Here is a 44,437-nt window from a genome sequence, read left to right as displayed (position 1 = left end):
CCTAAGAGGCGGGCTGAATCCATATCAGAGGAGACATGGAGGAGACAGGTGTAACTATAGCGAATCAGTTTCCGCATTGCAACATTGCCGTAGAGAAAATAAGGATTTTCCCTCGAATGCGCACTCTAGATCGCTAGTTCGCATCCGACCCCCTCCCGTTCTCCCGGTCGAGCACCTCGCCGAGGGTGTCGCGCAGCAGCGCGACCGGCCGCGTCAGGCGGCCCGGCAGCGCGCCGTGCACGATCCACACGTTGATCCGCGTTTCCAGCCCCGCCGTTTCCACCACCCTCAGCGCATCGCGATGCTTGCTGCGCGCCAGTGCGTTCGGCGACGCAATCCCGATGCCGGCACCGCGCGCGACGAGCGACAGCTGCAGCTCGGAGCCGAACGCCTCGACCGCGACGTCGAACGGCAGCCCCGCGGCGCCGAGCGCGCGGCTCAGTGCCGAACGCATCCCGCAGCCGTCCTGGCTCAGCACCCACGGAAAACCCGACAGCACGTCGAGCGACAGCGGGCCGGCCGGCAGCGGGAAATCGCGCGCGGCGACGAGCACCGTCGGCTGCGTGCCGAGCGGCGTGGCCGTCAGCGTGTCGGGCAGCGCCGCGCTGGCCGGCACCATGACCGCCGCGACATCGAGCGTGCCGCGCTCGATGCCCTGCACGAGCGCCGGCGACCAGCCGGCCGTCACGCGCAGCGTCAGCCGCGGAAACGCGTCGCGCAGCCGGTCGATCGGCCGCTCGAGCGCCAGCTCGGACAGGAACGGCGGCACGCCGATGCGCAGTTCGCCCGACGGCTCGCTGTCGGGCGCACCGGCCGCCATCAATGCGTCGACCGCACCCAGCACGTTGCGCGCGAGCGCATAGACGTCGCGCCCGGCGGCGGTCGGCTTCAGCGGCTTGCTCTGCCGCTCGAGCAGCGGCATGCCCAAAAGCGTCTCGAGGTTCTGCACGCGTCGCGTGAGGCCCGGCTGCGTCAGATGGAGCTTCACCGCGGCCGCGACCATCGACCCGCTGTCGACCACCGCGACGAACGCCTGGAGATCACGCGTATTCAAAGCAAACTCGCATAATCATGTTAGACATATTTCAATTGTCGCATAAACATCCGGCACCTACGATGGGGATTCCTTCGCTCGACGCCCAGGCTTCCGATGAACTGCCCTGCCGACTCCTGCCCTGCCCCCGGCCGCGCCGCGCGCGGTGCACCGCCCGTGCTGAGCACGGGCATGACGCTCTTCTTCGCCGCGACGGTCGGCGTGATCGTGATGGACCTGTTCGCCGCGCAGCCGTTGACGGGCCCGATCAGCGCCGACCTGCACCTGCCGCCCGGTCTCGCGGGCCTCGTCGCGATGCTGCCGCAACTCGGCTACGCAGCCGGCCTCGTGCTGCTCGTGCCGCTCGTCGACCTGCTCGAGAACCGCCGGCTGATCGTCGCGACGCTCGTCGCGTGCGCGGCCGCGCTCGCGCTGCCGGCGTTCACGCGGTCCGGCACCGTCTTCCTGCTCGCGACGCTGGCCGCCGGCGCCGCGTCGAGCGTGATCCAGATGCTGGTGCCGATGGCCGCGTCGATGGCGCCCGAGGCGCAGCGCGGCCGCGCGGTCGGCAACGTGATGAGCGGGCTGATGCTCGGCATCCTGCTGTCACGGCCACTCGCCAGCCTGATCGCGGGCACGGCCGGCTGGCGCGCGTTCTACGCGCTGGCCGCGCTCGCGAACGCGGCCAGCGCGGTAGTGCTCGCGCTGCGCTTGCCGCCGCGCGTGCCGCCGGCGGCGGCCGGCTATCGCGCGCTGCTGGCGTCGATGGGCCGGCTGCTGGCCGACGAAGCGGTGCTGCGCCGGCATGCGCTGTCGGCCGCGCTCGCGATGGCCGCGTTCAGCGCGTTCTGGACCGCCGTCGGGTTGCGGCTCGCGCAGCCGCCGTTCGGCCTCGACCTGCACGGCATCGCGCTGTTCGCGTTCGCCGGCGCGAGCGGCGCGATCGTCACGCCGCTGGCCGGCCGCGCCGGCGATCGTGGCCACGGCCCGGCCGCGCAGCGCATCGCGCACGTGACGATGCTCGCGGCGCTCACCGTGCTCGGCATCGCCGGCGCCGGCTGGTTCGGCTTCGATGCGCACGCGCATCGCAGTATCGCGCTGGCGCTGCTCGCCGGCGGCGCGGCGCTGCTCGACGCGGGCGTGATCGTCGACCAGACGATCGGCCGCCGGGAAATCAACCTGTTGAACCCGGCCGCACGCGGGCGGCTGAACGGGCTGTTCGTCGGGTTGTTCTTCGTCGGCGGCGCGCTCGGCGCGGCGCTGGCGGGCAACGCATGGGCGTGGGGCGGGTGGAGCGCCGTGTGCGGCGTCGGCTTCGCGTTCGCGGGCGCGGCCGCGGCGTTCGGCTTGTCGGGCGGGCGCCGGAGCGGCACCGCGGCGTGGCCGCGCGCGTAACGCGGGGCCGGATATGAAAACGCCCCGCCCTCTGACGAGGCGCGGGGCGTCCGGCGGGCCGCGTGGCCGCGCTGGCCGAAATCAGTGACGGACCAGCGCCATCATCGCGCCGAAGCCGACGAAGATCCCGCCCGTCAGCCGGTTGAACACCTTCGCGACGCTCTGGCTCTTCAGCGTCGCGCCGATGCGCGTGCCGAACGACGCGTAGACGAGATACCAGCTGACCTCGATCACGGCGAACGTGACGACGAGGATGCAGAACTGCGGCAGCGTCGGCTCGGCTGCATTGATGAACTGCGGCAGCAGCGCGGCCGCGAACAGGATCGCCTTCGGGTTGCTGCCCGCGACCAGGAAACCGTTGCGGAACAGCGCCCAGCGTGATGCCGACGTGCCTTGCGAAACCGCATCGACGTCCGCGGCCGGCGCGTCGTCGACGCGTGCGCGCCACGCCTTCACGCCGAGGTAGATCAGGTAGGCGGCGCCCGCGAAGCGCAACGCATCGAACGTCGCCGGCCACGCCTCGAGCACCGCCCCGAGCCCCGCCGCGGACACCGCGAGCATCAGCACCAGCGCGCTCAGGCAGCCGGCCATCGTCGACGCCGAGCGGCGCAGCCCATGCTGCGCGCCGTGCGTCATCACGAGCAGCATGTTCGGACCGGGAATCGCCGACACGACGAACACCGTCGCCACGAAAAGCCACCACGTATGCAGGTTCATGACCGCCCCGACCGAAAGAGAATTGAAATGTCGATTATGCCGTGCGCGCGGCGTTTTTGTCCCGCGTCGGCTCAGCGGCCCGCGCGGCGCAGCGCGACTTCGCCGAGCACCGCGAAGTCCTGTTCGCCGCCGCCGTGCGCGAGCGCATCGAGCAGGCTGTCGCGCACGACGCTCGCCACCGGCAGCGGCACCGACGCCGCGTCGCCGGCCTCCAGCGCGAGCCGCACGTCCTTCAGCCCGAGGCGCGCCTTGAAGCGCGCGGGTTCGTAGCTGCGCTCGGCGATCATCCCGCCGTAGCCTGCGTAGACCGGCCCCGGGAACACGCTGTTCGTGATCACGTCGAGGAAATCGCGCATCGCGACGCCGTGCGCACCGAGCAGCGCGGACGCCTCGCCGAGGGTCTCGATCGCCGACGCGAGCGTGAAATTCGCCGCGATCTTCGCGACGTTCGCATGCTGCGGCAGCGAGCCGAACCGCCAGGTCTTCTGGCCGATCGCGTCGAACAGCGGCTGCACGCGGTCGATCGCCTCGGCCGGGCCGCCGGCCATGATCGTCAGCCGCGCGGCCGCCGCGACGTCCGGGCGCCCCATCACGGGCGCGGCGACGTACTCGAGGCCGCGCGACGCATGCGCGTGCGCGAGCGACTCGGCCAGCGCGACCGACACCGTTGCCATGTTCACGTGGATCAGGCCGCGCGGCGCCTGCGCGAGCAGCGCGTCGTCGAATACTTCGCGCGCGGCCGCGTCGTCGGCGAGCATCGAGAACACGGCATCGCCGCGAAACGCATCGGCCGGCGTCGCGACGATCTGCGCGCCCAGCGCGGCGAGCGGCTCGGCGCGCTCGCGCGACCGGTTCCAGACCCGCAGGGCGTGCCCCGCCTTCAGCAGGTTCGTCGCAATCGCCTGCCCCATTTCGCCCAGCCCGATAAATCCGAGATCCATTTCCCCGCTCCTTCGACCCGTGAAGCGGGGAGTTAAACACAGATGGCGGCGGCCTGCAGCCCCGGCGGCCGGCCGTGCGCGGTGCGATACTGCGCCAATGGCGACCGCGACCTTCCGCTTCCACGGCGAACTGAACGCGTTTCTCGCGCGCGAGCAGCGCGAGTGCGCGTTCGCGCATGCGTTTGCGCGCGACGCGACGGTCAAGCACGCGGTCGAGGCGCTCGGCGTCCCGCATACGGAAATCGGCCTGCTCTGCGTGAACGGCGCACCGGCCGCCCTCGACCGGCCGCTCGGCGACGGCGACCGCGTCGACATCCATCCGGAACGCGCGCAGCCGGCGGCCGCCTCGCCGCTGCCGCAACCGGACCGCTGGCGCTTCGTCGCCGACGCGCATCTCGGCGGCCTCGCGCAGCTGCTGCGCCTCGCCGGCTTCGACACCTGCTACGACAACCACTACCGCGATGACGAACTCGCGGCGCTCGCCGCGCGCGAAGGCCGGATCGTGCTGACCCGCGACCGCGAGCTGCTGAAGCGCCGCGCGGTCGTGCGCGGCTGCTACCTGCATGCGCAGCAGCCGGACGCGCAGCTGCGCGAGCTGTTCGCGCGGCTCGATCTCGCGCCGCACATGCGGCCGTTCCGGCTGTGCCTGCGCTGCAACGCGCCGCTGCACGCGCTCGATGCGGCGGACGCCGCGCCGCGCGTGCCGCCTGGCGTGCGCCAGCGGCACCGGCGCTTTGCCGCGTGCGACGTGTGCCGGCGCGTGTTCTGGGAAGGGTCGCACTGGCGGCGCATGCGCGCGGTGGTCGATGCGATGCGCGCGCCGCCGCCCGATGCCCTCGAGTTTCCGGACGTGGCGGACGCCTGAAAAAACAAAACCCCGCAGGCCGGAGCGGGCGGGGTTTCGCGACAGGGGGCCGGCAGCGCCGGCCCGGTGAAGCGTGCTTAGTTCTGCGCGCCTGCGTCGTTCGTGCCGGCGGCCGAAGCGGCTGCGGCCTTCGCCTTGCCCTTGGCCGAACCGTGTTGCTTCAGCTGGTGCTTCGGCTTGCTGTGATCCTTCTTGGCCGGTGCCGATGCAGCGGCCGGCGTGTCGGCTGCCGGCGCCGACGCCTGTGCGAATGCCGAAACCGATGCGAGAGCGAATGCTGCGGTCATGATCGAAGCGAGCGTCTTCTTCATTGTTCTTCCTTTAGCGGAGAAAAAGTCAAACGTACCGGTAAGAGATGCGAGGCATCCGCATCGGAACATCAGTCGCGCCGGGTTGCCGGTCGCCGCCGGACGGGTCGGCTCTCGCCTTTCCGCCTCGGCAAATACTGACGCACAGGCTCCATAACGCATCGCCCGCGCGGCGAGTTGACATGCAGCTTGCATCGTTCGGGTTTCCCCGGGGGCACGGGTTTCGCGCCCGCGCGACGCGCCGCCGGGACCTGCGTCAATCGTCCGACAAACCGGCTCTCGCGCCCGTCGCCCCGACGCTATACTGGCCACCTTCCGTCCCAACCGGACGCGGCCGGTCACGAGACCGCCGCCGTCGCAAGGCGCCCAAATTGCCCGATCACAATCTGGACAAACTGAAAATCGACCGGCGTCCGATCGCGCCCGCGCCACGCCGGCGCCGGTGGGTCCGCTACGCGGTCGCCGCCGCGCTCGTCATCGTCGCGATCGTCGCGGCGCTGGCGCTCACCGGCCGGCCGACGGTCGACACGACCTCCGTCACGTCCGCCTACCCGTACCAGAACGACACCCAGCTCAACGCGACCGGCTACGTCGTGCCGCAGCGCAAGGCCGCGGTCGCGTCGAAGGGCCAGGGGCGCGTCGAGTGGCTCGGCGTGCTCGAGGGCACGCGCGTGAAGAAGGACGAGATCATCGCGCGGCTCGAGAGCCGCGACGTGCAGGCGTCGCTGGCACAGGCACGCGCGCAGGCGCAGGTCTCCCGTGCGAACCTCGGCGTCGCGCAGGCAGAACTGAAGGATGCGGAGATCGCGCTGCGCCGCACCGCCGCGCTCGCGCCGAAGGGCGCGGTGCCGGCCGCGCAGCTCGACATCGACACGGCCCGCGTGAACAAGGCACGCGCGTCGGTCAACAGCGACGAAGCCGCGATCGCGTCCGCCGAAGCCAATGCGCAGGCCGCGCAGGTCGCGGTCGACCAGACGGTGATCCGCGCGCCGTTCGACGGCATCGTGCTCGCGAAGCACGCGAACGTCGGCGACAACATCACGCCGTTCTCGTCCGCGTCGGACAGCAAGGGCGCGGTCGTGACGATCGCCGACATGGACACGCTCGAGGTCGAGGCCGACGTCGCCGAATCGAACATCGCGAAGATCCGCGCGGAGCAGCCGTGCGAGATCCAGCTCGACGCGCTGCCCGACATGCGCTTCGCGGGCCGCGTGTCGCGCATCGTGCCGACCGTCGACCGCTCGAAGGCGACCGTGCTCGTGAAGGTGCGTTTCGTCGACCGCGACGAGCGCGTGCTGCCCGACATGAGCGCGAAGATCGCGTTCCTCTCGAAGCCGGCGTCACCGCAGGACCGGCAGCCGGTGACGGCCGTGCAGGCGAGCGCGGTGGTCGAGCGCGACGGCCGCCCGGTCGTGTTCGTCGTGAAGGACGACACGGTGCGTGCGACGGCGGTGACCCGAGGCGCACGGATCGGCGAACTCGTCGCGATCCGCGGCGTGAAGCCCGGCGACACGGTCGTGCTCGCGCCGGGCGCGAAACTGACGGACGGCGCGAAAGTCGCCGTCGCGAAGAAGTAGCGTGGCGCGCGTGAACGACGCCTCGCCGCCCCTCGTCGAGATCAGCCACGTCGCGAAGTCGTACCGGCGCGGCAACCAGGTCGTGCCGGTGCTGACCGACATCACGCTCGACATCGGCGCAGGCGACTTCGTCGCGCTGATGGGGCCGTCGGGTTCCGGCAAGAGCACGCTGCTCAATCTCGTCGCCGGCATCGACCGGCCCGACAGCGGCGAGCTGCGCGTGGGCGGCCTCGACATCTCGCGGCTCGAGGAAGCGCAACTGGCCGAATGGCGCGCGGCGAACGTCGGCTTCATCTTCCAGTTCTACAACCTGATGCCGGTGCTCACCGCATTCGAGAACGTCGAGCTGCCGCTGATGCTCACGCACCTGTCGCGCCGCGAACGGCGCGAGCGCGTCGAGCTGGTGCTCGACATGGTGAATCTCGGCGACCGGACCAGCCATTACCCGTCCGAGCTGTCGGGCGGCCAGCAGCAGCGCGTCGCGATCGCGCGCGCGCTGATTACCGACCCGGTGCTGATCGTCGCCGACGAGCCGACCGGCGACCTCGACCGCGCGTCGGCCACCGACGTGCTCGCGATGCTGCAGCGGATGAACGCCGAGCTCGGCAAGACGATCATCATGGTGACCCACGATGCGCACGCGGCTGCCGCCGCGCAGTCGCTCGTGCATCTGGAGAAAGGAGAGTTGATCGATGGGCACGCCGTCTGACGGACGGGAGCGCGCGCGATGATGGTGTTCAAGCTGATCGCGCGCAACGCGCTGCGGCACCGGCTGCGCACGCTGCTGACCGTGCTCGGGCTGACCATCGCGGTGCTGGCGTTCGGGCTGCTGCACACCGTCGTCGACGCGTGGTACGCGGGCGCGGCCGCCGCGTCGAGCGGCCGGCTCGTCACGCGCAACGCGATCTCGCTCGTGTTCCCGCTGCCGGTCAGCTACGAGAACCGGATCCGCGGCGTCGACGGCGTGACGGCCGTGGTCCGCTCGAACTGGTTCGGCGGCATCTACCGCGACCCGAAGAACTTCTTCGCGAGCTTCGCGGTGTCGGAGAACTACCTCGACCTGTATCCGGAATTCATCCTCCCGGCGCAGCAGCGCGCCGACTACGTCCGCGACCGCCGCGGCTGCCTGGTCGGGCGCCAGCTCGCGACGCAGTTCGGCTTCAAGGTCGGCGACGTGATTCCGCTGAAGGGCACGATCTATCCGGGCACGTGGGATTTCGTCGTGCGCGGCATTCTCGACGGCCGCGACGACTCGACGATCACGCGCCAGCTGGTGTTCCACTGGGACTACCTGAACGAGACGGTGCGCAAGCGCACGCCGAAGCAGGCCGACCAGGTCGGCGTGTTCGTGCTCGGCGTCGCGCGACCCGACGACGGCGCCGCGATCGCGCGCAACGTCGACGCGGTATTCCGGAACTCGCTCGCCGAAACGCTGACCGAGACCGAACAGGCGTTCCAGCTCGGCTTCGTCGCGATGTCGAACCAGATCATCGCGGCGATCCGCGTCGTGTCGTACGTGGTGATCCTGATCATCATGGCCGTGATGGCGAACGCGATGGCGATGAGCGCGCGCGAACGCACCGCCGAATATGCGACGCTGAAGGCGCTCGGCTTCGGCCCCGGCTTTCTCGCGCTGCTCGTGTTCGGCGAATCGGTCGTGATCGCGGTGGCCGGCGGCGGGCTCGGGGTGCTCGCGACGCCGCCGGCCGCGAGCCTCTTCAAGCAGGCCGCGGGCGGCATCTTTCCGGTGTTCAAGGTGTCGGCCGGGACGATGGCGCTGCAGGCCGCGTGCTCGATCGCGGTCGGCTTCGCGGCCGCGCTGGTGCCGGCGTGGCAGGCGGCGCGCGTGCGCGTGGTCGAAGGCCTGCGGGCGATCGGCTAGAGGCACGCATCGATGGCCATTCCGCTCGCCTACATCGCGCGCAACCTGTGGACCCGGCGGCTCACCACCGCGCTCACCGCGGGCGGGATGGCGCTGGTGATCTTCGTGTTCGCGACCGTGCAGATGCTCGACGCGGGGCTCACGCAGACGCTCGTGTCGACCGGCGAACCCGACAACGTCGTGGTGATCCGCAAGGGCGCGGAAACCGAGATCCAGAGCGCGATCGACCACCAGCAGGCCAACGCGCTCGAGATGCATCCGGCCGTCGCGCTCGGCCCCGACGGCCGGCCGCAGGTGTCGAAGGAAGCCGTCGTGCTGATCTCGCTCGTGAAGACGTCGACCGGCAAGCCGTCCAACGTCGTGATCCGCGGCGTGTCGCCGGCCGGCCTCGCGCTGCGGCCGCGCGTGAAGCTGGTCGCCGGCCGCACGTTCGCGCCGGGCTCGTCGGAGATCGTCGTCGGCAGCGCGATCGCGAAAGGCTTCAGCGGCACGCAGCTCGGCGACCGCCTGCATTTCGCGCAGCGCGACTGGACCGTCGTCGGCATCTTCGACGCGGGCGGCAGCGGCTTCGATTCGGAGATCTGGGGCGACGTCGACCAGCTGATGCAGTCGTTCCGGCGCACCAACTATTCGTCGATGGTGCTGCGCATCCCGAGCGCCGACGGTTTCGCGCGCTTCAAGGCCGACATCGACGTCGACCCGCGCCTCACCGACGAAGCGAAGCGCGAGCAGACGTTTTACGGCGACCAGTCGAAGGCGCTGTCGACCTTCATCAACATCCTCGGCATCACGCTGTCGACGATCTTCTCGATCGCCGCGATGATCGGCGCGATGATCACGATGTATGCATCGGTCGCGAACCGCACCGCCGAGATCGGCACGCTGCGCGCGCTCGGCTTCAAGCGCATGAACGTGCTTGCCGCGTTCCTGCTGGAGGCGCTGCTGCTCGGCTTCGTCGGCGGCGTCGCGGGGCTCGCGTGCGCGTCGCTGATGGAGTTCGCGTCGTTCTCGACGACCAACTTCCAGACCTTCTCCGACCTGTCGTTCCGTTTCGTGCTGACGCCCGCGATCGTCGTGAAGACGCTGCTGTTCTCGCTCGTGATGGGGCTCGTCGGCGGGTTCCTGCCGGCGATGCGCGCCGCGCGGCTGAGCATCGTCGACGCGCTGCGCGCGCAGTGACGCGCGCGGCCGCTCACGCGCGGCGCTCGCTCGGCACCCACGCGCCGTGGAACCCGGCCGGCACGCGGCGCGGCAGGTGCACGGTCGCGACCGGCGCCGCGTCGATCGCGCGCGCATCGAGGATCACGACGTCGCTCGTATCCGTCGCCGCGCGGTAGACCACTACCAGCAGCCAGCCGTCGTCCTCGTCGGTGCCGCCCGGGCGCGGCACGAACACCGGCTCGCCATTCTGGTCGCCGGCCGGCACCGCGTAACGCGTCGTCGTGCCGCGCACCTGATCGAAGCGCATCACGCCGCGCATCTCGGTGGGGTTCGGCTGCTCGACCGCATACAGGTAACGGTAGCGGCGCCCGGTCCGGCTTTCGTTGATGCGCGGCAGCTCGATGCCGCCATCGGCGAGCGGCCCCTCGTCGACCAGCCCGTTCGCGGTATCGATCACGTAGCGCCAAAGTTCGCCGACCGGGTTGTCGGCGAACCGGCCGGTGCGCGCGTCGAGACGCAGGAACCACGGATAGCGCACCGCATCGAGCACGATGCACGACGCATCGCAGTCGTACGCGTTCACCACGTGCTGGATGAAGCACGGCTCGATCCCGAACCAGCGCACGTCGCCGCCGTGGCGCGGCATCACGCCGATCCGCGCGTCGCGGTCGTCGTGCCAGCGCAGCGGCATCCGGTGCCCGTGCTTCAGCATCGCGAAGTCGTAACCCACGTTCAGGTCGAGCAGCAGGCTGCGGGTCTCGGTGATCGCGAGGTCGTGCATCATCGACGGCGCGCGCACGTCGACCGCGAGGTCGACGCGCTGCACGCCCTGCGCGTCCGCGACACCGTAGCGCAGCCACGGCGCGCGCCAGTCCGCGCGAAACAGGATCAGTTCGCCCGTCACCGGATCGACCTTCGGATGCGCGGTCATCGCACCGCCGAACGCCGCGTGCCGCGCGGGCGCACCGAGCGTGTCGAGCGCGGCCGTGATCGCGAGCGGCGCGCCGCCTTCGGCCAGCGCGAGCAATTCGCCCGCGTGCTGCAGCACGCTCACGTTCGGATTCGTGTCGGGCAGATGCGGCGCCTGCTCCGGCGCGTGGACATCGGCCCAGCGGCGCGTGCGGGCCCAGCGGTTCCGGTAACCCGTGGCGCGGCCGCGTTCGAACGCGATCGCGTGCAGCATCGCCGCTTCCGGCCACCACGACAGCACGTCGTTGCCTTCGAAACGGCCGCCCGGCGGATTCGGGCCGTTGCGCAGCAGCGTGCCGTCGAGTTCGGGCGGGATCGTGCCGGTCACGCGCAGGTCGACGAGGTCGGCTTCGTCGGCGACCGGCGCGATCGCACCGTGGTTCAGATCGAACGTCGTCATCGCGTCGTGTGCTCCTTCAGCAGTCTTCGGTCGACGGCGGCAGATCGCCGCGCGCCAGTGCGAGCGCATGGTCGCGCACGTCGTCCGGCCAGCCGGCGACCCACTCGGCCAGCCGCGCGAGGTCGTTCGCATACAGCGCGCGCGCGGCCTCCTCGAAACCGGGCAGGTCGCCCGCGATCGCGGACATGAAGTGATAGGCGCGCGCCTGCGCGTCGCGGCGCCGGTCGGCCGCCGCATGCGTGCGCCGCGCGTCCTCGACGAGCTTGCGCAGCGCGACGGACGCGCCGCCCGGCTGCGCGGCGAGCCACTCCCAGTGACGCGGCAGCAACGTGACCTCGCGCGAGACGACACCGAGCTTCGGACGGCCGCGGCCGCGTTGTTCGCCCGCCCCGCCTCCCTCCGCGGCGGGCGCGGATGCATCGCCCGGCGCTGCCGCGTAACGCGCGCGGATATCGTCCGCCGTGCCGCGCAGGTCGAGGTCGATCGAGCGGCCGGTCGCGTCGTCGAAGATCACGATCGTGCCCGACATGGCGTCGCCGGCCGCCTGCCGGACCGCGACCGCCACCGTCGCGAGCGGGCCCGACGCGACGCGCCGGTGGCCGTCGAACGCGGTGTAGGAAGGGAGAAGCGTGGAGAGCGTCATTGTGGTCACCCGTGGGCAGAAAATCGGAATGACGCTATTTTTATCCGGGTATAAATTGAATGTCAATATCACCCGGGTAAAAAATTTGCCAACGCCGTGCGCGCGTCGGGTGAGCGCGCTGTCCCGTCTTCAGGGCGTCGCAGCCGGCATCGCGGTCACGCGCGCGGTGGCGAGCGCATCGTCGAGCGACACATGCCCCTCGAATGCCGACGACGCCGGTAGCGGCCGGTTTTCCTCGATCGCGTGAGCGAACTGCACGCCGGCGTCGTCGGCGAGCCGTGCGCGCAGCGCGGCGAGGCGCGGAAACGCATCCCGCTCGAACACCGCGTGATAGTCGGCCCAGCGGGCGATTCCCGCGAAATACGCGTCGGCCAACGTGCGTTGCGCGCCGAGCAACCACGGACCGTCGCCGCGCTCGAGCAGCGCTTCGAGGTGGCGGTGCGCCTTCAGCACCTTGCCGCGACCGTATGCCTGCAGCACGGCTTTCTCGGCGCCGTCGGCGCCGTGTTCGTACACGTACCAGAGCGCGCCGAACGCGCTGAAGAACGTCGTGTTCAACCACGCGAGCATACGGTTCAGACGGTCGAAATCCGCGCTGCCCTGGCGGAACGCGAGGCCGCTGTCGAGCGCCTGTGCGCCGACATGGCCGAGGATCGCGACGCTTTCGGTCAGCACGTCGCCGTTCGCGGTCACGAACGCCGGCGTCTCGGCGGCGGGGTTCAGCGCGAGGAAGGCGTCGCTCGTCACGAGGCCCGGCATCGTGATGCGCGACAGCCGGTAAGGCCGGCCGGCCCATTCGAGCGCGACGATCGAGCCGAACGAGCAGCCGGCGGGAATGCCGTAGAGAAGGATCGGAGACATGGGGATTTCGCAGAAGTTGATCGAGCAATCATGCTCCCATGACGAACGATCACGCAGTAGCCGCTAGAATCGAAACCCGTCGTTTCTCCTGGTGGACGCTGACAGTGAATCTGAACGATCTCTACCTCTTCGTACAGGCGGTCGACGCGGGCAGCATGTCGGCGGCCGCACGTCGACTCGACCTGCCGAAATCGACGGTCAGCAAGCGCGTGGCCGAGCTCGAGCGCACGCTCGGCGCGCGGCTCGTGCATCGCACGTCGCGCAGTTTCCGGCTGACGCCGGTCGGCACCGAATTCTTCGAGCATGCGCGCGCGGCGGTGATCGAGGCCGAAAGCGCGCGCGACGCCGTACTGCGGCAGGCGGCCGAACCGGCCGGCGTCGTGCGGATCACGAGTTCGGTGCCGGTGGCGCAGCACATCCTCGCGCCGTGCCTGCCGGCGCTGGCGATCGCGCACCCGAAGCTGCTGCTGCAGATTCATGCGAGCGACCGGCTCGTCGACATCGCGCAGGAAGGCTTCGACATCGCGGTCCGCAGTCATTTCGCGCCGCTCCCCGATTCCGAACTCGTGCAACGGCCGCTGGCCACGTCGCCGATCGTCGCCGTTGCGTCGCCGGCATATCTCGCGCGTGCCGGCACACCGGACGCGCCGACCGACCTCGCGCGGCACGACGGGCTTCATCCAGGTCCTCAACCATGGCGGCTGCAGCGCGCCGGCGACACCGTCGACGTCGCCCCGCGCATCCGAATGCAGGCGGACGAGTCGACGCTGCTGCTGCAGGCCGCGACGGCCGGCCTCGGGATCGCATGCCTGCCCGACTGGATCGCCGGCGCCGCGCTCGCGTCGGGCGCGCTCGTGCGCGTGCTGCCCGGCTGGCGGGCCGGCACCGTCACGACCACGCTGCTGATGCCGCACCGGCGCGGCCAGTTGCCTGGCGTGCGCGCCGCGGTCGAGTTTCTCGCGGAACACGTCGCGGCCAACCACGGCGCCGCCCCGGGCGACGCGCACGCGTGAACGAACCTTCCGGCGATTCGCGCTCACAATTCTTCGCGCCCACATCCAATCGATTCAATTCCTGAATCGATCAAGTCAGTAATTGGCATGAAACCGCATATTTCGCCGTGACAGAATGCTCCGGACGCCCTGCCCTAGGCATCGGCGTCCAACGTCCGGCCTCAGGCCGGCAATACCGCCACGAAAAAACGCGCGGACCCGACGCGCAGCCGCACGACGGCACCTTCCGCCCTTCGGAGGAGACACTGATGAATCCGCTTCACGCATTGCCGGCGTCCGCGTCGGCAACGGCCCGGCGCACCCGCGTGCGCTGGCTCGTGCTGACCGTGCTGTTCGCGGTCACGACGATCAACTACGCGGATCGCGCGGCGATCGCGATCGCGGGCCCGGCGCTGGCCCGCGCGCTGCACCTGAGCCACGTGCAGATGGGCTTCATCTTCTCGGCGTTCGGCTGGTCGTACGTGATCGCGCAACTGCCGGGCGGCTGGCTGCTCGACCGCTTCGGGTCGCGCATCGTCTATGCGTTCAGCATCTTCTTCTGGTCGCTGTTCACGCTGCTGCAGGGCGGCATCGGCTTCTTCGGCGGCGCGGCCGCGTTCGCGCTGCTGTTCGGATTGCGCTTCCTGGTCGGCGCGGCCGAGGCGCCGTCGTTCCCGGCCAACAGCCGGATCGTGTCCACCTGGTTCCCGGCCGCGGAGCGCGGCACCGCGTCGGCGATCTTCAATGCCGCGCAGTACGCGGCGACCGTCGTGTTCGCGCCGCTGATGGGCTGGCTCGTGCACGCGTACGGCTGGCAGTCGGTGTTCGCGGTGATGGGCGTGCTCGGCTTCGCGTTCGTGCTGGTGTGGAACCGCACGATGTACGACCCGAAGGCGCACCCGCGTATCAACGATGCGGAACTCGACTACCTCGCCGAAGGCGGTGCGCTCATCAACATCGACCAGGCGACCGGCGCGCGCGACGGCGGGCCGTCGATGCGTCACGTGAAGGCGCTGCTGAGGAACCGGATGCTCGTCGGCGTGTACGTCGCGCAGTACTGCATCAACGCGCTCACCTACTTCTTCATCACGTGGTTCCCCGTCTATCTCGTGCAGGCGCGCGGGATGTCGATCCTCAACGCGGGGCTCGTCGCGTCGATCCCCGCCGTGTGCGGCTTCCTCGGCGGGATTCTCGGCGGCATCGTGTCCGACGCGCTGCTCAAGCAGGGCCAGTCGCTGTCGGTCGCGCGCAAGGTGCCGATCGTGATCGGCATGCTGCTGTCGATGTCGATGATCGTCTGCAACTACACCGATTCGCACGTGCTGGTCGTGCTGTTCATGGCGCTGTCGTTCTTCGGCAAGGGGCTCGGCGCGCTCGGCTGGGCCGTCAACGCCGACACCGCGCCGCGCCAGATCGCCGGCCTGAGCGGCGCGCTGCTCAACACGTGCGGCAATCTTTCCAGCATCACCACGCCGATCGCGATCGGCTATATCGTCGACCGCAGCGGCTCGTTCAACGGCGCGCTGGTGTACGTCGTCGCGCACGCGCTGGTCGCCGTGATCTGCTACCTGTTCGTCGTCGGCGAGATCCGCCGCGTCGAGCTGAACTGAACGGCGCGGGCCGCGCCGGCGCATCCGGCGGCCCGCACATCACCGGAACCAGGAGCGAACCGATGTCCGAATCCCGCCGAGCCGGCACGCCGCGCGTCACGCGCATGCAGGTGATCCCCGTCGCGGGCCGCGACAGCATGCTGCTGAACCTGTGCGGCGCGCACGCGCCGTATTTCACGCGCAACCTCGTGATCCTCGACGACAGCAGCGGCCACACGGGCGTCGGCGAAGTGCCCGGCGGCGAAGGCATCCGCCAGGCGCTCGAGCGGATGACCGATCTCGTGGTCGGCCAGTCGATCGGGCGTTACCAGGCGACGCTCAACGCGGTGCGCGCGGCGCTGTCCGGTGCCGGTGCGACGGCCGGCCGCACGATCCGGCACGAGGTGACGTCGGCCGGCGAGGCGGCCGTGCTGCGCCAGCCGCACGAGATCAACCTGCGGCTCGACAACGTGATCACCGCGATCGAGGCCGCGCTGCTCGACCTGCTCGGCCAGCATCTCGACGTGTCGGTCGCGGCGCTGCTCGGCGAAGGCCAGCAGCGCGACGCGGTGCCGATGCTCGCGTACCTGTTCTACATCGGCGAGCGGCGCCGCACCGACCTGCCGTATCGCGACGAGACGCACGCCGCCGATCCGTGGTTCCGGCTGCGCAACGAAGCCGCGCTCACGCCGGCCGCGATCGCGCGGCAGGCCGAGGCCGCGGTCGAGCGCTACGGCTTCGCCGATTTCAAGCTGAAAGGCGGCGTGATGGCCGGCGCGGACGAGATGGAAGCGATCGCGGCGATCAAGGCGCGCTTTCCCGACGCGCGCGCGACGCTCGACCCGAACGGCGCGTGGTCGCTCGACGAAGCGGTCGCGCTGTGCCGCGGGCAAGGTCATCTGCTCGCCTACGCGGAGGATCCGTGCGGGCCGGAAGCCGGTTATTCGGGCCGCGAGGTGATGGCCGAGTTCCGGCGCGCGACCGGCATTCCGACCGCGACCAATATGATCGCGACCGACTGGCGGCAGATGGATCATGCGGTGCGGCTGCAGGCGGTCGACATCCCGCTCGCCGATCCGCACTTCTGGACGATGCAGGGCTCGGTGCGGCTCGCGCAGCTGTGCCGCGACTGGGGGCTCACGTGGGGTTCGCACTCGAACAACCACTTCGACGTGTCGCTCGCGATGTTCACGCATGCGGCCGCGGCGGCGCCCGGCACGATCACCGCAATCGACACGCACTGGATCTGGCAGGAAGGCGACGCGCGGCTCACGCGCGAGCCGCTCGAGATCGTCGGCGGCCAAGTGGCCGTGCCGGAGCGGCCGGGGCTCGGGATCGAGCTCGACATGGCGCAGGTCGAGGCCGCGCATGCGCTGTATCGCGAGGTCGGCGGCACGGCGCGCGACGATGCGATGGCGATGCGGTATCTGGTGCCGGGGTGGACGTACGATCCGAGGAGGCCGAGTTTCGGGCGTCGCCAATAGGTTCGCCTTCGACCGCAGCGGCGGTCGCCCGTATGGCCAACCGCCCTATCGGCTCCCTGCCCCCGGCAGCGCGGCCGCGGTCCGTGCGATGCTGCGCGCGATCCGGTCCGCGTGCGCGAACCCTGGATCGAGCCCCGGGTCGTAGATCGTGAAGTCGATCCCCGCAACGCGACCGGAGGCGACGAGCGGTTCGAGCAACGCATCGAGCCCGTCGAAGTCCAGCCCTGGCGAGCCGGGCGAATCCACGGCCGGAAGCTGCGACCGATCGAGCACGTCGAGATCGACGTGCAACCACACCCGCCGAAGCGCGCGCGTGCGCAGCCAGTCGACGAGTTCGCGAGCGACCGCGGCAGGTCCGCTCGCCAGCAACTGCTGGATCGTCGTGCGTGTGATCGCGGTCCGCACGATATCGCCGTAGGCGGCCTCGAACTCGGCGGATTCGGCGTCGCGCTCGCCGACCTGGCATGTGTCGCGATCGTCGACGAGCGGGCCGTCCAGATCCGGCCAGCATGTCAGGAGCGGCTCTCCGCGGCCGGTCGCCAGCGCGAGATCCATCCCAGCCGCGGAGCCGAGCCGCGTCGACGTGTCGTAGTTGCCCGGATGGAAGAAGTCGCTGTGCCCGTCGACATGGACGAGCCCGCCGCCACCGGCCCGCCGATTTCCCAGCAGGCATCCGAGCAGAATGCTGCAGTCGCCGCCGAGCACGATCGGAAAGGCGCCCCGGGCGAGCGCATCGGCGACGCGCACGGCAAGTTCGAGCGAGAACGCGCGGATCGACACGCCGTTGCGGATGCGGGTGCCGGGCTGCGGATCAAACGCATAGGCAGGATGCGGGAGCCATGAGACGCGCGCGCCGAGACGTGCAGCGAAGCCGGTGGCGAGCAGCGCTTCCGGGCCGCGCCACGTATCGGGCTCGCGGCCGGCGCCGTTCGGCTTGAGGCCGAGGCTGCTCGGCGCGGCGATCAACTCGACCGGTCGAGCGACGCCGGTCGACGCATGTCCGGCCGGCAGGTCAGATGAAGCGGTTGGCACCGTCATGACTTCTCCTCGCGCAATCGCGGTGTCGTGCGTGATAACCTGTCAAAAGGCCATCAAAGGTTAGCATCGATTTAACCCATGTCAACGACTTCACCGGTTATGGAAGCGCACGCGTTCGTGGCTCGCGACTTTATCGGCGGCCATGCCGTTCTCGACTTCGTCAACACGGTGACCGGCCGCGACGTGACGCCGCGCGACTGGCTGCCCGACTACCCCGCATATCTCGCGTGGCTGGCGTCGTCGGCCTTGCTGCCCACGCTTGACCTGAAGCAGCTCGCGGCCCGCGCGGCCGAAGCGCCCACAGCGGCCGAGCGGGCCCTGCGCGACGCGAAGCGCTTGCGCGAGGCGTTGTTCGGGATCTTCGATGCGCTGGTGCACCGCGCAGCCCCGGTCGCAGCGGATCTCGCCACGCTGGAGCGCACGTGGCGGCGCGCGGTGAGCAGGCAGCGGCTCGTCGCGACGGACGGACGCGTGGAATTCGGCGACGCGCCGGATACGCGCGACGGCGCGGACCTGCACCTGCCCGCCGATCGGATTGCGCTTCACGCCGTGAAGCTTCTCGAAGCGATTCCTGACGGCCGGCTCCGGATGTGTGCGGGGCCGAACTGCGCATGGCTGTTCATCGACGGATCGAAGACCGGGCGCCGCAAGTGGTGCGACATGGCAACCTGCGGAAACGTCGCGAAGGCACGACGGCACTACCACGCGACAAGGCAAGGGGCGGCCGGACCGGTAGAAGATCGCGACGCGGCCGAATAGGGAGGAGCCGCGTCGAAAGCAATGCACAAGGCGATCGCGTTACGCCCGGCATGCTGGAAAACAAAAGGGCCCGGTCTTGCGACCGAGCCCTTCGAATTCCGTTGGTGGAGCGGAGGAGGATCGAACTCCCGACCTTCGCATTGCGAACGCGACGCTCTCCCAGCTGAGCTACCGCCCCAACAGACAACCATCATACACATGCATTTCCGCGCTTGGCAATAGGGGTTCCGTCACCCCGGCGCGTCACTTCGACGGCGCGCCGGCCAGCACCCATTCGACCACGGAGCGCAGATCCGCGTCGCTCATGCGCGGGTGCGCCGGCATTGGAATCGCGCCCCACACGCCGGAGCCGCCGTCCTTCACCTTCTTCGACAGCTTCGCGACGGCCTGCGGATCGGACTTGTAGCGCGCGGCGATGTCCTTGAACGACGGACCGACGAGCTTGCGGTCCACTGCGTGGCAGCCCATGCAGGCATTGCCGCGCGCGACCTTCAGGCCGTCGCCGACGTCCGCATGCGCCGTGCCGAGCGCGGCAGTCGCGAGCGCGGCCGCCGCGGCGCCCTGCACCATCCATTGCTTCAACTTCATCTGCGTCGACTTCATTGCGGCATGGCCTTCGGGTTACCCGGATGCACGCTCGACGAATTCGAGATCGGCGCCGGCGGTTGCAGCGGCGTGGACTGGACCGACGCATCGGGCACGGCACCGACCGTCGCGGCATCCGCGGGCGCGGCGGCGGGCTGCGCGCCGGATGCCCCGCTCGGCGACGCGGCCTGCAATGCCTGCGCGTCCTGCGGCTGGATGTACTGGAACACCTTCACGACCTTCTCGACGCCCGGCACCTGGCTCGCCGCATCCGCGCCGCGATTGCCTTCGTCGACCGTCACGAGGCCCATCAGATAGATGTTGCCGCGCTCGCTGACGACCTTGTAGTAGTTCGCCGACAGCCCCTTCGTCGCGATGAACTCGGACTTCACGCGCCCTTCGAGATACGAGTCGTTCGCGCGCGACGACAGCGACGACGCCGGCTCGACCGACAGCTCGTTGACGATGCCGTTCACGTTGTTGATGCCGCGCACGATTTCCTCGGCGCGCTGCTTCGATGCGTCGTTCGGCACTTCGCCCGTCAGCAGCACACGGCGGTTGAACACCGTCACGTTCACGTGCGACTGGTCCGGCAGCCCGTTGTTGATCTGCGTGAGCGACTTGACCTGGATCTCGCGATCCTCGGTCTGCGCGCCGAGCGTGCGGCGATCGGTCGCGATCAGCGCGCCGCCGCCGGCCGCCGCACCCAGCACGCCGAGCACGCAACCCTGCAGCGACATCGCGAGGCCCGCCGTCAGCGCGGCGAGCAACGTGGTTCTGACGAGCGTCTGTTTGACGCGGCTTTGGTTCATCGACGGCTCTCCTTCGTTCAATCCTCACCCAGCAGCATCGCGTCGATGCCGTCGCACAGGCAGTGGATGGTCAGCAGATGGACTTCGTGGACGCGCGCCGCGCGCGAGGCGGGCACGCTGATCGGAATATCGGTATCGGACAGCGCGGCCGCGACGGCGTGGCCGTCGCCACCCGTCAGCGCGACGACGGTCATCTCGCGCTCGTGCGCCTCGTCGATCGCGGCCAGCACGCGCGGCGACGCGCCGCTCGCGTCGAGCACCAGCAGGATGTCGCCGGTCTGCCCGAGCACGCGCACCTGCTGCGCGAACAGCTGGTCGGCAGCGGATGCCCCCATGAGGCCGCCCTGCGACGCATCGGTGGCCAGCGCGATCGCCGGCAGGCCCGGACGCTCGCGCTCGAAGCCGCCGACGAGCGACACGGCGAGGTAGTGCGCGGCGGCGGCCGACGGGCCGTCCCCGCACGCGACGATCTTGTTGCCGTTCGCCAGCGCGGCGAACATCGCATCGACCGCGGCTGCGATCGGCAGCGACAGCGCGTCGGCCGCTTCGGCGTGTAGCGCGGCGCTGTCACGGAAATGTTGCTGAATACGTTCGACTGACATCGATTCCTGGTGAACTGGGCGCGTGGGCACACCGCGCGCAACGTCATGGGTGCGGCGAGTTTACCGCACTCCGGCACCCTCTCCGGGGGTATGACGAGAACTCTTTACATCTGGTCACAGCTCGCGGCTACGCATCGTCGGCACGAAATGCATCGCGCAGCCACTCGAGCCGGCCGGCCTCGAACGCGACGACATCGAAGCGGCACGCGGCACCCGCGCCGTGCCGTACCCAGAAATGAAGCGCGGCCGCGACCAGACGCCGCCGCTTGCGCCAGCCGACGCTCGCGGCCGCACCGCCGTGCCGCGTGCTGCGTCGCGCACGCACCTCGACGAACACGAGCGTGCCGTCGGGCGTGCGCATCACGAGGTCGAGTTCGCCGCCGCGCATCGTCACGTTCGCCGCGACGAACGCGAGACCGCGACGCTCCAGGAACTGCCGCGCGCGCTGCTCGAACGTCGCGCCAACCGATCTGGATCGCGCCGCGCCGGAAAAGTTGCCGCCGCCGCGCGGCGAAGTGTGCTCGCCGCCCGGCGCGGCCGGCGCCGCGTGGCACAATGCCGTCCTTGTTCCGCTTGCGCCGCGATTGCGCGCATTGCCTGCCATGACTGCCCTCCTCGAACTCGCGCAAACACAGCACTACCCGGACGCCGCGCTCTACGTGGTCGCGACGCCGATCGGCAACACCGCCGACATCACGCTGCGCGCGCTGCACGTGCTCGGCCTCGCCGACCGCATCGCGGCCGAAGACACGCGCAACACGGGCCAGCTGCTGGCCCGCTACGGCATCTCGAAACCGCTTGTCGCCGTGCACGAGCACAACGAACGCGAAGCCGCGCTCCGTGTGATCGAGCTGCTGCGCGCCGGCGAACGCGTCGCGTACGTGTCGGACGCCGGCACGCCCGGCATTTCGGACCCCGGCGCGCGGCTCGTCGACGCCGTGCGCGCGGCCGGCTTCGCGGTGATTCCGCTGCCGGGCGCGAGCGCGGCCGTGACCGCGCTCAGCGTGGCGGGCGACTGGGCGGGCGCGTTCACGTTCGCGGGCTTCCTGCCGCCGAAGGCGAAGCAGCGTGCGAGCGCGCTGCAGGCGCTCGTGCAGCATCCGTACGCGCTGGTGTTCTACGAAGCGCCGCACCGCATCGCGGACACCGTCGCCGCCCTCGCCGACGCGTTCGGCCCCGCGCGCCGGCTGCTGATTGCGCGCGAGCTCACCAAGCTACACGAGCAGCTGTTCCAGGGCACCCTGGCCGAAGGACAGAGCTGGCTCGACGGCGATGCGAACCGGCAGCGCGGCGAGTTCGTGCTGGTCGTGGAAGGCGCGCCGGCCGACGGCGGCGAAACCGACGACACCGCGCACGACGCGCTGCTCAAGCTGCTACTGGAAGAAGTGCCGGTGAAGAGCGCGGCGAAGCTCGCGGCCGCGCTGACGGGCGCATCGCGCAACGCGCTGTATGCGCGCGCGCTGGTGCTGAAGGAAGGCTGACGCGCGCACGGGCGGCCTCCGTCGCCCGGCGCGCGGAAATGCAAAAGGGCTGCCCGAAGGCAGCCCTTTTGCATGAGCGGACGAACCGCCGCGTTACCTCGTCGAGACCGACGCCAACATTTCGTCGCGTGCCTCGCGCGCTTCCTGCGGCGACAGCCCTTCGATCTTCACGCGGCCCGTGCCGGCGTGCACGAGGCCGATCATCCGGGCAGCGGCATACGACAGGTCGAGCACACGGCCGCGCTTGTACGGCCCGCGATCGTTGACCTTCACGACGACCCACTTGCCGGTCGACGCGTTCGTCACCCTGATGTACGACGACAGCGGCAGCGTGCGATGCGCGGCGGTCAGCGCGTTCATGTTGAAGCGCTCGCCGTTCGCGGTGCGGCGGCCGTGAAAATCCCGGCCGTACCACGATGCCCGGCCCGTCTGGCGGAAGTCGGACACATCCTTGCCGTCGATCGGCTCGGCGTCCGCCAGCGACGACTTCTTCGCGTCCTTGCTGTCGGCAGCCGGCATCGATGCCAGCGCGGAATCGAAATTCAGTTGCTGCTTGTCGTCATCCGCTTTCGCGGCCGCGGCCGTCTTGTTGACCGCGTTCTTCTGGTTGGCGCTGCCGGTGGTCTGGCTGGGTGGCACCGCACAGCCCGTCAGCGCAAAAAATAAAGCAATGGTCCCGAATCGAGTCGGAAATCGAAAATTCATCGACGTGTCGCCTTCTGGTTCGGGCCGCACCGATACAACGCTGCTCAACAACGCAGATATGCGGCCCGGACGGCAAATGCGTGCACGCCCCGCTCGGCTATGCGAGCAGGCGGCTAGCATGGGCGCGGCTTTCGTCTGTGCCGCAACCGTCCTGATTAGTTTTCACGTCTGGCGCAACCTGTCCCCGGCAGCCTGACCAGACCCCACATGCCGCCATCGAACATGGCTTTCACGTTCGCGCGCGTCGCGTACAGCCAACGCACAGGAACGGCGGCACAGGCCTCATCCGGCGGCGCGGCAGCAGGGCCGCAGACGGGCGCGCAGCACCCGGCCGGACAAGACGTGAGCACCGAATGCTCGGTGCTGGATACACCGCCGGACTCCCCGGCGGTCGATGCTTGACGGTGAATCCGACACCTCATTTAACGGGGTCGAAACACCAGCGAATTGCGTGAAATTCACGCGCAATGGGGCGCATTATACATAAATCAAAAGGTCTGCCTGAAAAGCGCCCCGTCCGGGCCATTGATTCTCGCTATGGCGGTAACAATCGGCATGCTCCGGGATTGCCCGCACGAGCGCGTCCGACACCGCACCGCAGGACCGGCATGCCGCGCGCGCGACCGGTACAATCGCTCCTTTTAGCCGCCGCGGTGCCTCCATGAAAGTCACGCTCATTCCGGTCACGCCGTTCCAGCAGAACTGCTCGCTGCTCGTCTGCGAAAAGACCGGCCGCGCCGCCGTCGTCGATCCGGGCGGCGATCTCGAACGGATCGAACAGGAGATCGCGCGGCAGAACGTGCAGGTCGAGAAGGTGCTGCTCACGCACGGCCACGTCGATCACTGCGCGGGCGCGAAGGCACTCGCGACGCATTACGGCGTGCCGATCGTGGGACCGCAGGAAGACGAGCGCTTCTGGATCGAGCAACTGCCGATGCAGAGCCAGCGCTTCGGCTTCCCGGCCGCCGAGACGTTCGAGCCGGACCACTGGCTGAACGACGGCGACACCGTGCAGTTCGGCGACGAGACGCTCGAGGTCTATCACTGCCCCGGCCACACGCCCGGCCACGTCGTGTTCTTCAGCCGCGCGCATCGCGTCGCGATCGTCGGCGACGTGCTGTTCGCCGGCTCGATCGGCCGCACCGATTTCCCGCGCGGCAACCACGCGGACCTCGTGCGCTCGATCAAGGAGAAGCTGTGGCCGCTCGGCGACGACGTCACGTTCGTGCCGGGCCACGGCCCGGTGTCGACCTTCGGCGACGAGCGCCGCACGAATCCGTTCGTGTCCGACAAGGTGTTCGGATGAACCAGACCGCCATCCCCGAAATCTACGTCAGCACCGACGTCGAGGCCGACGGGCCGATTCCCGGCCCGCACTCGATGCTGAGCTTCGCGTCGGCCGCCTATACGGAGGACAAGCAGCTGATCGCGACGTTCTCCGCGAACCTCGAGACGCTGCCCGGCGCGCAGGCCCATCCGGTGCAGGAAGCGTGGTGGAAGACGGAGCCGCAAGCGTGGGCCGCGTGCCGGCGCGACCTGCAGGCGCCGGCGGCCGCGCTCGTCGCGTACGTCGAATGGGTCGAGGCGCTGCCCGGCAAGCCGGTGTTCGTCGCGATGCCGGCCGGCTTCGATTTCACGTTCATGTTCTGGTACATGATGCACTTCGCCGGACGCTGCCCGTTCTCGTGGTCGGCGCTCGACATCAAGACGCTCGCGTTCGCGATGACGGGCCTGCCGTATCGCAAGGCGATCAAGCCGCGCTTTCCGAAGCACTGGTTCGACGATCATCCGCACACGCACGTCGCGCTCGACGATGCGATCGAGCAAGGCGCGCTGTTCTGCAACATGCTCGCCGACCTGCGCCGCCAGCAGGCCGCGCTCGCGGGTCTCGCGGTGGCCGACACCGATCGGTCGGAACAGGCGGGAGCGGGACAAAACCCAACGGATCCGCGGGCAAATTAGCGAATCTCGCTCAACGGCGCGCCGCCAGATTGCCTTTCCTTTCCCGGGCCTCTAACATTCAGCGTGTTGTAGCTGCCGCATGGAGGCGCAGGTGACGCTCGATTCCTTTTCGCAAAAAATCCTTCGCCTGTTGCAGCTCGACGCGCGCCGTTCCGTGCAGGAAATCTCCGACCAGGTCGGCCTGTCGAGTACGCCGTGCTGGCGCCGCATCAAGGACATGGAGCAGTCCGGCGTGATCCAGCGCTACACCGCGCTGCTCGATCGCGAGAAGCTCGGCCTGCACGTCTGTGCGCTCGCGCACGTGCACCTGACCCGCCACAACGAAGGCGGCGTCGAACAGTTCGAGCGCGAGATCGCGACCTGCCCGGAAGTCACCGAGTGCTACAGCACGACGGGCGAAGCCGATTACATCCTCAAGATCGTCGCCCCCGACATCAAGGCCTACGACGTCTTCCTGCACGAACGAATCTTCAAGATTCCGGCCGTGTCGCAGGTGCGCACGAGCGTCGTGCTGCGCGAAATCAAGTTCGACACGCAACTGCCGCTGTAACGCGCGGCCCGCGGCCGCGGGCACCGCTCACGCCTGCGCCGGCAGCCCGCGCGTAAAGCCGATCCGGCGCGCGCCGAACTGGCGCTTCAGCGCGTCGACATCGAGCCGGCCGGCCAGCGCCGCGTCGGTATCGCCCGCCCCGGCGTCGAGCGTCACGTCGATCTCGAGCCCCGTACTCAGGTAGTGCAGGTTGATCGCGGCCGGATGCAGCCCGCGCTGCGCGAGCGCGGCCTCGAGCCGCGCCGCGATCTCGGCGCGCGGCGGCAGCGCGAGCGCCGGACGGCGCGCCGCGTCGTTCTCGGGGTCGACGTGGATCAGCGCGTCGAGCACGCGCGGGTCGCGCAGCACGCGTGCTCGTGCGGTTTCCGCGATGTAATGCCCTTCGGAGACGGAGATCATCGGATCGACGAGGATGTGCGCGTCGACGAGCGCCGCATCGCCCATCTTGCGCGTGCGCAGGTCGTGCACGTCGCGCACGCCCGGCGTCGCGGCGAGCAGCGCGCGGATCTCGGCCGTGTCGGTGGTGTCGAGTGCGCGATCCGACAGGTCCTGCAGCGCGTCATAGCCGAACGTCCAGCCCATGCGCGCGACCATGAAGCCGACGATCGCGGCGGCGATCGGGTCGAGCAGCCGCACGCCGGCGAGACTGCCGACGATGCCGATCGCGACGACGAGCGACGATGCGGCGTCCGAGCGCGCATGCCATGCGTTCGCGACGAGCATCGCCGAACGCACGCGCCGCGCCTCGCGCAGCATGTAGCGGAACAGCGCCTCTTTCGACACGAGCACCGTGAGCGCGACGACCAGTGCGGAAAAATGGACGGCCGGGATGTTTTCGAGATTCACGAGACGGTTGCCCGCGCGCCACAGCATGCCGATGCCGACCGCGATCAGGATCGCGCCGAGAAACAGCGACGCGACGGTCTCGTAGCGGCTGTGTCCGTAATTGTGATCGGCATCCGGCGATGCGCCGCTATGGCGATTCGCAACCAGTACGACAAAATCCGAGATCAAATCGGAAATCGAATGGATACCGTCGGCAATCAATGCCTGCGAATGCGCAACCACGCCGACGACGATCTGAAACGTCGCAAGCACCACATTCAGCACGATACTGACGAGGGTGCTCTTGCGCGCGACCGCGTGCTTATCTGCGCTTTGTGCGTCGTCGGAAAACGTGGACATGAAATACGAGATATCGGTTGGGATACGTAATTCTACCAAACGACCCTCGCGGGGCATTCCGATAACCCCAAATTTTCCATTTAAATCAATCGCTTATGCGAACGGGTCGCATTTTCATTCACGCACCGTTTCTGACATTTTCATGACAGAACGCATACATTCCGATCCCACGATACAAAAAAGCCGCGCTCCTGCACGGATACGCGGCTCTTTTCGAGACAACGATTTAAACAGTTGTTTAAATCGAGAACTGCTCGCGGTCCTTCCCGGCGATCCAGCGCGGCGGCTTGCCGCGGCCCGACCACGTCGCGCCCGTTTCCGGATCGCGGTACTTCGCTGCCACGCCTGCGCGCGGACGACCGACCTTGCCTGCCTTCGCGCGGCTGAGGCCGAGTTCGGCGAGCGAAAAGCCGTAGTCGGCAATTTTCTGCTTCACGTCATTCAGCACTTCGGCGTATTCGCGCGACTTCGCTTCTTCGATTTGCTTCTCCAGCTTCTCCCGCTGGGCCAGCAGGTCCTTGTAAGAAGACATAGTTTCCCTTTCGATATGACCAATGGCGCCGATCTGCTGCCGGCTCACCATTCATGAAATATTTGTGCCTCGGATTTTGAAGGCAGAGATTAGCACAAAAAAGATTTGATAGAAGCAGGATTCATGAAAATCCCGAGACTAATTGTAATTCACGCATGTCATTTTGACCGGCCACGGCCTTTTCTCAAATTTTTACGCGCTTGCATAGAGATTAGGACATTACCGATCCGGAAATAGGTCTATCAACATACGCAATTACCCGCATTCGGCAAAATCAAAGCTTTCATCCGGCGACATGTTTGCGAAAATCGTACGGCGCATGACGCTAAACAGACAAAGCTGTATCCGCGGTCTCACGTCACATCCCGCGCGCAGGCCATCAACCGCTCGCGCAGCGCGCCGGCATCGCCCGGCACCGGGTCGAACGGCGTGCGCACACGGCGGCCGTCGCAGCGCCAGTCGGCACCGTGGCGGTCGACGCCGAGCAGGTCGAGCCCGGCGCGGCGCGCAGCGCTCGAGTCGTATGCGTCCCACAGCGCCCGTTCGTCGTCGAACCCGAGCGGCGGCAGCGCATCGAGGCCGGCGCCGTCCACCCAGCCCATCCGGCCGAATCCGCCGATATAGCGCAGCCGCTCGATCTCGAGCGCCCAGAACGTGAAATCGCCCAGCGCGAGATATCGCGCGGCGTCGGGTTCGTAGCGCAGGTAGCGCGCGGCGACATGCGGCGCGTCGCCGAGCGGCACGAAGCGGCCGAGCAGCGTCGCGCGCTCGGCGTTCAGCACGTCGCCGTCCGGCGCATCGACGACGAGGAAGCCCGCGCGGGGATCGGCGGCGAGGTTGCGTGTGTGCTCGGCGAGGCCGCTCACGAGAATCACGGGCCGATGATTCGCATCGGGTGCGAACGGCACGACCGTCGGATAGGGAAAGCCTTGCGGGTCGCGCGCGTGGGTCGCGAGCGTGCCGAGCGCGCAGCGATGCAGCAGGTGCAGGGCAAGGACGGGATCGATGTTCACGGTGACTCCTGCGTTCGGAAGGCCTGATGGCAAGGGTGGCGAAGGCGCGCCGCACCGAAACGCGTCGGTCACGCCGCCTGCGCATCGATGTTACCCGCGGCGGCGGCTTGCCGGGCATCGGCCGGATGGCCGACGCGCCGCGTGAAAGCGAAGTGCGCGCCGATCACGACCGGCCGCACGGCCAGCGCGCCGGCAAGACCGTAAACGGTTCGATAGAATCGGACGAATCCGACGGGCGCGACGCGCCCACGCATCGTCCATTCAAGAGCGCTCCGTGTCCGAATCCTCCTCCCGATCCTCGTCCGACTTTTCCGCGCCGCCCGACGCGCATCGCGTGCTGGCGTTGCCGGTCCGCCAGCGCGCACGCACGGCCACGATGGCGCTGTTCTTCGTCGCCGGCATGATGTACGCGTCGTGGGGCGTGCACGTGCCGACCGTGCGCGACAAGTTCGCGTTGAGCCCGGGGCTGCTGTCGATCGCGCTGTTCGCGGTCGCGGGCGGCTCGATCGCCGCGATGCTGACGATCGCGCGCTGGATCGCGCGCGTCGGCTCGCGCACCGCGTGCCTCGCGGGCGGGCTCGTGATGTCCGCCTGCGCGGCGCTGATCCTCGTGGTCCCCGATTACTGGATGCTGCTCGTCGTGCTCGCGCTGTTCGGCTTCTCGATGGCGACGCTCGACGTCGCGATGAATGCCGAGGCGAGCGCGGTCGAGATCGCGCTCGGCAAGCCGATCATGTCGTCGCTGCACGGGATGTTCAGCATCGGCGGGATGTCGGGGGCGGCGGCCGGCGGCGCGCTGCTGTCGGCCGGCATGGCGCCGGCCGTGCATCTTGCGCTCGCGGCGGCCGTCAGCGCCGCGGTGCTGCTCGCCGCGAGCCCGGCCGTGCTGCCGCACGTGCCGCATCACGAACACGCGCACGGCGGCGGCAACCGCTGGCGCTCGCCCGCGCTGTGGATGCTCGGCGGCATCGCGCTGATCGCACTGATCGCCGAAGGCGCGATGTACGACTGGGCGACCGTCTACATGCGCGACGTCGTCGCGGCGAGCCCCGCGCTCGCGAGCGCCGCGTATGCGGCGTTCTCCGGCGGGATGGCGGTCGCGCGTTTCGCCGGCGACGCGGTGCGCGCGCGCTTCGGCGCGCCGCAGCTCGTGTTCGCGAGCGCGTCGCTCGCGTGCGCAGGGATGATCGGCGCACTGCTGCTGCCGAACCCGATCGCCGTGCTGACGGGCTTCACGCTGATGGGTCTCGGCCTTGCGAACATGATGCCCGTGCTGTTCGCCGCCGCCGCGCGCGTGAAAGGCATCCACGCGGCCGAAGGCCTCGCGCACGTGGCCGGGCTCGCGTATTTCGGACTGCTGTTCGGTCCGGTCGTGATCGGCGCGGTCGCGCAGACCGTGAACCTGACCATCGGGCTGGCGGTCGTCGCGCTGTGCGCGGCGCTCGTCGCGGCCGTCGCACCGAAGGTCCTCGCACACCTGAAGATCTGACCGCGCGGCGGGCGCGCCAAAAAGAAAGCGCGCCTGCGTTGCCGCAGGCGCGCTTTCACCCCTTCTGTCGACCGCTGTTCAGCTTACATCTTCACTTCGTCGAGCAGCGTCTTCTTGCCGCTCTTGTAGTTGTACAGCGAGATCACGCCATGCTGCAGGTCGCCCTTCGAGTCGAAGGTCGTCGTGCCGATCACGCCCGAGTAGTTCGTCGCCGGCATCGCAGCGAGAATCTTCGCCGGATCCGTCGAGTTCGAGCGCTTCATCGCATCGACGATGATGTACACGGCGTCGTACGTGAACGGTGCGTAGATCTGGATCGGCTGGCCGAAGCGCTTCTCGTACTTCGCCTTGAACGCCGCGCCGCCCGCCATCTTCTCGAGCGAAGCACCGGCTTCCGAGCACACGACGTTGTCGGTCGCGTCGCCGGCCAGGTCGGCCAGCTTCTCCGTGCACACGCCGTCGCCCGCGAGGATCTTAGCGCGCAGGCCGAGCTGCTTCGCCTGTTTCGCGAACGGGCCGCCGGTGGCGTCCATGCCGCCGTACATGATCGCGTCCGGATTCTCGCCCTTGATCTTGGTCAGAATCGCGCGGAAGTCGACCGCCTTGTCGTTGGTCGCGTCGTGCGACATCACCTTCAGGCCGAGCGCCTTCGCCTTCTTCTCGAACTCGTTCGCGAGACCCTGGCCGTATGCGGTCGAATCGTCGACCACCGCCACGCTCTTGATGCCCTTCGAGTGCGCGTAGTTCGCGAGTGCCGGGCCTTGCTGCGCATCGGTCGCCACCACGCGATACGTGGTCTTGAAGCCTTGCTGCGTGTAAGCCGGGTTGGTCGCCGACGGCGAGATCTGCACGATGCCCGAATCGCTGTAGATCTTCGAGGCCGGGATCGACGTGCCCGAGTTCAGGTGGCCGACCACCGCGACGACCTTGTCGTCGACGAGCTTCTGCGCAACCTGCGTGGCCTGGCGCGGGTCGGCCGCGTCATCCTGCGCGTCGAGTTGCAGCGTGATTTTCTGGCCGCCGATCGTGAGACCCTTGGCGTTGATCTCCTCGACTGCGAGACGTGCACCGTTTTCGTTGTCCTTGCCCAGGTGTGCAATACCGCCCGTCAAGGGCGCGACGTGGCCGATCTTGACGACTTGATCGGCGGCCGCGTTGCTTGCCGCTGCAACGCACAGCATCGCCGCTGCGGTAATAGGCAACAGCTTTTGCATCTTGATATTCATGTAAGTCTCCAGTTTCGGTCCCAATAAACGCCATCGCCCGGTGCCCCGCTGCCATCCCTGTGTTTGCATCACTGGACGATTCGCCGGTTGCATCGTTCATGCACTTGGCCTCAAGCACGTGGGAAGCAACCGCTTTTAGCAGCCACCCGCCCGTACTTGCGCGCAAGTGTAGGTGATCAAATTAATTTGTGGGACTTTTTTGGGGTAGTGGTAACACTACCGATACGGGCACGTTGGAATGACTGCTCGAATATCGCTGCAAGCCCCGCCGGATAAGGGTTTCCGCTAATTCCAGGCAGCCTGGAGAAAGGTTGATTTAAAGCAGTCCCGTTTCATTTCGATTCGGTATTTTGTGCGCGGGATCATTGAATGAAACGCGCGTGACAACGCGCGCGTTTCGTGCGCCGACGCGAGCCGTTCCGGCGGCCGTCGAATCGTTTACGCAGGCACCGCGCGCCATTCGGCGTCGAGCACGTCGACGAGCTGCGGCACCAGCGCGAGCGTGCCGATCAGCGCATCGTCGGCCGGGCCGATGAAGGTACCGCGATGGCCGTCGGCTTCGGCGCCCTGCGCGGACAGCGCGTCGGCGCCGGCCGCCCGCCACGCGAGCCCTTCGGCGACGTGCGTCGCGGTGCCGATCACGTAAGTGCCGGCGGCCTTCAGGCGCGCGACGTCGGCCGCGTCGAGCACGCCGAACGTGAAACTCGCGACCGGCACGCGCAGCGCGACGAGCGCGTCGAGCTGCGCGCGGAAGTCGGGCGCGTAACGCGCGCTCGCGCTGCCCGGCGGCAGCCCGAGCGTCGCGTTCAACGGCTCGATTGCCGTGAGCGCGCGAGCGACGGTCGCCGCGTCGGGCGCGGCGTCGGGCAACACGAACAGGTTCACGGCGAACGGACGCGAAGTCGCCGCGCGAATCGCGGCGACTTCGGTAGCGAGACGGTCCGGCTCGAACGCGCCGCCGCCGAGACTGCCGAGCGCACCGGCGTTGGACGCGGCCGCGACCATCGCGGCCGTGGTCGCGCCGACCATCGGCGCCTGCACGAGCGGCAGGCACAGGCCGAAGCGTTCGGAAAACGGGGTGGAAAATGCACGGGCTGGCATGGCGAATCCTTTGGGGGCGATGCGCGAAAGCGCTTTGTAAAGGCCGACACGTCGACTCTATCGAAGCCGCCCGCCGCCGAAAAATGAATAATCGAGATCGAAACGATCGCTGCGCGAGAAGCGGGTTCGGCACGCGGGTTCGAGCCGCGCGCACCCGGCCGGCGCGCCGCTTAAGCGCGCTGCAGCGTCCGAGGATTGGTGGCACACTGGGCCGCCCCTATTTCCATCCGCGGCGCGCACGTCGCGCGCCCGTTCGCCAGGAGTTCAAACGTGACAGCCCAATGGATCGACATCCCGACCGGTAACGACAGCTTCGGCGGCTATCTCGCGCTGCCCAAGCGCGGCAAGGGCCCCGCCGTCGTCATCATCCAGGAAATCTTCGGCGTGAATTCGCACATTCGCGCGGTCGCCGACCAGTACGCGGCCGACGGCTTCGTCGCGCTCGCGCCGGACGTGTTCTGGCGCACGCAGCCGCGCGTCGAACTGACCTACGAAGGCGCCGATCGCGACAAGGGCATCGAGCTGATGAAGAAGACCGACGTCGGCCTCGCGGTCGCGGACATCGGCGCGGCCGCCGACGCGTTGCGCGCGCGCCCCGAAGTCGCCGGCAAGGTCGCCGCGATCGGCTACTGCTTCGGCGGCCAGCTCGCGTACCGCGCGGCCGCGGCCGGCAAGGTCGATGCGGCGGTCGCCTACTACGGCGGCGGCATCCAGAATGCGCTCGACCTCGCGGGCAATATCACGCAGCCGATCCTGTTCCACTACGCGGAGAACGACCACGCGATCCCGCTCGCCGCCGTCGAGCAGGTGAAGGCCGCGTTCGCGGGCCGCCACAACGCGTCGTTCCATCTGTACCCGGGCGCCGAGCACGGCTTCAACTGCACCGACCGCGCGTCGTACCACCAGCGCGCCGCGGCGCTCGCGCACGGCCGCACGCTGACGTTCCTCGCCGAGCACCTGTAAAGGCCGCCGGCAGCGGGTCCGGCGCGCCGGGCCCGCGTTATCCTCCTTTCATCGCCACGAGTCACAACGGGGGTGACTGCGATGCACTCGGACTATCTCGCGCATGACGCGATCGGCCTCGCCACGCTCGTGCGCGAACGCAAGGCGAGCCCGCGCGAACTGCTCGACGCCGCGATCGGCCAGGCCGAAGCGGTGAACGGCGCGATCAACGCGATCGTGCTGCAGGACTACGACGCCGCGCGCAAGCGGGCCGAGCAGGCCGGCGACACCGGCGCCGACGCGCCGTTCGCGGGCGTCCCGTATCTCGTCAAGGATCTGGGCGCGGCGGTCGCCGGGCTGCCGCTGTCGATGGGCAGCCGGCACTACCGCTACTTCGCCCCTGCCGACGATTCGCCGCTGATCGCGCGCAGCCGCTCGGCAGGGCTCAACGTGTTCGGCAAGACCAACACGTCGGAAATCGGCCAGATGCCGTACACCGAACCGGAGCTGTTCGGCGCGTGCCGCAATCCGTGGGACGTCGATCACACGCCCGGCGGCTCGAGCGGTGGCGCGGCCGCGGCCGTCGCGGCCGGCATCGTGCCGCTCGCGCATGCGTCCGACGGCGGCGGCTCGATCCGGATCCCCGCGTCGTGCTGCGGGCTGTTCGGCCTGAAGCCGAGCCGCAATCCGGTGCTGGTCGACCTGCCGTCGAACGGCGAGCTGGTCGTCCAGCATGCGGTGTCGCGCAGCGTGCGCGACAGTGCGCTGCTGCTCGACGTGACGACCGGCCAGACGCTGCCGCCCGGCGCGCCCGGCACCTTTCTCGGCGAGCTCGACGCGCCGCCCGGCCCGCTGCGGATCGGCCTCGTCGTCGACCCGATGCTCGCGCCGGCGCTCGCCGGCGACACGCGCGCGGCGCTCGACGACGCGGCCGCGCTGGTCGAATCGCTCGGCCATCACGTCGAACCGGCGACGCTGCACATCGACTACGCGCGCGCGGCCGAAACCTTTCTCACGCTGTGGGCGACGATCGCCGAGGATCTGGTGCTGGGTGCGCGCGCGCTGACCGGGCGCACGCCGAAGCGCGCGGAGTTCGAGCCGGCGACGTGGGTGATGGCGGTCGTCGGCAAGCGCGTCGCCCGCGCGCGCCTGCCGGACGTGCTCGAATGGCAGCGCCAGCTCACCGTGCAGGTCGCGGGCCTCGTGTCGCGCTACGACGCGATCCTGTGCGCGACGCTCGCGGGGCCGCCGGTCAAGATCGGCGAGCTGCAGCCGACGCCGCTCGAAGCCGCGCAGATGAAGCTGCTCGGCGCGCTGCCGGTGAAGCCGCTGCTGCGCGAGATGCTCGCGAAGGCGTCGGAGAAGGCCTTCGCGTGGGCCGGCTGCACCGAGCTGTTCAACCTGACGGGCCAGCCGGCGATGTCGGTGCCGCTCTGGTGGAACGCGCGCGGGCTGCCGATCGGCGTGCAGTTCGTCGCGCGCCACACCGACGATGCGTTGCTGCTGAAACTCGCGCGCCAGCTCGAACAGGCGCGGCCGTGGTTCGACCGGCGCCCGCCGCTGATGCAGGCGCAGCGCTGACGCCGGCGCGGCGGGCCGACCGGCCGACCGGCAGCGAAAAAAAGCCCCGCCGGTTTTGCCGGCGGGGCTTTTGACGCATGCAACCGCGTGATGACGCTTACATGGAGAGCCGTTCGCAGATCGTCCGCGTCGCGGCCGCCGCGTTCAGCGTATAGAAGTGCAGGCCCGGCACGCCTGCGTCGATCAGGCGCTGGCACAGGCTCGTGACGACGTCGGCGCCGAACGCACGGATCGCGTCGCGATCGTCGCCGAAGCTCTCGAGCCGGCGCGCGATCCAGCGCGGCACTTCCGCGCCGCACATTTCCGAGAAGCGCATCAGCTGCGAGAAGTTCGTGATCGGCATGATGCCCGGCACGATCGGCACGTCCACCCCCAGCTTGCGCGCATCCTCGACGAAGCGGAAATACGCGTCGGCGTTGAAGAAGTATTGCGTGATCGCGGAATTCGCGCCGGCTTTCACCTTGCGCGCGAAGTTCTCGAGATCGGCCTTCGGCGAGCGCGATTGCGGGTGGTATTCCGGATAGCCGGCGACTTCGATGTGGAACCAGTCGCCATGCTCGGCGCGGATGAAGCTGACGAGCTCGGACGCATAGCGCAGCTCGCCGACCGCGCCCATCCCCGACGGCAGGTCGCCGCGCAGCGCGACGATATGCCGGATGCCGTGCGAGCGGTACTGGTCGAGGATCGCGCGCAGGTTGTCGCGCGACGAGCCGATGCACGACAGGTGCGGCGCGGCCTCGAGGCCGTCCTTCTGCATGTCGAGCACGGTATCGAGCGTGCCCTGCTGCGTCGAGCCGCCGGCGCCGAACGTCACGGAGACGAATTTCGGCTTCAGCGGCAGCAGCTGCGCACGCGTCGCGCGCAGCTTCTCGACGCCCTCCGCCGTCTTCGGCGGGAAGAATTCAAACGAGAGTTCGATCGGTTTCATGATTCGCAAGAGTGGGCCCGGCCGTCAGCCGATGTCGCGCTGCCCGAAGATCAGCGCGGACAGCAGCCACGACACGATGCTGTACAGGATCGAACCGAAGAACGCCGACCAGAAACCCGACACCTCGAAACCCTTCAGCAGCGACGACGCGAACCAGAAGCACAGCGCGTTCACGACGAGGATGAACACCCCGAGCGTGACGATCGTGACCGGCAGCGTCAGCAGGATCAGTACCGGCCGGATCACCGTGTTGATCAGGCCGAGCACGACCGCGACAATCAGCGCGGTGCCGAAGCTCTTGATGTGGATCGACGGCACGAGGTACGTGATGATCAGCAGCGCGAGGGCGTTGATGACCCAGGTGAGGATGACGCTCATGGAGGGCTCCGGTTCGGTTGTCGATCTGGTCGATCTGGTCGGTCAATGCTCGGTGACCGCCGCCGGCCGCCGCGCGTGCCCGCGCAGCGGCGGACATGACGCGACGGCCGGCGATCCGGCACCGTGCCGCCGTACCGCGCCCGCCCGATGCGGGACGCACGCGGCACGGCGGCGGCGGCGCATCAGTAGCGGTAGTGGTTCGGCTTGAACGGGCCGTCCTTCTGCACGCCGATGTACGCAGCCTGCTCGTCCGACAGCACCGACAGGTTCGCGCCGATGCGCGCGAGGTGCAGGCGCGCGACCTTTTCATCGAGGTGCTTCGGCAGCACGTACACCTTGTTCTCGTACTCGTTGCCGCGCACGAACAGCTCGATCTGCGCGAGCGTCTGGTTCGCGAACGAGTTCGACATCACGAACGACGGGTGACCGGTCGCGCAGCCGAGGTTCACGAGGCGGCCTTCGGCCAGCAGGATCACGCGCTTGCCGTCCGGGAAGATGATGTGGTCGACCTGCGGCTTGATGTTTTCCCACTGGTACTGGCGGGTCGACGCGACATCGATTTCCGAGTCGAAGTGGCCGATGTTGCAGACGATCGCGTTGTGGCGCATCGCCTTCATGTGATCGTGGTTGATCACGTGGTAGTTGCCGGTCGCCGTCACGAAGATGTCGGCCTTGTCGGCCGCGTATTCCATCGTCACGACGCGGTAGCCTTCCATCGCCGCCTGCAGCGCGCAGATCGGGTCGATTTCGGTGACCCACACGGTCGCGCCCAGGCCGCGCAGCGACTGCGCGCAGCCCTTGCCCACGTCGCCGTAACCCGCGACGACCGCGACCTTGCCCGCGATCATCACGTCGGTCGCGCGCTTGATGCCGTCGACGAGCGATTCGCGGCAGCCGTACAGGTTGTCGAACTTCGACTTCGTGACCGAGTCGTTCACGTTGAACGCCGGGAACGGCAGGCGGCCGTCCTTTTCCATCTGGTACAGGCGGTGCACGCCGGTCGTGGTTTCTTCGGTCACGCCCTTGATGTGCGCGAGGCGCGTCGAGTACCAGGTCGGGTCCGCGTCGAGGTGCTTCGCGATCGACTTGTACAGCGCGACTTCTTCCTCGTTGGTCGGCTTCGCGATCACCGAACGGTCCTTCTCGGCCTTCGAGCCGAGGATCAGCAGCAGCGTTGCGTCGCCGCCGTCGTCCAGGATCATGTTCGCGAATTCGCCGTTCGGCCATTCGAAGATGCGGTGCGAGAACTCCCAGTATTCGTCGAGCGACTCGCCCTTGAACGCGAACACCGGCGTGCCGGCTTCGACGATCGCCGCTGCAGCGTGGTCCTGCGTCGAGAAGATGTTGCACGACGCCCAGCGCACGTCCGCGCCGAGCGCCTTCAGCGTCTCGATCAGCACGCCGGTCTGGATCGTCATGTGCAGCGAACCGGCGATGCGCGCGCCCTTCAGCGGCTGCTGCGCCTTGTATTCGTCGCGGATCTGCACGAGGCCCGGCATTTCGGTCTCGGCGATGTTCAGTTCCTTGCGGCCCCAGCCGGCAAGCGCCATGTCGGCGACGATGTAATCGGTGGAAGCCTTGGAATCGATAATGGCGTTCATCACGCCCTCCTTTCTAAAAAAGTTCTAGAAATTGGTGACGTGAGCGCCGTTCAGGAAGCGGGGCCGGTGCAAATATCGCCGCACGGCTGCTTGGTGAAGCTTTCCGAGCCTGGCGGACGCAGGATGGTCCGTCGCAACGCTCCTCGGAAAACGGGAGGGATTGTAGCAAATCGGCGCGGGAAATGCGCGCCGCGCGCGGCATCGGCGCGCGGCGCGCAATGAAAGGGGTCAGTTCTCCGCGCCGACCCAAGCCTGTTCGCGCAACCGCGCGCGCAGGCGCGCGACGGCCTGGCTGTGCAGCTGGCACACGCGCGACTCGCTGACTTCGAGCACCGCGCCGATCTCGCGCAGGTTCAGCCCGCGCTCGTAGTACAGCGACATCAGCAGCTTCTCGCGCTCGGGCAGCCGGTCGATCGCGTCGACGAGCGCCTCGCGCAGGTGGTCGTCGAGCAGCGCCGACAGCGGATCGGCGTGATCGACGCGATAGCGGTCGAGGAACGGCTCGTCGTCGGCCGCGCGGTCGAAATCCTCGTAATAGATGAGCTGGCTGCCGTGCAGGTCCTGCAGCATCCCCTGGTATTCGTCGAGCGGCATCTTCAGGTGCTGCGCGATCTCGGTCTCGCTCGCCGAACGGCCGAGCTGCTGCTCGACCTGGTGCACCGCGTGCTCGACCTCGCGCGACGTCTTGCGCAGGCTGCGCGGCAGCCAGTCGTTGCTGCGCAGCTCGTCGAGCATCGCGCCGCGGATGCGCTGGGTCGCATAGGTCTCGAACTGCGCGCCCTGGTCTTCCTTGTAGCGGCCGGCCGCGTCCATCAGGCCGATCATGCCGGCCTGGATCAGGTCGTCGAGGTCGACGCTCGCCGGCATCTTCGCGACGAGCTGCAGCCCCAGGCGCCGCACGAGCGGCGCGTATTGCGCGAGCACGTCGGCCTGGGTCATCTTTCCCTGAGCGTTGTACATCATGGCTCTCTCCTTGCGGTGGCGCTCACGCGGCGTGCGCCGCACCCGCCTCGTAAGACGGCTTGCCGCCCGCATGCACGGCGCGCCCCGCGCCCGCGCTCGCGCTCGGGCGCATCGGCCAGTACAGCAGGTCGGCGGCAATCTGCCGGTAATCGCGCGCGGCGGCCGACGACGGAAACGCGTCGACCGCGGTATGCATCAGGTCGCGCGCATGCTCGACGAGCGGATCGGCGTTCACGCAGCCGGCGTCGGCGATCGACACCGTCAGGTAGCGGCTCGCGACGCCCGCGAGGTTGTCGAATGCGGTCCTGGCGTCGGCGTGGCTGCCGACGTGATTGGTCAGCACGCGGAACTGCGCGACCGCGTGCGCGAAATGCAGGCGCTTCATGCACGCGTACGCCTCGGTGATCGCCTGCGCGGCGACCCGCGTGACGATCAGCACGTCGTGCGCCTCGCGCGCGAGCGCGGAGAACCCGCCGTCGGCACCGAGTTGCGCGTCGACCAGCACGATGTCGGCCTGGCCGTCGATGAAGTCGCTCAGTTCCGTATCGTCGTAGCCGTCGCGTGCGAGCCGCGCGGCCGCGCACAGGCCGAAGCCGGCGGCGACGCGCGTGCGTTCGCCGTCGCGCAGCCAGGCGCCCGCGAGCGTCGCCGTGGCCGAGTGCACGTCGGCGCGCTCGTCGACGACGAGCACGTCCTTGCCGAGCGCGGTCAGCGCCGCCGCGAGGTTCACGACGGTGGACGTGCAGCCGACGCCCGCCGGCCCGCCGGTCACCGCGACGATGCGCGACGCGCGCCCGGCCAGCAGGCGCCGCAGCCCTTCGGCCTGGTCGATGATCCGTTTATCCAAATCGCACCTCGTGCAGCTCGGCGGTGGAACGTGCCGTCAGCGCGGACAGCAGCGTCGGCATGTCTTCGTCTTGCGGCACGAAGGGCGAGCCGTCGCGCGGTACACAGAACGCGCTCTTCAGCAGGAATTTGGTCGACGCGACGTACAGGTTCTCCGGCACCTTCTGGCCGGTCGACACGTAGTGGACCGGCAGCTTGTAGCGGATCACCGTGTCGAGCACGCCGCCGAGGTGGGTCGCCTCGTCGAGCTTGGTCAGGATGCAGCCGGCGAGATCGGGGTGTGCCGCGTGCGGATGGTCGGCCGCGCTGCGGTAGGCCTGGACGACCTCGTTGAGCGTGTCGCCGTGGCTCGTCGCGTTGAGCAGCAGCAGGCGCTGCACCGGCGCGTTCGCACCGTGCAGCATCGCGATCTGGTCGGACAGCGCGCGGTCGCGCTGGCTCATGCCGATCGTGTCGATCAGCACGATGTGCTTGTTGCGCAGCTCGGACAGCGCAAGCTCGAGATCGCCCGCATCCTTCACCGCATGCACGGGGACGCCGAGGATCTTGCCGTAGATGCGCAGCTGCTCGTGGCCGCCGATCCGGTAGCTGTCGGTGGTCAGCAGCGCGACCTTGCTCGCGCCGAAGCGCATCACGCAGCGCGCGGCGAGCTTCGCGGTGGTGGTCGTCTTGCCGACGCCGGTCGGCCCCATCAGCGCGAACACGCCGCCGCGCTCCATCAGCGCGTCTTCGCTCTCGAGCACCGGCAGGTTCGCCGCGAGCACCGACTGCGCCCAGTCGGCGGCCTGCTCGAAAGTCTGCGCGCCGTCGCCGGACGGCAGGTTGTCGACCAGCATGCGCACCAGCTGCGCGGAGAAGCCGGCCGAGAACAGGTGCCGGGTCAGCGCGCCGTGCACCGGGCTGCGGCGCTGGCGGTCGTGCCACATCAGGCTGTCGAACTGCGCTTCCATCATCCCGCGCATCGCGCCGAGCTCGTGCATCACCGTGTCGTTGACGATGCTCTCGACGCGCGCCTTCACCGCGTCGGCCACCGCGGCGGCGGCCTCGGCGGACAGGCGCGTGCGTTCGGCCGGCTTCGCGGCGCCCGTTTCGCCCTGGCGGGCCGTCGCAGCGGCGGCCGGCGGCATCCGGCGCTCGGCTTCGCGCACGATGTCGCGCGCCCAGGCGGCCGGCGTCGCGGGTGCGGCGTCCTGCTGCGTGCGGGCCGGCGCTTGCGGCGCGGCCGGCGCGGCCTGCGCGCGGGCGATCAGCGCTTCGCGCTGCTGGGTCAGGCGTTTCGCGTGCTCGACGAGCCACGGCGCGGGTTCGGACGCTGCCGCCGGCGTGCCGGCAGCGGTGATCGGCGCAACGGGCGCAACCGGCGCAGCCGATGCCGCGGCCGTTGCGTGCGCGTCGGCATCCGCGTCGAACGCGGTCGATTCCGCGGCCGGCTCCGTCGCTTCGGCGCGCGCGCCGAATACCGAGGAAAACACGTCCGGAAGCCCGCCCTCGCCTGCCGCATACGGATTGACGGCCGGGCGCGCGAGCCCGGCACCCGGGCGCGACACGATGCCCGGCACGGCTGCGGCCGGCACGGATTCCGGCGTGCGCGGGAGGCTGCGCGCCCGGGCCGCGGCCGGCGGCGTGACCGCGGCGAGATCCGAATCGGCGAGCGCGACGATTTCGACACTGCCGTCATCGAGCGTGCGGTTCGACAGCACGACGGCGTCGGCACCCAGTGCCTCGCGCACGAGGCGAAGCGCGTCGCGGCTGGTCGCGCCGGTGAATTTGCGAATGTTCAAGCGGAACCCCCGATGACGTTAACGACTTTGATCGTGCGCGTGTCCGGCACTTCGGCATACGACAGCACTTTCAGTTGCGGCAGGCTGCGGCGCAGGAAACGCGCGAGCATCGCGCGCAGCGCGTGCTGCACCAGCAGCACGGGCGGCAGCCCGAGATTCTGTTGACGCAGCATCGCTTGCTGCGTGCCGGTCAGAAGGTTGTGCGCGAGGCCGGGTTCGAGGCCCGGGTTCGCGCCGGTGGCAAGCGCCTGCGACAGCACGCGCTCGAGATTCGCATCGAGGCCCATCACCTGCATCTCGCCCGCGCCCGGATACCACTGCTGCGTGATCGCCCGGCCGAGCGACAGCCGCACCGCGGCGGTGATCTCGTACGCGTCGCCGCGGCCCGCGTGTTCGGACACGGCCTCGAGGATCGTGCGCATGTCGCGGATCGGCACGCCTTCCTCGAGCAGGTTCTGCAGCACTTTCTGCAGCGTCGTCAGCGAGATCGTCTTCGGCACGAGGTCCTCGACGAGCGACGGCGCATCCTTGCCGGTGCGCTCGACGAGCGACTGCACTTCCTGGCGGCCGAGCAGCTCGGCCGCGTGCTGCACGACCAGATGGTTCAGGTGGGTCGCGACGACCGTGCTCGCATCGACGACCGTGTAGCCGTACACCTGCGCCTGCTCGCGCATCGCGACATCGATCCACACGGCCGGCAACCCGAACGCCGGGTCCTGCGTCGTGGCGCCCGGCAGCGCGGCCGTCACCTGGCCCGGGTTGATCGCGAGCCACTGGCCCGGGAACACTTCGCCCGTGCCGATCTCGACGCCCTTCAGCGCGATCCGGTATGCGTTCGGCCGCAGCTCGAGGTTGTCGCGGATGTGGATCACCGGCGGCAGGAAGCCGATTTCCTGCGCGAATTTCTTGCGGATGCTCTTGATGCGCTTGAGCAGCTCGCCGTCGCTGTTCTTGTCGACGAGCGGGATCAGCCGGTAGCCGACTTCGAGGCCGAGCGGATCGATCAGCTGCACGTCGTCCCAGGTCGCCTCGTGGCTGTCGCCCGGCAGCGCGGCAGGCGGTGCGATCTCGGTCACGTCGCCGGCCGCCACACGGGCCGCCGCGCGACGCGTCTGCGTGCGGGCCAGCCAGATCGCGCCGCCGCCGAGCGCGAGGAACGCGAAGTGCGGCATGCCCGGGATCAGCCCCATCAATACGATGATCGCGCCGGTGATGGTCAGCACGCGCGGGTTGGTGAACAGCTGGCCGGTGATCTGCGTGCCGATGTCCTCGTCGGTCGCGACGCGCGACACGATCACGCCGGCCGCGGTCGAGATCACGAGCGACGGGATCTGCGCGACGAGGCCGTCGCCGATCGTCAGCAGCGTGTAGTTGGTGCCGGCCGCGGCGAAGCTCATGTCGTGCTGCACCATCCCGACGATCAGCCCGCCGATCACGTTGATCGCCATGATGATCAGGCCCGCGATCGCGTCGCCGCGCACGAACTTCGACGCGCCGTCCATCGACCCGTAGAACTCGGCTTCCTGCGACACGGCGAGGCGGCGCTTGCGGGCCTGCTCTTCGTTGATGAGGCCCGCGTTCAGGTCGGCGTCGATCGCCATCTGCTTGCCGGGCATCGCGTCGAGCGTGAAGCGCGCGGACACTTCGGCGATCCGCCCCGCGCCCTTCGTGATCACCATGAAGTTGATGATCATCAGGATCACGAACACGACGATGCCGACCGCGAAGTTGCCGCCGACGAGGAAGTGACCGAACGCCTCGATCACCTGGCCGGCCGCGTCGGGGCCGGTGTGGCCTTCGAGCAGCACGACGCGCGTCGACGCGACGTTCAGCGACAGCCGCAACAGCGTCGAGAACAGCAGCACGCTCGGGAACGCCGCGAAGTCGAGCGGCTTCATCGTGTACATGCTGACGAGCAGCACCATCACCGACAGCGCGATGTTGAACGTGAACAGCAGATCCAGCAGCAGCGGCGGCAGCGGCAGGATCATCATCCCCAGGATCATGCAGATGAGGATCGGGCCCGCGAGCGCGCGCAGGTTGGTGCCCGCGAACGGGTTCGCGCGCTTGGCGAACAGGCCGGTGGTCGGGGTGCTCATGCTGCGTTCCCTTGCTTGCCGAGCGTGTCTTCGGCTTCTTCACGCTCGTCGTCGGCCGATACCGACGACCCCTTGTCGAGGTCGGCCGGCACGTCGAGATCGACCGGTGCGGCCGGGAACGCGCCGCCTTCCGCGCGGAAGCGCTTGAGCTGGTAGACCCACGCGAGCACTTCGGCGACGGCCGAGTACAGCGAGCCGGGAATCTCGCGTTCGAGTTCGACGTTGTGATACAGCGCACGCGCGAGCGGCGGCGCCTCGAGCAGCGGCACGTTGTGCTCGGCCGCGAGTTCGCGGATGCGCGCGGCGACGAGGTTCACGCCCTTCGCGACGACCTTCGGCGCACGCATCTCGCCGTCCGTGTACTGCAGCGCGACGGCGAAGTGCGTCGGGTTCGTGACGACCACGTCGGCCTTCGGCACGGCGGCCATCATCCGGCGCCGCGCGATCGCGCGCTGCTGCTGGCGGATGCGGCCCTTCACGTGCGGATCGCCTTCGTTCTCGCGATGCTCGCGCTTCACTTCTTCCTTCGTCATGCGCAACTTCTTGTTGTACTGCCAGAGTTGGTAAGGCACGTCGAGCGCGGCGACCACCAGCATCCCGGCGACCGTCGTGCCGCAGCACACGGCGACCAGATGCAGCGCATCGGCGAGCGCCGAGCCGAGCGGCTGGGTCGCGAGGCCGAGCAGCTCGTCCTTGCTGCGCCAGATCGCAATCCCGCCGATCCCGCCGACGACGAGCGTCTTCGCGAGCGACATCCCGAGCTGGATCGGCCCCTGGATCGAGAACATCCGGCCCAGGCCCGAGATCGGGTTCAGGCGGTCGAACTTCAGCTCGAAGGTCTTCTGCGAGATCAGCCAGCCGCCGAGCGCCATCGGCGCGAGCAGCGCGGCGAGGCCGGTGAGCGCGAGGATCGGCAGCAGCGCGGCGAGACCCTCGAGGCTCGCGCTGCCGGCCGCCGACAGCATCCGGTGCGTGTCGAACGCGGTGGCGCGGTCGAACGCGAACGCACCGCGCAGCATCGTCTGGAGGTGGGCGCCCGACGGACCCGCGAGCAGCCACGCGCCGTAGAACCCGGCCGCGAGCAGCGCGAACGAAGCCAGCTCGCGCGAACGCGCGACCTGCCCCTCCTCGCGCGCCTTCTCGCGGCGCCTCGGAGTGGCGGCTTCGGTTCTGTCGAGATCGCTCTCGTCTGCCACGGGGCCTCCAGTCGGGTACGGCGAAATGCCGTTTTCCAGTGACACCGATTATTCATGCGCCCGTCAAACGCCGATCGGTCGAGCAAAGCCGGGAAAGGGGGGTATTTCGAGGAATCGGGCGAGCGGGGGCGGCGGACAGCCGGCGGGTGGGTGCGGCGCGCGGGGAGACAATGGAAACTGCGTTCGCGGGCGGGTGTGGTGGCGGGGTGGCGGGGTGGCGGGGTGGCGGGGTGGCGGGGGGGCGGGGTGGCGGGGGGGCGGGGGG

42 protein-coding genes, 1 tRNA gene, 1 pseudogene and 1 riboswitch are annotated in these 44,437 nt (G+C 69.0%); of the genes and pseudogenes, 17 read left to right on the top strand and 27 right to left on the bottom strand.

Features of this window, described 5'->3' with window-relative positions:
• Nucleotides 1-133: 133 nt before the first annotated feature.
• Nucleotides 134-1,054: a LysR family transcriptional regulator gene (locus NQV17_RS35075; protein ID WP_257775752.1), complete on the bottom strand. Its 921-nt coding sequence runs from the start codon at nt 1,052-1,054 to the stop codon at nt 134-136.
• A 96-nt stretch (nt 1,055-1,150) separates the two neighbouring features.
• Here NQV17_RS35075 and NQV17_RS35070 point away from each other — a divergent pair, with 96 nt between their 5' ends.
• Nucleotides 1,151-2,428, top strand: coding sequence for an MFS transporter (locus NQV17_RS35070; protein WP_257775751.1), 1,278 nt, complete (start codon nt 1,151-1,153; stop codon nt 2,426-2,428).
• 81 nt (nt 2,429-2,509) lie between these two features.
• Here NQV17_RS35070 and NQV17_RS35065 read toward each other — a convergent pair whose 3' ends face one another.
• Nucleotides 2,510-3,145: a LysE family translocator gene (locus NQV17_RS35065; RefSeq protein WP_257775750.1), complete on the bottom strand. Its 636-nt coding sequence runs from the start codon at nt 3,143-3,145 to the stop codon at nt 2,510-2,512.
• 71 nt (nt 3,146-3,216) lie between these two features.
• Complete coding sequence (locus tag NQV17_RS35060) at nt 3,217-4,290, bottom strand: NAD(P)-dependent oxidoreductase (protein ID WP_257775749.1); 1,074 nt, start codon at nt 4,288-4,290, stop codon at nt 3,217-3,219.
• Here NQV17_RS35060 and NQV17_RS35055 point away from each other — a divergent pair.
• On the top strand, nt 4,184-4,951 hold the full coding sequence (locus NQV17_RS35055; RefSeq protein ID WP_257775748.1) for a Mut7-C ubiquitin/RNAse domain-containing protein: 768 nt from the start codon (nt 4,184-4,186) through the stop codon (nt 4,949-4,951). The genes NQV17_RS35060 and NQV17_RS35055 overlap by 107 nt on opposite strands.
• 77 nt (nt 4,952-5,028) lie before the next feature.
• Here the strand turns inward: NQV17_RS35055 and NQV17_RS35050 are convergent, their stop codons facing one another.
• Entirely contained in the window at nt 5,029-5,262 is a 234-nt protein-coding gene (locus NQV17_RS35050; RefSeq protein WP_257775747.1) for a hypothetical protein, read from the bottom strand.
• A 368-nt stretch (nt 5,263-5,630) separates the two neighbouring features.
• Between NQV17_RS35050 and NQV17_RS35045 the strand changes: the two genes are divergently transcribed.
• From NQV17_RS35045 to NQV17_RS35030, 4 genes are read left to right on the top strand one after another with little or no spacing between them, the layout of a single operon-like run.
• Nucleotides 5,631-6,836, top strand: a complete 1,206-nt coding sequence (locus NQV17_RS35045; RefSeq protein ID WP_257775746.1) for an efflux RND transporter periplasmic adaptor subunit — start codon at nt 5,631-5,633, stop codon at nt 6,834-6,836.
• Nucleotides 6,837-6,846: 10 nt separating this feature from the next.
• On the top strand, nt 6,847-7,545 hold the full coding sequence (locus NQV17_RS35040; RefSeq protein WP_124520499.1) for an ABC transporter ATP-binding protein: 699 nt from the start codon (nt 6,847-6,849) through the stop codon (nt 7,543-7,545).
• An 18-nt stretch (nt 7,546-7,563) separates the two neighbouring features.
• Nucleotides 7,564-8,718 (top strand): ABC transporter permease, encoded by a 1,155-nt coding sequence (locus tag NQV17_RS35035; RefSeq protein ID WP_257775745.1) that lies wholly within the window; start codon nt 7,564-7,566, stop codon nt 8,716-8,718.
• A 12-nt stretch (nt 8,719-8,730) separates the two neighbouring features.
• Nucleotides 8,731-9,897 carry an ABC transporter permease gene (locus tag NQV17_RS35030; protein WP_257775744.1) on the top strand — a complete coding sequence of 389 codons (1,167 nt, stop codon included), beginning with the start codon at nt 8,731-8,733 and terminating at the stop codon, nt 9,895-9,897.
• A gap of 13 nt (nt 9,898-9,910) precedes the next feature.
• Here NQV17_RS35030 and NQV17_RS35025 read toward each other — a convergent pair whose 3' ends face one another.
• From NQV17_RS35025 to NQV17_RS35015, 3 genes are all read right to left on the bottom strand, one after another.
• Nucleotides 9,911-11,248, bottom strand: coding sequence for a carotenoid oxygenase family protein (locus NQV17_RS35025; RefSeq protein WP_257775743.1), 1,338 nt, complete (start codon nt 11,246-11,248; stop codon nt 9,911-9,913).
• 16 nt (nt 11,249-11,264) lie between these two features.
• Nucleotides 11,265-11,891: a DUF2239 family protein gene (locus tag NQV17_RS35020; RefSeq protein ID WP_124668268.1), complete on the bottom strand. Its 627-nt coding sequence runs from the start codon at nt 11,889-11,891 to the stop codon at nt 11,265-11,267.
• Between the two features lie 129 nt (nt 11,892-12,020).
• Nucleotides 12,021-12,752: a glutathione S-transferase family protein gene (locus tag NQV17_RS35015; RefSeq protein WP_257775742.1), complete on the bottom strand. Its 732-nt coding sequence runs from the start codon at nt 12,750-12,752 to the stop codon at nt 12,021-12,023.
• Between the two features lie 38 nt (nt 12,753-12,790).
• Between NQV17_RS35015 and NQV17_RS35010 the strand changes: the two genes are divergently transcribed.
• The 3 genes from NQV17_RS35010 to NQV17_RS35000 all read left to right on the top strand — a co-directional run bounded on the left by NQV17_RS35010 (nt 12,791) and on the right by NQV17_RS35000 (nt 16,817).
• Nucleotides 12,791-13,765, top strand: a complete 975-nt coding sequence (locus tag NQV17_RS35010) for a LysR substrate-binding domain-containing protein (RefSeq protein ID WP_257775741.1) — start codon at nt 12,791-12,793, stop codon at nt 13,763-13,765.
• Between the two features lie 248 nt (nt 13,766-14,013).
• Entirely contained in the window at nt 14,014-15,354 is a 1,341-nt protein-coding gene (locus NQV17_RS35005) for an MFS transporter (protein ID WP_257775740.1), read from the top strand.
• Between the two features lie 62 nt (nt 15,355-15,416).
• Complete coding sequence (locus NQV17_RS35000) at nt 15,417-16,817, top strand: enolase C-terminal domain-like protein (protein ID WP_257775739.1); 1,401 nt, start codon at nt 15,417-15,419, stop codon at nt 16,815-16,817.
• 45 nt (nt 16,818-16,862) lie between these two features.
• On the opposite strand, the gene NQV17_RS34995 is transcribed toward NQV17_RS35000, so the two are convergent.
• Entirely contained in the window at nt 16,863-17,855 is a 993-nt protein-coding gene (locus NQV17_RS34995) for an arginase family protein (RefSeq protein ID WP_257775738.1), read from the bottom strand.
• Nucleotides 17,856-17,954: 99 nt separating this feature from the next.
• Here NQV17_RS34995 and NQV17_RS34990 point away from each other — a divergent pair, with 99 nt between their 5' ends.
• Nucleotides 17,955-18,614, top strand: coding sequence for a CGNR zinc finger domain-containing protein (locus NQV17_RS34990; protein WP_257775737.1), 660 nt, complete (start codon nt 17,955-17,957; stop codon nt 18,612-18,614).
• Nucleotides 18,615-18,716: 102 nt separating this feature from the next.
• Here the strand turns inward: NQV17_RS34990 and NQV17_RS34985 are convergent.
• From NQV17_RS34985 to NQV17_RS34965, 5 genes are all read right to left on the bottom strand, one after another.
• Nucleotides 18,717-18,792, bottom strand: a tRNA-Ala gene (locus NQV17_RS34985).
• Between the two features lie 65 nt (nt 18,793-18,857).
• Nucleotides 18,858-19,217, bottom strand: a complete 360-nt coding sequence (locus NQV17_RS34980) for a c-type cytochrome (protein WP_257775736.1) — start codon at nt 19,215-19,217, stop codon at nt 18,858-18,860.
• The gene (locus NQV17_RS34975; RefSeq protein ID WP_257775735.1) at nt 19,214-20,011 is read right to left on the bottom strand and encodes a BON domain-containing protein; all 798 of its coding nucleotides are present in this window, start codon (nt 20,009-20,011) and stop codon (nt 19,214-19,216) included. The genes NQV17_RS34980 and NQV17_RS34975 overlap by 4 nt, the downstream gene beginning before the upstream one ends.
• A 17-nt stretch (nt 20,012-20,028) precedes the next feature.
• Nucleotides 20,029-20,613 (bottom strand): SIS domain-containing protein, encoded by a 585-nt coding sequence (locus NQV17_RS34970; RefSeq protein WP_257775734.1) that lies wholly within the window; start codon nt 20,611-20,613, stop codon nt 20,029-20,031.
• A gap of 127 nt (nt 20,614-20,740) precedes the next feature.
• Nucleotides 20,741-21,169, bottom strand: coding sequence for a YraN family protein (locus NQV17_RS34965; RefSeq protein ID WP_257775754.1), 429 nt, complete (start codon nt 21,167-21,169; stop codon nt 20,741-20,743).
• Nucleotides 21,170-21,215: 46 nt separating this feature from the next.
• On the opposite strand from NQV17_RS34965, the gene rsmI reads away from it, so the two are divergent.
• Nucleotides 21,216-22,094: a 16S rRNA (cytidine(1402)-2'-O)-methyltransferase gene (gene rsmI, locus NQV17_RS34960; protein WP_257775733.1), complete on the top strand. Its 879-nt coding sequence runs from the start codon at nt 21,216-21,218 to the stop codon at nt 22,092-22,094.
• Between the two features lie 93 nt (nt 22,095-22,187).
• Here the strand turns inward: rsmI and NQV17_RS34955 are convergent, their stop codons facing one another.
• Entirely contained in the window at nt 22,188-22,799 is a 612-nt protein-coding gene (locus tag NQV17_RS34955; protein ID WP_257775732.1) for a septal ring lytic transglycosylase RlpA family protein, read from the bottom strand.
• Between the two features lie 661 nt (nt 22,800-23,460).
• On the opposite strand from NQV17_RS34955, the gene NQV17_RS34950 reads away from it, so the two are divergent.
• The 3 genes from NQV17_RS34950 to NQV17_RS34940 all read left to right on the top strand — a co-directional run bounded on the left by NQV17_RS34950 (nt 23,461) and on the right by NQV17_RS34940 (nt 25,311).
• Nucleotides 23,461-24,105, top strand: coding sequence for an MBL fold metallo-hydrolase (locus tag NQV17_RS34950; RefSeq protein ID WP_044846354.1), 645 nt, complete (start codon nt 23,461-23,463; stop codon nt 24,103-24,105).
• Nucleotides 24,102-24,761, top strand: coding sequence for an exonuclease (locus NQV17_RS34945; protein ID WP_044846355.1), 660 nt, complete (start codon nt 24,102-24,104; stop codon nt 24,759-24,761). The genes NQV17_RS34950 and NQV17_RS34945 overlap by 4 nt, the downstream gene beginning before the upstream one ends.
• 79 nt (nt 24,762-24,840) lie before the next feature.
• A complete protein-coding gene (locus NQV17_RS34940; protein ID WP_006477376.1) occupies nt 24,841-25,311 on the top strand; it encodes an Lrp/AsnC family transcriptional regulator in 471 nt (156 codons plus the stop codon).
• A 27-nt stretch (nt 25,312-25,338) separates the two neighbouring features.
• On the opposite strand, the gene NQV17_RS34935 is transcribed toward NQV17_RS34940, so the two are convergent.
• From NQV17_RS34935 to NQV17_RS34925, 3 genes are all read right to left on the bottom strand, one after another.
• Entirely contained in the window at nt 25,339-26,496 is a 1,158-nt protein-coding gene (locus tag NQV17_RS34935; protein ID WP_257775731.1) for a cation diffusion facilitator family transporter, read from the bottom strand.
• A gap of 238 nt (nt 26,497-26,734) precedes the next feature.
• Nucleotides 26,735-27,028, bottom strand: coding sequence for an H-NS family nucleoid-associated regulatory protein (locus NQV17_RS34930; RefSeq protein ID WP_096508184.1), 294 nt, complete (start codon nt 27,026-27,028; stop codon nt 26,735-26,737).
• A 353-nt stretch (nt 27,029-27,381) separates the two neighbouring features.
• The gene (locus tag NQV17_RS34925) at nt 27,382-28,041 is read right to left on the bottom strand and encodes a HugZ family protein (RefSeq protein ID WP_257775730.1); all 660 of its coding nucleotides are present in this window, start codon (nt 28,039-28,041) and stop codon (nt 27,382-27,384) included.
• Nucleotides 28,042-28,315: 274 nt separating this feature from the next.
• Between NQV17_RS34925 and NQV17_RS34920 the strand changes: the two genes are divergently transcribed.
• Nucleotides 28,316-29,530, top strand: coding sequence for an MFS transporter (locus NQV17_RS34920; protein WP_257775729.1), 1,215 nt, complete (start codon nt 28,316-28,318; stop codon nt 29,528-29,530).
• A gap of 83 nt (nt 29,531-29,613) precedes the next feature.
• Here the strand turns inward: NQV17_RS34920 and NQV17_RS34915 are convergent, their stop codons facing one another.
• Nucleotides 29,614-30,756, bottom strand: a complete 1,143-nt coding sequence (locus NQV17_RS34915; RefSeq protein ID WP_044846361.1) for a branched-chain amino acid ABC transporter substrate-binding protein — start codon at nt 30,754-30,756, stop codon at nt 29,614-29,616.
• A gap of 474 nt (nt 30,757-31,230) precedes the next feature.
• Nucleotides 31,231-31,857 (bottom strand): annotated as a pseudogene (locus NQV17_RS34910) (nitronate monooxygenase); the annotation flags it as partial.
• Nucleotides 31,858-32,127: 270 nt separating this feature from the next.
• Here NQV17_RS34910 and NQV17_RS34905 point away from each other — a divergent pair.
• Together NQV17_RS34905 and NQV17_RS34900 are read left to right on the top strand one after the other, a co-directional pair.
• A complete protein-coding gene (locus NQV17_RS34905) occupies nt 32,128-32,820 on the top strand; it encodes a dienelactone hydrolase family protein (RefSeq protein ID WP_257775728.1) in 693 nt (230 codons plus the stop codon).
• Between the two features lie 81 nt (nt 32,821-32,901).
• Entirely contained in the window at nt 32,902-34,380 is a 1,479-nt protein-coding gene (locus NQV17_RS34900) for an amidase (protein WP_257775753.1), read from the top strand.
• Nucleotides 34,381-34,477: 97 nt separating this feature from the next.
• Here the strand turns inward: NQV17_RS34900 and metF are convergent, their stop codons facing one another.
• The 8 genes from metF to flhB all read right to left on the bottom strand — a co-directional run bounded on the left by metF (nt 34,478) and on the right by flhB (nt 44,172).
• Nucleotides 34,478-35,308 (bottom strand): methylenetetrahydrofolate reductase [NAD(P)H], encoded by an 831-nt coding sequence (gene metF, locus NQV17_RS34895; protein WP_257775727.1) that lies wholly within the window; start codon nt 35,306-35,308, stop codon nt 34,478-34,480.
• Nucleotides 35,309-35,332: 24 nt separating this feature from the next.
• Nucleotides 35,333-35,686: a phage holin family protein gene (locus NQV17_RS34890; protein WP_011882923.1), complete on the bottom strand. Its 354-nt coding sequence runs from the start codon at nt 35,684-35,686 to the stop codon at nt 35,333-35,335.
• Between the two features lie 182 nt (nt 35,687-35,868).
• Nucleotides 35,869-37,287, bottom strand: coding sequence for an adenosylhomocysteinase (ahcY, locus tag NQV17_RS34885; protein ID WP_044846365.1), 1,419 nt, complete (start codon nt 37,285-37,287; stop codon nt 35,869-35,871).
• Nucleotides 37,288-37,321: 34 nt separating this feature from the next.
• A riboswitch (S-adenosyl-L-homocysteine riboswitch) is annotated at nt 37,322-37,438 on the bottom strand.
• A gap of 77 nt (nt 37,439-37,515) precedes the next feature.
• Nucleotides 37,516-38,250: an RNA polymerase sigma factor FliA gene (locus NQV17_RS34880; RefSeq protein WP_044846366.1), complete on the bottom strand. Its 735-nt coding sequence runs from the start codon at nt 38,248-38,250 to the stop codon at nt 37,516-37,518.
• Nucleotides 38,251-38,272: 22 nt separating this feature from the next.
• On the bottom strand, nt 38,273-39,097 hold the full coding sequence (locus tag NQV17_RS34875; RefSeq protein WP_257775726.1) for a MinD/ParA family protein: 825 nt from the start codon (nt 39,095-39,097) through the stop codon (nt 38,273-38,275).
• Nucleotides 39,090-40,877 carry a flagellar biosynthesis protein FlhF gene (gene flhF / locus NQV17_RS34870; RefSeq protein ID WP_257775725.1) on the bottom strand — a complete coding sequence of 596 codons (1,788 nt, stop codon included), beginning with the start codon at nt 40,875-40,877 and terminating at the stop codon, nt 39,090-39,092. The genes NQV17_RS34875 and flhF overlap by 8 nt, the downstream gene beginning before the upstream one ends.
• A complete protein-coding gene (gene flhA, locus NQV17_RS34865; RefSeq protein WP_257775724.1) occupies nt 40,874-42,976 on the bottom strand; it encodes a flagellar biosynthesis protein FlhA in 2,103 nt (700 codons plus the stop codon). Before flhA ends, flhF begins: the two co-directional genes overlap by 4 nt.
• Nucleotides 42,973-44,172 carry a flagellar biosynthesis protein FlhB gene (gene flhB / locus NQV17_RS34860; protein ID WP_257775723.1) on the bottom strand — a complete coding sequence of 400 codons (1,200 nt, stop codon included), beginning with the start codon at nt 44,170-44,172 and terminating at the stop codon, nt 42,973-42,975. The genes flhA and flhB overlap by 4 nt, the downstream gene beginning before the upstream one ends.
• Between the last annotated feature and the right edge of the window lie 265 nt (nt 44,173-44,437).

This window comes from Burkholderia sp. SCN-KJ, assembly GCF_024656005.1.
Lineage (GTDB): Bacteria > Pseudomonadota > Gammaproteobacteria > Burkholderiales > Burkholderiaceae > Burkholderia.
The sequence above is the reverse complement of the archived record's forward strand: the minus strand, read 5'-3'. Positions and strand labels throughout refer to the sequence as shown.

Bases quoted from the DNA above. Each gene is read 5' to 3' on its own strand.
- NQV17_RS35070 (WP_257775751.1), top strand. From the start codon at position 1,151: ATGAACTGCCCTGCCGACTCCTGCCCTGCCCCCGGCCGCGCCGCGCGC.
- NQV17_RS35065 (WP_257775750.1), bottom strand. From the start codon at position 3,145: ATGAACCTGCATACGTGGTGGCTTTTCGTGGCGACGGTGTTCGTCGTG.
- NQV17_RS35055 (WP_257775748.1), top strand. From the start codon at position 4,184: ATGGCGACCGCGACCTTCCGCTTCCACGGCGAACTGAACGCGTTTCTC.
- NQV17_RS35050 (WP_257775747.1), bottom strand. From the start codon at position 5,262: ATGAAGAAGACGCTCGCTTCGATCATGACCGCAGCATTCGCTCTCGCA.
- NQV17_RS35035 (WP_257775745.1), top strand. From the start codon at position 7,564: ATGATGGTGTTCAAGCTGATCGCGCGCAACGCGCTGCGGCACCGGCTG.
- NQV17_RS35030 (WP_257775744.1), top strand. From the start codon at position 8,731: ATGGCCATTCCGCTCGCCTACATCGCGCGCAACCTGTGGACCCGGCGG.
- NQV17_RS35025 (WP_257775743.1), bottom strand. From the start codon at position 11,248: ATGACGACGTTCGATCTGAACCACGGTGCGATCGCGCCGGTCGCCGAC.
- NQV17_RS35020 (WP_124668268.1), bottom strand. From the start codon at position 11,891: ATGACGCTCTCCACGCTTCTCCCTTCCTACACCGCGTTCGACGGCCAC.
- NQV17_RS35015 (WP_257775742.1), bottom strand. From the start codon at position 12,752: ATGTCTCCGATCCTTCTCTACGGCATTCCCGCCGGCTGCTCGTTCGGC.
- NQV17_RS35010 (WP_257775741.1), top strand. From the start codon at position 12,791: ATGACGAACGATCACGCAGTAGCCGCTAGAATCGAAACCCGTCGTTTC.
- NQV17_RS35005 (WP_257775740.1), top strand. From the start codon at position 14,014: ATGAATCCGCTTCACGCATTGCCGGCGTCCGCGTCGGCAACGGCCCGG.
- NQV17_RS35000 (WP_257775739.1), top strand. From the start codon at position 15,417: ATGTCCGAATCCCGCCGAGCCGGCACGCCGCGCGTCACGCGCATGCAG.
- NQV17_RS34995 (WP_257775738.1), bottom strand. From the start codon at position 17,855: ATGACGGTGCCAACCGCTTCATCTGACCTGCCGGCCGGACATGCGTCG.
- NQV17_RS34990 (WP_257775737.1), top strand. From the start codon at position 17,955: ATGGAAGCGCACGCGTTCGTGGCTCGCGACTTTATCGGCGGCCATGCC.
- NQV17_RS34980 (WP_257775736.1), bottom strand. From the start codon at position 19,217: ATGAAGTCGACGCAGATGAAGTTGAAGCAATGGATGGTGCAGGGCGCC.
- NQV17_RS34975 (WP_257775735.1), bottom strand. From the start codon at position 20,011: ATGAACCAAAGCCGCGTCAAACAGACGCTCGTCAGAACCACGTTGCTC.
- NQV17_RS34970 (WP_257775734.1), bottom strand. From the start codon at position 20,613: ATGTCAGTCGAACGTATTCAGCAACATTTCCGTGACAGCGCCGCGCTA.
- rsmI (WP_257775733.1), top strand. From the start codon at position 21,216: ATGACTGCCCTCCTCGAACTCGCGCAAACACAGCACTACCCGGACGCC.
- NQV17_RS34955 (WP_257775732.1), bottom strand. From the start codon at position 22,799: ATGAATTTTCGATTTCCGACTCGATTCGGGACCATTGCTTTATTTTTT.
- NQV17_RS34950 (WP_044846354.1), top strand. From the start codon at position 23,461: ATGAAAGTCACGCTCATTCCGGTCACGCCGTTCCAGCAGAACTGCTCG.
- NQV17_RS34945 (WP_044846355.1), top strand. From the start codon at position 24,102: ATGAACCAGACCGCCATCCCCGAAATCTACGTCAGCACCGACGTCGAG.
- NQV17_RS34940 (WP_006477376.1), top strand. From the start codon at position 24,841: ATGGAGGCGCAGGTGACGCTCGATTCCTTTTCGCAAAAAATCCTTCGC.
- NQV17_RS34935 (WP_257775731.1), bottom strand. From the start codon at position 26,496: ATGTCCACGTTTTCCGACGACGCACAAAGCGCAGATAAGCACGCGGTC.
- NQV17_RS34930 (WP_096508184.1), bottom strand. From the start codon at position 27,028: ATGTCTTCTTACAAGGACCTGCTGGCCCAGCGGGAGAAGCTGGAGAAG.
- NQV17_RS34915 (WP_044846361.1), bottom strand. From the start codon at position 30,756: ATGAATATCAAGATGCAAAAGCTGTTGCCTATTACCGCAGCGGCGATG.
- NQV17_RS34900 (WP_257775753.1), top strand. From the start codon at position 32,902: ATGCACTCGGACTATCTCGCGCATGACGCGATCGGCCTCGCCACGCTC.
- metF (WP_257775727.1), bottom strand. From the start codon at position 35,308: ATGAAACCGATCGAACTCTCGTTTGAATTCTTCCCGCCGAAGACGGCG.
- NQV17_RS34890 (WP_011882923.1), bottom strand. From the start codon at position 35,686: ATGAGCGTCATCCTCACCTGGGTCATCAACGCCCTCGCGCTGCTGATC.
- ahcY (WP_044846365.1), bottom strand. From the start codon at position 37,287: ATGAACGCCATTATCGATTCCAAGGCTTCCACCGATTACATCGTCGCC.
- NQV17_RS34880 (WP_044846366.1), bottom strand. From the start codon at position 38,250: ATGATGTACAACGCTCAGGGAAAGATGACCCAGGCCGACGTGCTCGCG.
- flhA (WP_257775724.1), bottom strand. From the start codon at position 42,976: ATGAGCACCCCGACCACCGGCCTGTTCGCCAAGCGCGCGAACCCGTTC.